The following is a 57,671-nucleotide window of genomic DNA, read 5'->3' as shown; positions in this document are numbered from 1 at the left end:
GCGGATTACCAAAACGTTCTAGATACATCATGCCAAATAGTGTTGAAGCATAATCTGTAATATGCCCTACATCACGATAAACTGGCACACCTTCTATATCGGTTAGACAGACATTTTTATCGCACTGCACATCTTTGGGATCGATGATAATTAAGGCTGGATAGTCTTTTTTTAATTTAACAAATAACTGATCCATCCATGTATTTCCCTCGCCTTTATAGTTTTTAGGGTTACAGTTATTATCTGCAAAGTCTTTCCTTAATTTTGCATTTTCATAAAAACAGGTCATAAAACCACTTGGCATAGAATTGACTGTTTTAATAAAAACAGGTTTAGCACCTGTGGTAATAATAATATCAAGTGCTTCACGCATCGCTTTCTCAACGCGTTTGCGAGACTCTTCAACTGTTCTTACATCACCTATCTTATTAATGACATGATTTGACGCGTAATTATTCCAAACCTGCCCAAATATTACATAATCAAAGTGGTTATTCTTTATAAGTTGATAATATTTCGCCGTCTGATCGTAACAACGTTGATAAACTGTATTTTTATGATTAGACCAGTCATAAAGATAAATATTAGGAAGTGTAATACACGATGAAGTTGCTTGTGCATATACGTCTATCTTGGCATCTTTACCTAATATATCCATAAAGCCCCAGTAGTGATTTGCATGAGAATCACCCAATAAAAAGGCTTTTTTCTGACTCCCTATATCACCAATATGGCACATTTTATCGGGATCTGAGGCTTCAAAATTCATACATTTAGCCCGATTTTGATAATCAAACTGATTGAGTTTTGCCTCTAAATTAACGTAATTTTGCCCAAGTCTAACACCAAAGCCTTGATATTTTTCATTCAACGCATTTAATCCTAACGCCAATAAAATAGGTACAATCAGTAAAAACGCGAAAGAATATTTAAACTCAAGACGCTTTCTTCTAAACGGTTTTTCAATAAGAAGATAAGAAAAAATAGAGAGTAATAATGTTAAAGCTAAAAGTAACCCTTTTTGTATCTCGGTATTAAATACGCCAATATAACGCGCAATAGCGAACAAAGGCCAATGCCATAAATACAATGAGTAAGATAATAATCCAACGATCACGATCGGCTTTAATGAAAGTATTTTTTTAATAATATTTCCATGCTGTCCGGTATAAATTATTAATGCAGCACCAAGACAAACATATAATGTATTAAAATTAGGATAGCCCGCAATTACCCCTTTTTGAAATGCGATCCAAAAGATCACGCCTAAAGCAATAAGACTAATAGCATCACTGACGCTTTGATGAAGCTTCACTTTTGTCGGTAAATAAGCGACACAAACACCCAACATAAACTCAAAAATACGTGTACTAAAAAAGTAATAATTTTTAGGCTGATCTTTTTGATAAAAAAACACTAAAGAAAAAGAAATTATTGTAATAAATACAACAGGATAAAAGTTATTTATTTTTTCTTTATGATTGATTTTATGCAGAAAATAAAGTGCAAAAGGCAAAAACAGATACCATTGCCACTCTATCGCTAAAGACCATGTATGCAATAACGGCAAAAATAACGCATCTTGCGCCGCATAACTGGTTGTTGCTCTTGCAAAATATTTATTAGAAACCAACGCAGAGGCATATTTTTCACTATTCGTGATATCGAGATAATCACTAGGAAGATAGAAAAAACCTGAAATAACTAAAACTGCAATTAATACAAAAAGATAGAGAGGTTGTAATCGCCATAATCGGCGAATATAAAAATCACGGAATGAAAAATTGCCTTGTGATAATGCATTTTTAATAATTGATGAAATCAAAAAACCAGAGATCACAAAAAAGATATCGACACCAATAAATCCTGATGGTATTAAGCGATTATCAAAATGAAAAAAGATAACCAGAATAACGGCTACGGCTCTTAAACCATCAATGTCAGCTCGATATTTTACATTCATAATTCAAACACATAATCCAAATAAAAAGAATCGCTGGATTATATACTAATTCGCCATATCACTTTAGTCACAAAAAGATGAATGACTCTTTAATATTAATAACAGCGAAATGGCCATAATTGATTAAACTCCATCGTTAAACCCATCTGTACTTCAGTTGAAAGTGAGCCTTTACTCACCACAAATTTGGGATGTCGAATCATAATAGGGGTATTAATCGCATAATGTATTAATGATGATCGGTTTTGCTCTAACTCATCATAAAGCTTCTTCATTTCTGCTGATGATGTATTCTTATTTAACCTCCCAAGAGTAATATGAATAATATCTTTATAAAGTTCACTCTCAATGGGGATCTGCTGATAAACCTGCTGCCTAAAGCGTGTTAATTCTTCGGAGATACCCGTTAATATCAAGCTGCCATTGGATGTTAGGGTAACGTTATTAAATATAATTTTGAGACTTTTTATTTGATTAAAGATTTTTGTGACCTCATGACACCACGATAATAATACGGGTCGTTGCAGTTTAAACTGCTCATTTTGTTGATTAAAAATCGTCAATAATGTGGAATGAAATTCTTGTGGCTGAGCAAATTCAATAAATGGAAATTTAAGTGCAAACGGTTCGCAATAAGCTGTTAGTTGCTGGCTAAAAGGAATAAAACTCTCTTCAATTTCTGGCTTATCAATCAATAACTGCCCTGCATTTAAACTAATATCAATGACACTCTCATCATTACGTTGCTTTAGCCACTCTTCGCCCGTTGCGAGTTTTTCAAGGGTTGATTGTGTCAGAAATGCGTAAGCCATAAAGTACCTTTTATATTCCAGTAAAATCGTTATGTTACGCGCTGAATATAAAGCTTACTACCCAATTGAATCACTAAAAGTCGATTCAGTATTTCAAGTGAGATTAATAATTTAAAAATAAAGTAAAAGAATAGAAAATATTTTATTTAGAGAGTAAAGCCATAGATTGAAATAGCAGATTAACCAATATTATTAGCGTCATGTTTTTTATCAAAAACACCACTCAGATAAATTATATATAAAAAGAACAAAGATTATAAATTCTCGATAATGTCATCTTAATTTGTTATTTTTTATACGATTATTTATCCATATTGTTACTATGGATTTATTTTTTTTACTCGTTATAATTTCCTTCGTCATTTTAAGTAGTAGTTCATCACATTGAGTTCACAAACGATACTCAGGTCTGTCTTGAATGATTGAAAAATGAAATCTTATCTTTATTGGACGTTTTTTAAACGCCCGATAGGGATGTTATTTATCAATTTACAAGGAGACACTGATGCAAATCAGTCGGAGATCGTTTTTTAAGATCTGTGCTGGCGGTATGGCAGGCACATCTGCAGCATTACTAGGCTTAGCACCTGAAGTATCTATTGCGAACGCTCGCCAATATAAATTATTACGTTCAGTTGAAACTCGTAATAACTGCACTTATTGCTCGGTGGGTTGCGGTATTTTGATGTATAGCCTTGGGGATGGCGCAAAAAATGTTGATAAAAGTATTTATCACATTGAAGGCGACCCTGATCATCCTGTTAGCCGTGGCTCTCTATGCCCGAAAGGCGCTGGGCTTGTTGATTATATCCACAGTGAAAATCGCCTGAAATATCCTGAATATCGTAGACCCGGCTCTGATAAATGGGAGCGTATTTCATGGAATGAAGCGATTGATAAAATCGCCCGTTTAATGAAAAAAGATCGTGATGAAAACTTTGTTATCCATAATGAAAAGGGGCAAGAAGTTAATCGTTGGCTTACAACCGGTATGCTCTGCTCTTCTGCGGCAAGTAATGAAACAGGGATTTTAGATAATAAATTTTCTCGTTCATTAGGCATGATTGCTATCGATTGTCAGGCAAGACTTTGTCATGCGCCAACCGTTGCAGCATTAGCACCAACTTTTGGTCGTGGTGCAATGACCAATAACTGGGTTGATATTAAAAACGCTAACGTTGTGCTGATCATGGGGGGTAACCCTGCTGAAGCGCACCCTGTCGGTTTTAAATGGGTTATCGAAGCTAAAATTAAAAATAATGCGAAAGTTATCGTTGTCGACCCCCGTTTTAACCGTAGTGCTGCTGTCGCTGATCTCTACTCTCCTATTCGTGCTGGCTCTGATACCGCCTTTTTATTAGGTGTCATTAATTACCTAATCGAACACGATAAAATTCAGCATGAATATGTGAAAGCCTATACTAATGCGCCTTTAATTGTGCGAGAAGATTACAGCTTTGATGAAGGTCTTTTCAGTGGCTTTGATAAAGAAAATCAAAGCTATGATAAAACCTCATGGCACTATGAACTTGATGAGAATGGCTTAGCATTAAAAGATAATTCACTGCAACATCCTCGTTGTGTGTGGAATCTTTTAAAACAGCACGTTTCACGTTATACCCCTGACATTGTCACCACACTTTGTGGTACACCTTTAGACGATTTCACCTATATCTGTGAAGCCCTTGCCTCTACTAGTGTAAAAGACCGAACCTCAACTATTTTGTATGCCCTAGGTTGGACACATCATACCGGTGGCGCTCAAACTATCCGTGCAGCAGGTATGATCCAGTTATTATTAGGCAACGTGGGTATGCCGGGTGGCGGTGTAAATGCGTTACGTGGGCACTCTAATATTCAAGGTTATAGCGATCTGGGTTTATTATCATTAAACCTACCGGGTTATATGCCTCTGCCGAATGAAAAACAGACCTCATTAGAGACTTACTTATCCCAAGTGACACCAAAAACTGTGGTTGCAGACCAAGTTAACTACTGGAAAAGAACCCCTGATTTCTTTATTAGTTTGCTAAAAAGCTTCTGGGGTGAACACGCAACAGCAGAAAATGAGTGGGGATATCATTGGTTACCCAAATGGGATAAAAGCTACGACATCATGGCGCAAACCCAATTGATGATCGATGGGAAAATGAATGGCTATATCGTTCAAGGTTTTAACCCATTAGCTGCCTTTGCAGATAAAAATAAATGTAGCGCCGCATTAGCCAAATTGAAATATATGGTCGTTATCGATCCGTTAGTAACAGAATCTTCTAACTTCTGGCAAAACCACGGAGAAATGAACGATGTTACCCCAACGGATATTCAAACAGAGATATTTCGTCTACCGTCATCTTGCTTTGCTGAAGAAAACGGCTCAATTGCTAACTCAGGTCGCTGGCTACAATGGCACTGGGCGGGCGCTAAACCACCAGCGCAAGCATGGCATGATGGTAAAATTCTAGGTCATTTATTAATGCGTCTGCGGGAGCTTTATCGTGAAGAAGGCGGTGTTTGCCCAGAACCTGTAATGAATCTCTCTTGGAACTACGTTGACCCTTACGATCCTCAGCCTGAAGAAGTGGCGAAAGAAGCTAATGGTCAAGCGATGCAAGATATCTACGACGATACAGGCAAATTGTTGTTTAAAAAAGGACAACAACTTGACGGTTTCCACCAGCTAAAATCAGACGGTTCAACCGCCAGTTTCTGTTGGGTCTATTCCGGTTGCTGGACTGAAAAAGGTAACCAAATGGCGAACCGCGATAACGCCGATCCTTCAGGATTAGGCTGTACACCAGGTTGGGCATTTGCATGGCCTCAAAACCGCCGTGTGTTATATAACCGCGCATCCGTTGATCCACAAGGTCAACCGTGGGATGAAAAACGCCAATTAATCAAATGGAATGGCAATCAATGGGTTGGTCCTGATGTACCAGACTATAGCAACGCAGCACCTAATAGCGGTGTAGGTCCTTTTATTATGCAACCCGAAGGTATGGGACGCTTATTTGCGGTTGATAAAATGGCTGATGGTCCATTCCCTGAATTCTACGAGCCGTTTGAATCACCAACAGAAGAGAATATTCTGCACCCAAACGTCTCTCGTAACCCGGTTGCGCGTTTATACAGCTACGATGCCGAACATTTAGGTAAAGCCGATGAATTCCCTTATGTCGCCACAACCTATTCAATTACTGAATTATTCCGACACTGGACTAAACACTCAGTAATTAATGCCATTGCACAACCGGATCAATTTATTGAAATTGGAGAGCAACTTGCGTCACGTAAAGGCATTGTTCAAGGTGATGAAGTTAAAGTCAGCGCTAAACGTGGCTATATCAAAGCCAAAGCTGTGGTGACTAAGCGAATTAGACCTCTAACGATAAATGGTAAGGTTGTCGATACCATCGGTATTCCTTGTCACTGGGGCTTTGAGGGTGCGACTCGCAAAGGTTTCCTTGCCAATACATTAACGCCATCAGTGGGTGATGCAAATTCATTCACACCTGAATATAAAGCGTTTTTAGTCAATATCGAAAAGGCATAAGGGGAAACTGATGTCATTGCAATCTCAAGATATTATTCGTCGTTCTGCCACCAATTCCCTCACACCTGCACCACAGGTGCGCAATTTTAAAGAAGAAGTGGCAAAACTTATCGACGTTACTACCTGTATTGGCTGTAAAGCCTGTCAGGTGGCTTGTTCTGAATGGAACGATATTCGCGATAAAATTGGCACTAACGTTGGTGTTTACGATAACCCAACTGACTTAACGGCAAAATCATGGACAGTAATGCGATTTTCTGAAGTTGAAGAAAACGGCAAGTTAGAGTGGCTAATTCGTAAAGATGGCTGTATGCACTGCGCTGATCCGGGCTGTTTAAAAGCTTGTCCAGCAGTAGGTGCCATCATTCAATATGCAAATGGTATTGTCGATTTCCAATCAGAACACTGTATTGGTTGTGGTTACTGTATTGCTGGTTGTCCTTTTGATGTCCCTCGTATTAATGAAGAAGATAACCGCGCTTATAAATGTACACTGTGTGTTGATCGCGTTGAAGTCGGTCAAGAGCCCGCTTGCGTAAAAACTTGCCCGACAGGTGCCATTCACTTTGGCTCTAAAGAGGCAATGACGTATCTTGCCAACGAACGAGTCGCCGAACTAAATACCCGAGGCTACGACAAAGCTGGTTTATACGATCCCCAAGGCGTGGGTGGTACACACGTAATGTATGTACTCCATCATGCTGATAAACCTAATTTGTATCATGGTTTACCTGAAAACCCAGAAATTAGCTCAACGGTAAAATTCTGGAAAGGCATTTGGAAACCATTAGCGGCAGTTGGTTTTGCGGCAACATTTGCGGGTGCCATGTTCCATTATTTAGGTATTGGTCCTAATCACACCACCAAAGAAGATGAAGAAGAGGCACAAAAAGAGATGGAAGCATCACAGCATTCAGTGAATAAAGAGGAGCAGAAATAATGAAGAAGAAAAGCGATAAAATCCTTCGTCATACTGCCTCAGAGCGAATCAATCACTGGGTTGTGGCGATTTTCTTTGTCTTTACTACCTTTAGTGGACTAGGTTTTTTCTTCCCATCTCTAAACTGGTTTATGAATATTTTGGGCACACCGCAGCTTTCGCGTTTACTGCATCCATTTACGGGTGCTGCGATGGTATTTTTCTTTATCTTTATGTTTTTTAGATACTTCAAGTATAACTCTGTAGATAAAGATGATTTAGTGTGGGCAAAAAATATCCATAAAGTGCTACAAAATGAAGAAGCCGGCGATATTGGGCATTACAACTTAGGTCAAAAAGGAATTTATTGGACATTAAGTCTCAGCCTTATTGTTCTGACCATTAGTGGAATAATTATTTGGCGACCTTATTTTGCTGATTATTTCTCTATTCCTGTTATTCGCATTGCTTTACTGGCTCACTCACTGTCCGCCATCGTACTGATCATTACTGTGATTGTTCATGCTTATGCCGCGTTTTGGGTAAAAGGTTCAATTCGTAGCATGATTGAAGGCTGGGTAACGCGAGGTTGGGCGAAAAAACATCACCCGCGTTGGTATCGTGAGATTTTAGAAGAAGAAAAAAAAGAAGCAGAAAGTAAATTAAACCAAAAATAATAAACTGCTTTTATTTCTATAAAATAGATGTGAGAAAAAATGGAGGCTTAATTGCCTCCATTTCTATTTTTAATATACGCTCAATTTAATGTGTCGCTGTTTTTGCTTGCTCCACTAAATTAATTAAGCGACTTCTCATTGTATGATAATGTTGAGAAACTTGGCTTTCTGCCCATTTTTGATCGGCAATTTTAATCACTTTAGCCGCACAATATTTTGTTTCAGGTGTTTTTGAAACAGGATCAAGATTATCCTGAGTCAGCTCATTACATGCCCCAATCCACCATTGATAGGTCATATAAATAGCCTGTTTATTAATGGTTTCATTTATATTACAGCGAGACATCACTTTACCGCGGCGAGATTCAACCCAGACAATTTCTTGGTCACAAATACCCGCCTCTTTCGCCACATCAGGATGAACTTGAACATAACCAGGTTCATCTGCAAGTGATGCCAATGCTTTACAGTTACCTGTCATCGAACGGCAAGAATAATGCCCAACTTCACGCACAGTAGACAAAATCATTGGATAATCACTATCGGGTAATTCCGCAGGTGCTCGCCAAGGTGTCGCAAATAACAAACCTTTACCTGAAGGTGTATTAAAGTGGTTATCTGAATATAAATAAGGCGTACCCATATCTTCAATATCAGTACAAGGCCATTGAATATGGGCTAAACCTGCTAATTTTTCGTAGGTTGCTCCAAAGAAGAGTGGGCAAAGCTCCCTAACCTCATTCCAGATCTCTTCATTATTTTCATAAGCCATCGGATAGCCCATTTCAGTGGCGAGTAAACTAATAATTTCCCAGTCACGCTTCACATTACCGCGCGCTTCAACTGCCTTTTCAAAGCGCTGAAAGCCTCTATCAGCACAGGTAAAGATACCGGCATGTTCCCCCCAACTAGTTGATGGTAAAATCACATCAGCTTGCTCTGCGGTTTTAGTCATAAATATATCTTGAACTACGACAAAATCGAGAGCTTCAAACCCTTTTCTAACTAAGCCTAAATCAGCTTCGGTTTGAAGTGGATCTTCACCCATGATGTAGTAAGCTTTCACTTTACCTTCAATGGCTAAGTGTGGCACTTCGGTAATGCGATATCCCACTTCAGGATCAAGTTGCTCAACAGGGATATTCCAGGCTTGTGCAAATTTCTGACGTATTTCTTCGTCAGTCACATTTTGATATCCCGGAAACATATTTGGTAAAACACCCATATCACAGGCACCCTGAACATTATTTTGTCCACGAACCGGCGCAACACCAACATGTGGTTTACCTAAATTCCCCGTTAATAGTGCAAGACCAGATAAGCCTTTTACCACATCAACCGCTTGACCAAATTGTGTTACACCCATACCCCACATAATGGTTGCTGTTTTAGCATTTGCATAAGTGCGCATTGCTTTACGTATTTCTACTGCTGGAATTCCGACAATATCTTGCACAGCTTCAGGGCTATAGTCTGCGAGTTGTTTTTTATATTCTTCAAAGCCTTCTGTGTATTGGCTCACATAGTCTTTATCATAGAGATCTTCATCAATTAGCGTGTATGCGAAGGCATTGACTAACGCCATATTAGTACCATTTTTTAATGGTAAATATTGGTTAGCAATTTTAGCGGTTTCGATTTTACGAGGATCACAAACAATAATTTTGGCACCCTTTTGTTTCGCTTTAACCACACGACGCGCCACAATAGGATGAGAATCTGCACAGTTATAGCCAAACACTAATAAGCAATCTGAATCTTCAATATCAGCAATAGAGTTGCTCATAGCTCCATTGCCTAATGTTTCTTGTAAACCAGCAACAGAAGGCCCATGACAAACACGGGCACAACAATCGACATTATTATTACCTAATACTGCACGCACAAATTTTTGCATCACAAAGTTGGTTTCATTCCCTGTACCACGAGAAGAACCCGTACACATAATGGATTTCGCACCGTATTTTTCTTTTATTTCCAGTAACTTTTTTGCCGTAAATTGAATCGCTTCATTCCAACTCACAATTTCAAAACCAGCCCCTTTTTGTCGGCGGATCATCGGCTCATGAATTCTGGCTGTCAGCAATTTGTTGTCATTAAGGAAATCCCAACCATATAGCCCTTTTAAGCAAAGTTCGCCTTGATTGGTGACACCATTGGCACCTTCGGCTTTGATTATGCGACCATTTTCGACACAGAGATTGATTTTGCAGCCAGCGCCACAATAAGGACAGACGGAGTTGATTTTGTTCATTTGATATCCTTTCCCCTAACTAGGGAGTAAAAGAGTCATAAAGAACTTTGAATTAAGCAGGAATTGTGCCAATTAATTTTTAAAAGATAATCAATAAGATATGAAAATAAAATAATATTTAATAACCATTTCGACATTTTTGCCGATGCTCGCCTTATACAAACAAGGCTAATTCCATAACTTTCTTACAACCTCCAATCATTGGCATCAGGAAAACATTTAGAAATAAAAATTAACACTGAATTCTAATAAAATTTATTTCTTTAGTTTGAATTTATGATATAAATAATAAACGCGCATTTTGAAAAACAACATTTCATATTGCATTGCAATAATATCCATTTCAATAAAGAGCAAAAAAATGAATATGAACACCAATAACCGACTCTTAGGCCTAAACCTACTACTCCTTCTTTAGGTGGCCGAGCACGTTCATTTTTTTGCAAAAGCCACCAGTCAGGTGGCTTTTTTGTTGTGCCCCTTACTGGTGAAATTATTTTTAGGGGAGTTTCTATGATGTTGAGTTTTACCATAAGGATGATGAGTCACAACGTCTTCTCAATAAGTAATTGTATGGTTATATCCTCCATAACTAATCAAATAAATCAGGGGGCAAAATGAGCCAACAATGGACATCACGAGTCGGCCATATCTTAGCAGCCGCAGGCTCTGCAATCGGTATTGGCGCAATCTGGAAGTTTTCTTATGTTGCCGCCAATAATGGAGGAGGCGCATTCTTAATCGTCTTCTTATTATTCAGTTTTATTATCGGGCTTGCGGTATTACTGGCTGAGAATATCTTAGGTAGTAGCACACATGCTGAAGCGGTCAATGCCTTTAAGAAAATGATGGGGCGTAATTGGGTTATCATTGGCGTTATTGGTGTATTCAGTTCATGGTGTATTTACAGCTTCTATAGTGTTGTTGGTGGTTGGACAATTGGCTATACCGTTATGGCGGCAACAGGTCAGTTGAATATTACAGATAGCGCCGAATTAACGGGTATTTTTACCCGCTTTATTAGTGATCCTTTATGGCCTATTTTGGCTCACCTTACCTTTGCGGGATTAACCTGTTTTGTAGTTTTAGCCGGTGTACAACGCGGATTAGAAAAAGCCGTTAAAATCATGATGCCAATGTTATTTATCATTATGATTTTATTGATAGTCGTTGGTATCAGCTTACCCGGTTCATCTGAAGGCTTAAAATTATTTTTATACCCTGATTTTAGTAAATTAACCCCTCAAGGCGTATTGGATGCGTTAGGATTAGCCTTCTTCTCACTGTCTATCGGTTTAGGTATTCACATCACTTACAGTGCTTATTTAGCGGATAACAAAGGTATCGCTAACTCCAGCATGTGGGTGGTTATTCTGTCTTGTATGGTGTGTGTACTTGCCGGATTAATGATTTTCCCTGCATTATCTGCCGCAGGCTTAGAGCCTAATGCAGGCCCTGGCTTAACCTTTATGACCATGCCAGTTTATTTTGCTCACTTACCCGGTGGCAACATTTTAGCCGTGACGTTCTTTGTCCTGTTATTAATGGCGGCGTTAACCTCTGCAATTTCATTACTTGAGCATATCGTCGCTTATGTGCAGATGCGTTTTCAGTGGACTCGTCGTCGTGCCGGATTAGTAGTTACAGCCTCAATTATGTTGATGGGTATTCCTGTTTCATTATCTTTTGGGCCAATGAGTGATGTAACATTCGCAGGTAAAACGGTCTTTGATTTGTTGGATTATCTGACTTCTAATATTTTGATGCCACTGTTTGGTATTGCAATGTGTTTAATCTTTGGTTGGTCACGTAGAGCGAATGCTTTTATTCCTGAAAATATCACTGGATTAAAACGTCAATGCTTATTGTTAGTATGGCGTTATATTGGTCCAATCTGTATCGGTATTATTTTAGTCCATGGATTGATTGGCTAGTCATCAGCAAAAAGAGCCACTCAAAATGAGTGGCTCTCGACTTAACTGATAATAATTTATTTATGGATACTTGATGGTTTTTACTACTTATTTATAACTTTGTTTAATTTCTTGAGAAATCGCTAATCCACGTTTTGCTTCTTTTTCAGCAAGTTCAACGGATAAACCGATATAAGAACGAGGATCGAGCATGGCCTTGATTTCATCTGCATTGAAAGCTGCAGTAATAGTTTCGTTCTTCATCAAGTTAGTATAAAAATCTTCACCATCTGCTGCCGTTTTAATCGCTTCTTCATATAACAGTGAATGCGCTTTATCTTTACCTAATTTTTCTGCCATTTTCATCATAACGTATTCTGTATTATCTAACCCTTTATTTCTCATCACGTTATGTAGCATTCTCTCTTCATGAGGAACGATGGTTCTTGAAAGCTCTTCCGTTCTTAATAGAATTTCTGTTGTTAATTCTAACGCTTCTTCAATTAAGCCATCAAATAACATATAAGAGCTACTGTCACCTTCATAAGGTCTTACCGCAGAGTACATTCCCACATTCGGTAATGAGTACAGTTTCTGTGAGTTAGCGATAATTCCTTTGGCCAATTTGGGATTAATTTTATGAGGCATTGTACTACTACCGACAGTACCTTTTGTGAATCCTTCAGAAACCTCAGCAATTTCTTCTAACGTGGTGCTATACACTTCTTCACCAATTTTATGGCAGATGTTAGCCATCAGTGCCAAGTTCATCATATATTCTAATTTATGCGTACTTAGATTACGTGATGGGACTTCCATTGCTTGCATACCCACTAATTCAGCAACGCGTTTTTGTACTTTCATCCCCACTTCAGGCATTGAGTTAAAAGCACCTACTGCACCGCCCATCATAATAGTGAATACGCGCTTTTCACTCTCTTTCATTCGTTGGTAGCAATCAATAAAATCACTGATCCAAACCGACACTTTATAGCCGTAAGTAATAGGAATAGCATGACGACCGTGTGTTCTACCTGCCATCACCATATGTTTTGTTCTTTCAGCGAGATTTGATAAGTTTTCGATGATCTCGCTTAACAACAACATAAATTTGTTGTGTACGGTTTTCATCATATACAGCTGTGAACTTTGCTGTATATTTTGTGTGGTAATGCCATAGTGCACATATTTACCACTCTCTTCAGAGCATGCATTCACCAGTACTTTTAAAAAAGGCACAAAGCCATGACCGATTTTTTGATAAATACGGTTCATCTCTTCAAAATCGATATTCTCAATAATCGCCTTTTCTTTAATTTCATCTGCGGCAGACTGTGGAATAAAACCGTATTCAGCTTGTGCTTGCGCTAACATGGCTTCAAACATCAACCAAGTTGAATATTTAGCTTCATTGGACAGCAGATTTTTTATACCGCGATCGTCGATTGTTTTACTTTTAGAATCGTATAACGCTCTCATCATGTATCCTTTTTATTTCTTCATTGCGTCATCAACAGCATTGCGAACAAATTCGACTTTAGGGCCATAAACGACATGGACATGGTTTGCTGCCGGAAAGAAGAATGCTGTACAGCCAGACTCCAACATTAATTCTTTGTCTATTTGATTTACTTCATTAATATCAATACGTAATCGTGTAATACAGTTATCAACATTACGGATGTTTTGTTTGCCACCTAACGCTTGAATTAAGATTTCTGCAATTTCGCCATAACGTTTTTCTTTGATTAGTGTGTTTTTCATATTGCTTGATTCTTCTCTACCTGGGGTTTTGATATCAAATTTGACGATAGCCCAGTAGAAAATAAAGTAGGTCACAACAGCCAGTGTGCTACCAATCAGCACTAAAAAGATCCAATTAGTATGTTCGTAGAGTAAACCAAAGATAGTGAAGTCAAAGACTGTGCCTCGGATATAACCAATTGCAACACCAGCAAAAGAGAGTAGAACTGCGCCAATACCCACAATAATCGCGTAAATTAAATAAAGTAACGGTGCGATAAAGACGAAGGTAAATTCAAGAGGTTCGGTTACGTTACCTAACATTGCAGTTAAAACCATCGTCACTAGCATCGATTTAACTTCAGCACGGTTCTCTTTTTTCGAGGTTTTATAAATTGCTAATGCAATCGCAGGGAATAAGAACAATGTAACCAACATTTGTTGCTGAGCCATAAAACGCGTCAGGCTTGGCATCATTGCCCAATATTCACTACTTGGGCCTTGGTTAAATAATACTTCTGTCATTGCTGGAACAACACCTACATAGGTTTGCCCATCAATCACATAAGAACCACCAGCCTCGGTAAATCTAAACAGAACATTCCAGACGTGGTGTAAACCAAATGGGATAAATAGACGCTCACCACCCGCAGTAAAGAAAGGCCCAACAGGACTTAAGAAGACAGCCGAGAGCTTAGTTAAGCCCATGACTAATACTTCCCAAATAAATGGCAACAATGCACCCACACCAATCATTAATCCGACCATAATAATGGCGACAGATTTTTTCCCTGAGAAGAAGGCAAATGCTGTTGGCAATTCAAGGTTATAAAACTTATCGGTAGCCCATGCAGCGATTAATCCTGTGATAATCCCTCCGGCGGCACTAATATTCATGGTTTGTATACCCAGAACCTTAATTTGCCCAACCTGCGTCATAATGGCAGGATCAGCCAGCTTTCCAGTCAATACCAACCAGATATTGATTGTACTTATCAAGGTTAAATAGCCCACCACAGAGGCAAAGACCGCAATTCCCTTATCTTTATGACTCATTCCATACGCCACCCCCATTGCAAATAGAAGTGGAATATTGTCAAACACCACACCTGCAATAGAACGGATACTGACTAATAAAGCATTGACTGTTTCATTTCCTAAGAAAGGAAAGCGTGCAATCATATAAGACTGAACTAAAGCACCACTGATCCCCAAGATCATACCGATAGGCGCTAATACACCGATTGGTAGAAGTAGGGTTCTACCAAAGCGCTGAATAGACTCGCTGAACTTTTTCCTGGCCATATTTTTTTCCTTATGACTTCTCGAATATAAAAGAATTACCGAGGTACTCTAACTTAGGGATTATAGGAAATGAATGACGTAGCGGTTTTAAATATTATCTCATGTCATTTTTTATGACTTAGGTCTTTTTAATAAACGATTTAATTAATAATAATAAACAATTTTTTATTTCAGCAATAAAGATTGATCCTAGATATTAATATCTATATTGAAAAAGAAGGTTATTTTAAAATAACTTATGAGTATTTTAATTAGATAGATTAATGCTTTTTACACATTAAGAATAAAAAGAATATTTAACTAATAGAATGATCAGTTTATTAGAACTTAAAGTAGTGTTTCTAGCTCATTTATCAGTAAATCCACCAGCATAAAAAAGCCAATACGTGATTTAGTATCATCTTTTTTTGTATCGTGATTATCAGCAAAACAAAACAGAGCATGGCTTGCGTAACTGGTTAATTCATTGGTATTAAATGCTGTCATACTAATAATATTAGCATCTTTTAACTGTACGATTTTTGCTGTTTCTATAATTTTTTTTGTGCCACCAGAAAGGGAAATAAAGATAACAGTGTCATCTTCATTAACAAGGCGAGTAAACGAGTCAGATAAGTTGTAATCATTAATAAAAAAGCAATGTAGTCCCAAAGCAAACAGAAGGTGTTCAAGGTAATAACCGACTGCTTTACTCGTTCCCCTTGCAACAATAAAAATATTCCTAGAGTGACGTAAGGTTTTCGCACATTCCCGAATTTGCTCTTCATTAATTAAGGTAAATGTTTTATTAATATTCTTTTCTAATTGCTTTTTATAAGAGGCGGTGCTCGTTTTCTCAACTTTATTTTGAGCCAAGATATAATTATTAATTTGGAATTTAAGCTCTTTAAATCCACTAAATCCTAACTTTTGCGATAAATTAATAATCACCGTTTTTGATACAAAAGTTTTTGCAACTAAATCATTAATATTTAAATAGGGTATATCCGCAATATTATCGGTGAGATATTTTAATACTTTTTTTTCGCTGATCGTTAAATTGTCATAATTTTTTAAGAAATCCAACATATCTCACCCAACCAATTGAATATAAAACACTCTATAAAGGAGCGAACATCCCAAAAATATGCCAGCTCTTTTCGTGCGCTTATGTGCAATAAAATAGATAACGAGTATACGTTAAATCATACAGTTATGTAGGAACAGAGTTATTTTTTGTGAATTGAGAGATTATTGAGCCCACGATCAATGAGCCCAATACGTGCTATTCATTACCCCAGCGATTAAGAAACATCGCAATATCGTCAATGCGTTTTTTATTAATACCCGCTTCTTTTGCCATCTCTTGTTGTGCCGATTCACTAATTTCTTCGTTGTTCATTAATCGAGTGAGTAATAATTGAAAATAGAGAGCAAGCCCATCTTCTTCTGCCTCAGCAACAGGATCGGTTGATTCCAGTGAATACTCTTCTACCATGTCATAATATTTAAAATGGATTTCATTGTTCATAAATTCTCCCCAAGGATTAACGTTAATACTCGTCATATTCAATTACTATCAAATTACTAAGAGTATATCTCTACATTCGCCTGTTAACCTAAAATTCGCTATCATCCACTTTCTTCTTTTTCTGCGGATAGGCTGATGTCTACGATTATCGATACTTTTATTGCCCCACCTTGCCATGATGAAATCGAGATCCTTTATCAAGACGAGTACTTAGTCCTTATCAATAAACCGACAGGACTATTGAGTTTATCAGGAAAAAACCCACAAAATATCGACTCGGTACATTATCGATTAGTGAAGCTATTTCCGGGATGTACGCTTGTTCATCGACTTGATTTTGGTACATCGGGATTGATGGTTGTGGCACTCAATAAAGCAATCAATGCGCTTTTGTGTCAGCAATTCAGCCAACGCAGTGTAACCAAGGTATACAACGCACTACTGTGTGGTCATTTGAAAGAAAATGAAGGAGTGATTAATGCTCCAATTGCAAAAGATCCAGCTCTGTTCCCACGCATGGCGATTTGCCCTATTAATGGAAAGCCAGCTTGCTCTGGTTATCACGTTATTGAGCGTTTTTATCATATGTTAGAAGATAGGACGTTATTGCCTCTAACGCGGGTACGATTTACCCCTGAAACGGGAAGAACTCATCAACTTCGTATCCACAGCCAGTTTATAGGCCATCCTATTTTAGGGTGTGATTTATATGGTGGGAGCGACTATTGCTTGAATAAAAAAATAAAAGAAACTAAAAGAACTGAACGGACTCCGCGACTTATGCTTCATGCGAGTGAGCTTCATTTTGTTCACCCTATTAGCCAAGCACCAATAAAAGCGCGTTGCGAGAGCCCGTTTTAAATATCGATATTTACAGTTTAAGTGCTTTTACTGTTTCATCGATATCAAGTTCATCTTCAGTAAAAACTATCTCTGTTCCGTGCATTGTCATGATCGCCAGCTTTCTCAACGTGCGCATATTAGTCGCACCATCCGCTGACTTTGGTCTGATGCTATTCATTAAAGTACCAACAGAAAGTACGGTATTTTCTTTATTGATATGTGTATCTGCAGGCACATCTTCGCTATAAATTCGAAATGATTTAATTGATGTCAGTTTAACGCGCTCACCTGCAATATAAACATATTTGCTGTCTGGGATCACTTTAACCGCATAAGCAGACAGACCTTTGGTATTGGTGGTCGGCTCAAACGTGACATTTGCATCTGTTTTTATCAAAGCAGGGTTGGCAACTTTAATCACATGAAAATAACGGTTATCCCCGTTTTCATCTTTAATAAATCCAAAACCTTTATCTTCAAACCACTTTGTGATTATTCCGTTCATTGCCATTATCGCCTACTTAATCGTTTATCTACAAAAATTTCCAGATGCAGTATAAAGCACAATGCTTATACAGACTATGCCTTTGAGTTAATAAGCTACGTTACTTACTACCACATTAAATCATCTGGGATTTTAAAATCAGCATAAGGATCGTCTTCATCTTGTTCTGTCTCGCTCAGTGCGTTATTTAACAAGATACAGTCCACGTCTCTTTGTGTAATTTTATCTGCAACACTGGCTGGAATAATCGCGTACTCCGTTTTATTTGCATTATCCAGACGAGCAATAGCAAGACGTCCACTAATTAATTGAGATTGCGTCAGTTTATCCACCGCAATTTTTTTAATTACATTATTGTCAGTGAAATTAAAGTCAATATCGCCTTTTGTTGGCGTAATTCTATTCATCTCAATAAGTTGCTTAACTTGCGCTTTATATTCTTTAGATAAAGTCGCTTGTTTTTGTTGCTCACTAAGCAGTTTATCGCGCTCAAGTTGAGCCTTTTTATTTTCTTCTACGGCTTCTCTTGCTTCTCGCGCTTGAACACGTGATTTTTTTGCCGTTCTTTGGACTTTTGCCATTTTTTTACTAGTCACAAGCCCTGCTTTTAACATTTGCTCTTGTAAGGTAAGTTTTGCCATTTTTATGCCTAAATTTGCTCAAGAATTTATGAAATTATACCTGTAATTTCTAAGAGTGCATCAGGTTGTAAGAAATGAAGATAGCAACATTTGAACCTATCATGGCATTCAGAGTATATTGGAAACACTATCGTAAAACGCTTTCTATTACAGGTAATACTAACAATGGCTCTGATCCCAAAAAACTATGCACGGTTAGAAAGTGGCTACCGTGAAAAAGCACTGAAAATCTACCCGTGGGTATGTGGACGTTGTGCTCGTGAGTTTGTTTACTCAAACCTGCGTGAACTAACCGTTCATCATATTGATCACGACCATACCAATAACCCAGAAGACGGCAGTAACTGGGAATTATTATGTCTGTTTTGCCATGATCACGAACACTCTAAATATACAGAAGCAGACCAATACGGCACAACTGTTGTCGCTGGTGAAGATGCACAAGATGATGTAGGTGCAGCAACCTATAATCCTTTTGCTGATTTAAAGTCGATGCTTAATAAGAAAAAATAGTGATGCAATGTCTGCTTTGATGCAAAGCAGACTATCTATCCCCTTTCTCACGCCCCTATATAGAATGGTGTATACTTACCAACAAGAAACTTGTTCATGGTTAATTAATAATGAAAGAAATCGAAAAAGCAAAAATCAAACTCCTTAGCGACCGTTTAGATCTTATTCGTCATAAAATGGCAAATATCTCGTTGCCAGATGAAGCGGAAAAAGCGGAAAAATACGCAGAGTTTGAAAAAGAAAAAGTAGAACTGGAAACTGAAATCGCTCGTCTGAAAGCAGTACGTAACAACAAACTCAGTAAAGAAGCACAAAAATTAGAAGATATGCCATTCAAACGCCTCATTACTAAGAAAGAACAAGCGGATATTGGCAAGCTAAAGAAAACTGTACGGGGCCTGATAATTGTCCATCCAATGACCGCATTAGGGCGCGAAATGGAGCTAGATGGTATGACCGGTTTTTCTAAGACTGATTTCTAGCTAGAAAATCAATTCAACTAAAACCTGTAAAAATCAGCTAATACTAACTGGTTCTTAATATATATCCGTTATTATGAGCCGTTAGTTATCCGGAGAGAAGATTAGGAAGCAAAGCATCACGCAAACTAGAAAGCTACTTCTTCTGCTTACCTCTTTTCAGCAAATCTTTCAGTACTGCAATATTCGCCCTGTGGTGCTTTAGAAAGATTTTCGCTCATCGAATTGCCTCCACTCTCTATACGTTATGCAAGACTATGAAAAACAATATGATAAAGAAAGAATTAGATGCTTTATTAGAAAGAAGTGATGAAATAAGAAGTGGCGGAAGATCACAGGAGTCGAACCTGCCAAGGACCGCTGGCGGCCCCATCTGGATTTGAAGTCCAGCCGCCCCACCGGGGACGATGATCTTCCATTTTTGAATGGGTCAAAAGGAAATAACGGGATGATTATACGCTGAATTATTTTTAATCCCAAGTGCATCAAATCAATAAAACCCCTTTCAAATAAAATAATCCCGTTTTTGAGTAAAACTTCGGATAATTACCGCGATACTATTGAACTTATACAGTTTCATCCTCATCTTACTATCTATAACGAATAAACTCAGTGGTGTTTTTTACGTCACTGCAAACCAAAATACAGGATGTTTTTTATGTCAAATCCATTACTTAGCACAACGGGATTACCTGCATTTTCCCAGATCAAACCAGAACATGTTGTTCCTGCATTAAAAGAAGTGTTAACAACTTACCGTGAAACAGTTGAAAAATTACTGGCTGAAAATACTCAATTTAACTGGGATAACCTTTGCCAACCATTAGCAGAAGCGGGCGATAAACTTTCTCGAGTTTGGTCTCCAGTCAGCCATTTAAACTCTGTCAAAAATAGTACTGAACTACGTGAAGCCTATGAGCAAAGTTTACCATTGCTGTCTGAATTCAGTACATGGATGGGACAACATGAAGGTTTATATCAAGCTTATAAATCAATTAAAGAAAGTGCTAATTTTAATGCATTAACTCAACCTCAAAAAAAAGCGATTGAAAACGCATTACGTGACTTTGAATTATCAGGTATCGGCTTACCCAAAGAGAAACAACAGCGTTTTGGTGAAATCAGCGCGCGTATGTCTGAGTTAGGCGCTAAATATGGAAATAACGTATTAGATGCAACGATGGGTTGGTCTAAACTAATCACTGATGTAGAAGATTTATCCGGTATGCCTCAAAGTGCTATTGATGCTGCAAAAGCTATCGCACAAGCTAAAGAGCAAGAAGGCTACCTATTAACGCTTGATATGCCAAGCTATCTGCCTGTCATGACATATGCTGATAATCGTGAACTAAGAAAAGAGATGAGTATCGCTTATAGTACGCGAGCCTCTGATCAAGGCCCAAATGCAGGTCAGTGGGATAACAGCGAAATTATCGCTGAGATCCTTGCATTACGCCACGAACTCGCTCAACTCCTTGGTTTCAAAAATTACGCTGAAAAGTCACTCGCCACTAAAATGGCAGAGTCTCCAGAACAAGTCCTTAGTTTTTTAACTGACTTAGCACAACGCGCTCACCCACAAGGTAAAGAAGAGTTAGCTGAACTCACCCAATTTGCAAAAGAGCACTATGGTGTTGATAAATTAGAATCATGGGATTTGGCTTATTACAGCGAAAAACAGAAACAACACCTGTTCTCAATCGATGATGAGCAACTGCGTCCTTACTTCCCTGAACAACGTGCTTTAAGTGGCTTATTTGAAGTTGTTCATCGTATCTATGGTTTAACAGCTAAAGAGCGTAACGACATCGACACTTGGCATGATGATGTTCGTTTCTTTGAGCTTTTCGATGAAAGTAACACCTTGCGCGGTAGCTTCTATCTTGATTTGTATGCACGTGAACACAAACGTGGTGGTGCTTGGATGGATGACTGCATGGGAAGAATGCGTCATGCCGATGGCAAGCTACAAAACCCTGTTGCTTATCTCACCTGTAACTTCAATAAACCTGTAGGTGGTAAACCTGCACTGTTTACTCATAACGAAGTCACCACACTGTTCCATGAGTTTGGTCATGGCTTACATCATATGTTAACGCAAATTGATACTGCTGATGTTGCTGGCATTAACGGTGTGCCATGGGATGCGGTTGAATTACCAAGCCAGTTTATGGAAAACTGGTGCTGGGAGCCAGAAGCATTAGCCTTTATTTCGGGTCATTATGAAACTGGTGAGCCATTACCACAGGCAATGCTTGATAATATGCTTAAAGCAAAAAATTATCAGTCTGCAATGTTTGTGTTACGTCAACTAGAATTTGGTCTATTTGATTTCCGTTTACATGCAGAATATGACCCAGCAAAAGGGGCGCGTGTAATGGAAACCTTAACCAGTGTGAAAGATCAAGTATCTGTTGTTCCGTCAACACCTTGGGCTCGTTTCCCTCATGCCTTTAGCCATATATTTGCAGGTGGTTATGCCGCAGGTTATTACAGCTATTTATGGGCTGATGTGCTTGCAGCGGATGCCTTCTCTCGTTTCTCCGAAGAAGGGATTTTTAACCGCGAAACAGGCCAATCATTCCTAGATAATATTTTAACTCGTGGCGGTTCTGAAGAGCCAATGGAACTGTTCAAACGCTTCCGTGGTCGTGAGCCAAAACTTGATGCTATGCTTAAAGGCTACGGCATTAAAGGATGATATGTGAATATCTGTTTACTTTGTGAAGAAGGCGCTGATAACAGCGCCTTATCTGATTTAGCGCAACGTTGGGGATTAGTTCACGACGAAACGCAAACAATGGCTTTAGTGTTAACACCAACTCACCTTGAATTACGCAAACAAGATGAACCTAAACTAGGTGGCATCTATGTTGATTTCGTAGAGGGTACCATGGCGCATCGTCGTAAATTTGGCGGTGGTCGAGGTGAAGCGGTGGCAAAAGCAGTTGGGATCAAAAAAGACTATCTGCCTGATGTAATTGATGCAACCGCAGGACTTGGTCGTGATGCGTTTGTCTTAGCGTCTATTGGTTGCAAAGTCAGAATGGTAGAGCGTCACCCCGTGGTTGCTGCATTACTTGAGGATGGCTTAAAACGTGCTTATCTCGATGCTAACATTGGTGAATGGATGCAAGAGAGAATGACGTTAATTCATGCTTCTTCTGCCCAAGCACTCACTGAGATCACACCTCCTCCTGATGTTGTCTATCTTGATCCGATGTACCCACATAAAGCAAAAAGCGCATTAGTAAAAAAAGAGATGCGAGTGTTCCAATCTTTAGTCGGTGCTGATGAAGATGCAGATGCCCTGCTAGAACCCGCAATGACTTTGGCAAAAAAACGTGTTGTCGTAAAACGTCCTGATTATGCTGAGCCATTAAATAATCAGCCTGCACATGCCAATATAACAACAAAAAATCACCGTTTTGATATTTACCCTTGTGTGTAAACACTGACATACAAGGATAAAGAAATTAGTTTGAGATCTGACGGGTGTTAAACACCCGTTCAGAATCAATGAGATTTACAGCACACCTTGAGCCAGCATTGCATCCGCAACTTTAACAAAGCCTGCAATATTCGCACCTTGAATATAATTAGTCTGCTTACCTTCACCACCGTAATTCACACAAGCATGGTGAATATCTAACATAATGTGATGTAAGCGAGCATCCACTTTTTCGGCTTTCCAGCTTAAACGTGCCGCATTCTGCGCCATCTCTAAACCAGAGGTTGCAACCCCTCCCGCATTGGCAGCTTTTCCTGGTGCAAAAAGGACACCTGCTTCGATAAAGGCATCTGTTGCTGCAATCGTTGTTGGCATATTCGCACCTTCAGCAACGGCTTTAACGCCATTTTTTATCAAGACTTTTGCCGCCTCTATATCTAATTCATTTTGTGTTGCACAAGGTAGAGCAATATCAACAGGAACAGCCCAAGGTTGTTGCCCTTCAAGATAGGTTAAACCAAATTCTTTCGCATACTCTTCAACACGACCATAATTATTTTTAATTTCAGTTAAACGTGCGAGTTTTTCAGTAGTAAATCCGGCTTCATCAACAACCGTACCACCTGAATCGGATGCTGTGATAACCTTAGCGCCTAGCTCTAAGCATTTTTCAATAGTAAATTGCGCTACATTACCTGCACCAGAAACTGCCACACGCATCCCCTCAAGAGACATACCATGACGTTTAAGCATCGCATTAGTAAAGTAAACTAAACCATATCCAGTGGCTTCTGGGCGGATTAAACTGCCTCCGAATGAAAGGCCTTTGCCTGTAAATACACATTCATTACTATTAGACAGTTTTTTCATCATGCCTGCCATAAAGCCAACTTCACGCGCGCCCACACCAATATCTCCTGCTGGAACATCTGTGTTAGCCCCTAAATGACGATAAAGTTCAGTCATTAAAGCCTGACAAAAACGCATGACTTCCCCATGGCTTTTGCCTTTAGGATTAAAGTCAGAGCCACCTTTCGCGCCACCCATTGGTAATGTCGTTAAGGCATTTTTAAATGTTTGCTCAAACCCTAAGAATTTTAGGATAGAGAGATTCACAGAAGGATGAAAACGCATACCACCTTTGTAAGGCCCGATAGCTGAGTTAAATTGGATACGCCATGCACGGTTAACTTGCACTTGCCCTTTATCATCTAACCAACAAACGCGAAACTGAATAATACGTTCAGGCTCAACTAAGCGCTCAAGTAATGATTGTTCACGATATTGTGGATTTTTTTCTAAAAAAGGCCACAAAGTGGTAAAAACTTCACGAACAGCCTGATGATACTCAGGTTGATGAGCGTTATATTTTTCTACCCCTTCTAAAAACGAAGACAATGAGCCAGATATATTCATTCCGCTATTCCTTTTTTGTGTAATGTGATGTTGGCATAACCTCATTTATTCGGAATATTTTTGGGTTTTGTGAGGTTGATGTTGTTTTGCTTCTTGAATATATCATTAAAATACATTCACACTTCAAGACATTTTTTTCATAATTAGACAAAAAAAAAAGGTTGACTCCACTTAACAGCAGGAAAAATAGGAATTTTAGACAAAAAAATACCTGCATAAGCAGGCATTTTTTTTGCTTAAACAAGCAAGCGATTATTCTTCATCATCTTTCAGAGGAACAATTAACATATCAACATGCACAGTATTAATTAATTGACGTGCTGATGACATCAATTTGCTCCAGAAGTCTTGGTGATGACCGCAAACAACTAAATCCATATCGTATTTTTTAATCGCATCAACCAGAACTTGGCCTAAATCACCGCTACCACTCAAGGTTTCCTGAATTTCATAACCTGATTTATCTGAGAGGTCTTTTAACGCGTTACGGGTTTCATCAGTAATACGTTGTTGCATATCACCGAGGTTGACATCAATTAGACCGGTATAAAGATCAGAATAGTTAACATCAACGTGAATTAAGGAAACTTTGGCATTATAGGGTTTTGCCATAGATACAGCTTTCTGTACTAAGACGTTACTCTCAGGGGATAAATCAACTGCCACTAGAATATGCTTATAAGCCATCGTGAACTCCTTCCATAAGCTGATTAATCGGTTGGAAAGGCGGTTAAGCCTAAATCCTATGTATTAAATATAACGTTTTAAGATGAAAGTTAGATGTCGTCTTGATCACAACTTATGTCAAATTCATCAAGAAAGCATCTATCGATAAATAACAATATACACCATTTTAGATTATCACGATGTCATTCACCGACAATATCATCATAATAATGAGAATTGAGTATAAAAAACAACAAAAACACCCTTTTAGAGTTATTTTTTATCCATTTTTTTGAAAAAGGAAACAACTTGAACACGTCACTTTTGTTTATTGCTTAATTTCACCTAAACTTAAATAAGAGAAAAAATAACCTCTATGGGTAAAGGTTTTCTCATCTCTGAATCTATTATTCTAGGGAGGGGATTATGTTTAATGTCATTGTTATCTTTTGGGCGCTCTGTATTCTTTGCCTGATTAATATGATGCGTTATTTTTCATCTATTCGGGTGTTACTCACAATACTGCGCCAATCTGATCCGTTACTCTATCAATCAGTAGATGGTAATGGGTTTTTTACTATGCATGGGCAATTTTCAAAACAATTGCGACTTATCCGCTACATCAACCAACGCCAATATACCAACCATCATAATCCTGAAGTGATTATGCGTTGCGAGCGAATTTATCGGCAATTTTATCTTGTTAGCCGTTTTTGTATTTTGGCTGTAGCAAGTTTAATTGCGATGCTTATTTGGTAGGTGACAAAAATAAAAAAACGGTGACTAAAAGTCACCGTTTATAAACAAACTTGGGTAGTTTATTGTTTATCAGCTATTCACAATGAATGTCAGTGATATCCAATAAAGTAAACCTGATAAACCAATGCTAACTGGTAATGTTAAGATCCAAGCAAGTCCGATATTTTTTATCGTCTTCGATTGAACTCCACCACCATCTACAATCATTGTACCTGCAACGGCAGATGACAAAACTTGTGTTGTTGATACAGGCATACCCGTATAACTTGCGACACCAATGGACACTGCTGCTGTTACTTGGGCAGAAACCCCTTGAGCATAAGTCATACCTTTTTTACCAATTTTTTCACCAATCGTTACTGCAACACGTTTCCAACCTACCATTGTCCCAATAGAGAGCGCTAATGCCACTGCAACAATGATCCAAATCGGTGCATATTCCACAGTGTTTAGCAGGTCACGACTCAATGTTTTTAAGAACCGTGCATCTTGGGCGCTAGTTTCAGGTAATTTAGCCACTTCTGTTGCGGTATCAGCGATACACATTAGTAATCGACGCATTTGAGCACGCTGGTCTGCTGTTAGTTCATCATAAGAACTAATATTTGCCAGCATTTGTTCTGTTTGATTCAGAACAATTGGCGTTCTCGCGCTGTTACAATGGAAATCGGTATCACTAGGATCAGTTTGTGCTGACACTCCTGGTGTATTTTCGATAGCATGCTGTAATGCTGGCTGATGCTTCTCATAATACTGCTGTAAGTGCACAACGGCATCATGTGTTTTGGTGATATCGTACCCGCTAGCACTCATATTGACGACAAAGCCCGCAGGCGCCACGCCAATTAATACCAACATGATAAGACCGATACCTTTCTGCCCATCATTTGCACCATGAGAAAAACTGACCCCAACCGCAGATAAAATCAGTGCAGTACGAGTCCAAAATGGTGGCTTACGCTTACCATCTTGTTTTTCACGTTCAGCTGGTGTCAGGTGAATACGACGACGTTTTTTCGTACCACTCCAGTAACGGCGCAGTAAGAAAATCATCGCGCCCGCAATAACCAAGCCGATAATTGGAGAAAGAATGAGAGATAGGAAGATACTGATCATTTTTGGAATGTTTAACGCATCAACGATAGACGAATCTGTCACGATAGCATTTGTTAAACCAATACCAATGATAGCACCTATCAGCGTATGTGAACTTGATGCTGGAATACCGAAATACCATGTACCTAAGTTCCAGATAATGGCAGCTAACAGCAACGAGAAGACCATAGCAAGACCATGACCTGAGCTCACATTCAGCAGAAGATCTGTCGGTAACAAGTGAACGATAGCATAAGCTACGCTCAAACCACCGAGCAAAACTCCAAGGAAGTTAAATACACCCGCCATCACGACCGCAAATTGCGCACGCATAGCACGAGTATAGATAACAGTTGCTACCGCATTTGCGGTATCATGGAAGCCGTTAATAGCTTCATAAAATAGCACAAAAAGCAGTGCTAAAACCAACATTAAACCTGTATGAAATTCTAGGTCAGTAAACAAATGTAGCATAGACGTTAAGCCAGTTAGTTGGACATGAACGCGGCGCATTATCAGCGACAAATGCGAACGGTGGAAGCGAAATTTAACCTTTTTTTGATTTGATAACCAAGAAAATCAGAGCCTTTTTAAGATAATTCCTTATATATCATTTAATTAATAAAAATAAAAAAAAAGTAAATTTCTGACAATTTTTTTCCTTGCTAATACGAATTTAGGTGAAAAATGCAGATTTCTCCATATAATTTTACAAAAATACTCTGATCTTATGCGAAAATCATTGATTAAGTAGTCAGAGAAAACCAAGAACGAGACATCATTGTGGGATCATACGATACAGTAATTATAGGTGCAGGTGCCGCGGGGCTTTTTTGTGCGTCTTTAGCAGGACAAGCAGGATTATCTGTTTTAGTGCTAGATAACGGTAAAAAAGTAGGTCGAAAAATTCTTATGTCAGGAGGCGGTCGTTGCAATTTTACCAATATGTATATTGAGCCTTCAGCCTATTTATCAGAGAATCCTCATTTTTGTAAGTCAGCACTTGCTCGCTATACGCAATGGGATTTTATTGAGTTAGTGCAAAAACATAACATTGCCTATCATGAGAAAACCTTAGGCCAACTCTTTTGTGATGATTCAGCACAGCAAATTGTGGATTTATTACTTGCTGAGTGTCAAAAAGGGAAAGTGAGTGTTCGCTTACGTAGCGAGGTAACGTTAATCGAGAAAAAAAATGAAAGCTTCACTGTTTTTGTTGATGGAAAAGCAATTGTGACCTCTTCTGTTGTCATTGCCAGTGGTGGGCTTTCTATGCCCGGTTTAGGCGCTACTCCTTTTGGCTATAAAGTCGCAGAACAATTTGGTCTTCCTGTTTTACCCACTCGTGCAGGCTTAGTGCCTTTTACACTGCATAAACCTCAGCTTGAGCAATTTAGCCAACTATCAGGCGTTGCTGTACCCGCTATTGTGACAGCAAAAAGTGGAACGAGTTTTAAAGAAAACATTCTTTTTACTCACAGAGGCCTTTCAGGGCCAGCTATTTTGCAAATCTCTAGTTATTGGCAACCTGGAGAGTATGTAAGTATTAACTTACTTCCGAATATTGATCTTGAAAACCTTCTACAAGAAAAACGCCAAGAGCACCCAAATCAATCATTAAAAAATACATTATCTCGCTTATTACCAAAGCGTTTTATAGAAATAATGATAGAAAATAAACAGTTACCTGATGTTCCCCTCACTCAACTTAGCAATGAACGTATTACTCAAATTGCAGTGTTGCTACAAGAATGGCAAGTTCAGCCTAATGGCACTGAAGGATATCGCACTGCGGAAGTCACTCTAGGTGGCGTAGATACTCGAGCCCTCTCCTCTAAAACAATGGAAGCCACTAAAGTAAAAGGACTCTATTTCATTGGTGAAGTAGTGGATGTAACAGGTTGGTTAGGTGGATATAACTTCCAATGGGCATGGAGTTCGGCGTATGCCTGTGCTCAGAGCCTTATTTCAACACCAAAATCAACGTTTTCTGAGTAATATGTACCAATATTAAAATTATAAATATTGGTTTTATAATTCTATAAACTTATAAGTTATACATAACAAAACCCAGTTATCATCAATCAGTGATAGCTGGATTTTGTTTTATCCCTTAATAGCGGCTCAAAATGGCTCATATCCCTTCTTTTATTCTGGTTTTATAGCGCAATTATTGTCCTTCCCCCTATGAATAACCTTATAAAAAATATTGTTAACTATTTGGTTATATTACTATTTTAAAAAATTATCAAAATAAAACGACTCGTTAATCAGTAAGTTAAAAGCTTTTCATTGCTTTTTTCTATATTGCTTAAAAAAAAGGCTTTACAAATGATACTGAGAACCATTATCATCAATAACACTTTCAGACGCACCACCTTCAGGGTGATATGAAAGAACGACATTGCTCACATTGCTTCCAGTGTTTTATTTAGCCAGCCGGGTGCTGGCTTTTTTCTTTTCTAAAACTTATTCGATGTTCTTGTTTCTCTTTATTCAAATTATTTGGATCTTCAGGTTAAATTCCTCCGCTTTTCTACTTTGTGCTATTGCGTAAACTGTGTTCAACAACTGATGAGAAGGAAACACATAATGATTTATCTACGCAAAGCAAATGAAAGAGGACACGCTAATCATGGTTGGCTAGATAGCTGGCATACCTTCTCTTTCGCAAACTATTACGATCGTGATTTTATGGGATTTTCTGCATTACGCGTGATTAATGAAGATCGCGTAATACCAGGTGAAGGCTTTGGTACTCACCCTCATAAAGACATGGAAATATTAACCTATGTGCTTGAAGGTAATATCGAGCACAAAGACAGTATGGGTAATAAAGAAAATGTTCCTGCTGGTGAGTTTCAGATAATGAGTGCAGGTACAGGGATCACCCATTCAGAATATAATCCGAATAGTGATCAAGGGCTACATTTCTACCAAATTTGGATTATGCCAAATACTGTCGGTATCACACCACGCTACGATCAACGTCGTTTTGATACAACAGTAAGTAAACAGCTTATTTTGTCGCCAGATGCCCGTGATGGCTCTTTAAAAGTATTCCAAGATATGACCTTATGGCGTTGGAACCTGAAAAAAGGTGAAGAAGCACAATATCAAGTAGAAGCGGGACGCAATATTTGGCTACAAGTTGTAAAAGGAAAAATAGCCATAAATGACATAATTGCGACCACCAGTGATGGTGTAGCTATTGCTGATGAAGATATGATCCGTTTTGTTGGTGATGAAGACAGTGAAGTTTTATTGTTTGATTTACCTCCAGTAACAGCATAGTTGGGTTACCACCCTCTAAAGTCACTTTTTCTCTAATAATCTATTTCACTTTGTTTTCTTTTTTTATCCCCTGAGATGTTCTCGCATTTCAGGGTTTTTTTTATTTAAAATAAAAAAACACCAAAATCACACTTTATGATATTTGGTGTTTTTTATTAATACAAATAACAATTAACGCTTAGGTCCAACTTTTGTCAGTGCTTGGCCAGCTGGGGTATCTGTATATTTATCGAAGTTTTTCACAAAACGATCAGCAAGATCGTCTGCTTTCACATCCCATTGTGCTTTATCAGCATAAGTATCACGAGGATCTAAAATTTCACTATTAACACCGGGTAATGCTGTTGGGATTTCTAAATCAAACACGGGTAATGTTGTCATTGGTGCTTTATCAATATCACCATTTAAGATGGCATCAATAATAGCGCGAGTATCTTTAATTGAGATACGCTTACCTGTGCCGTTCCAACCGGTGTTAACCAAATACGCTTTTGCGCCAGATGCTTGCATACGTTTTACTAATACTTCAGCGTATTGTGTTGGATGTAGAGATAAGAATGCCGCACCAAAACAAGCTGAGAATGTAGGTGTTGGCTCTGTTACACCACGTTCTGTTCCCGCAAGCTTAGCGGTAAAACCCGATAAAAAGTGATATTGCGTTTGTTCTGGCGTTAAACGTGAAACAGGAGGTAACACACCAAAAGCATCTGCAGTTAAGAAAATCACTTTCTTAGCATGACCCGCTTTAGAAACTGGTTTAACGATATTATCGATATGATAAATCGGGTAAGAAACACGAGTATTTTCTGTTTTTGAGCCATCGTCGAAATCAACAGAACCATCCGACAACACAACCACGTTTTCTAATAGTGCATCACGTTTAATTGCACCATAGATATCAGGTTCAGCTTCTTTTGATAAGTGGATCGTTTTCGCATAACAACCCCCTTCAAAGTTAAACACACCGTCATCGTCCCAACCATGCTCATCATCACCAATTAGCTTACGCTTAGGATCCGTTGAAAGGGTTGTTTTACCTGTACCGGATAAACCAAAGAAAATAGCCACATCACCACTTTCGCCAACGTTTGCGGAGCAGTGCATAGAAGCCATACCTTTAAGAGGAAGGAAGTAGTTCATCATAGAGAACATACCTTTCTTCATCTCGCCACCGTACCAAGTACCGCCGATTAACTGAATGCGTTCAGTTAAATTGAACGCAACGAAGTTCTCAGAATTAAGTCCTTGTTCCTTCCAATTTGGATTTGTACATTTTGCTCCGTTCATCACAATGAAGTCTGGTGTAAAATTTTCCAGCTCTTCTTGTTCAGGGCGAATAAACATATTTTTAACAAAATGAGCTTGCCAAGCAACTTCCGTGATAAAACGTACTTTTAAACGTGTATCCGCATTCGCACCACAAAATGCATCAACAACAAACAAACGTTTGCCTGATAGCTGATTGGTTACCAATGATTTTAAGTCAGACCACACTTCTTGTGAGAGTGGCTTATTATCATTTTTACCTTTTCCCTGATCAGCCCACCACACTGTGTCACGAGTAACATCATCACGAACAATGTATTTATCTTTCGGAGAACGTCCAGTAAATATACCTGTATCAACGGCAATAGCGCCTAACGAGGTTAATGTGCCTCGTTCATAACCTGTTAATCCAGGCTGGGTTTCTTCATTAAATAACAGCTCATAGCTTGGGTTATAAATGATTTCACTTGTGTCCTTAATACCGTACTGCTGGAGATCCTTAGGGGTAAGACCTTTAACGCTCATAGTTTCGCTCCTGATAAATAGACCTTTCTACGAGCAATATTAGGGTGTTACGAGTAATTAACAGCGATTGTTATCAATATTTTGAAAATTTATAATTTTTTTATGTTAAGAACGAGAGCTAATGCACAAAACTACAGAAAAATTGTTGAATAAAAAAGGACGCAAAATAGCGTCCTTTTGATAAAATCACCTTGCTAAATCGAATCAGTGCAATTCAGAGCCATTTAACTTATTGATATTATTAATATCACTCTCTGTGAAGATGTAATGGGTTCCACAATATTCGCATTCCATATCGATATTACCCTGTTCTTGCAACAGGTGGTTCACATCTTCTTTAGATAATGTTACTAATGTATTTTCACAGCGCTCACGCGAACAAGTACAATGAAATTCAACTGCTTGAGGCTCATAAAGAGTGACATCTTCTTCGTGATATAAACGATGTAAGATCTCTTTAGTATCCAGCGTAAATAACTCCTCAGCCTTAATAGTGTGAGTTAATTGTGTAAGTAATTCAAAATGTTCCGCCGTATGTTCCGCAGTGAACTCTTCTGATGCTGGTAATACTTGTAATAACATTCCCGCAGCCGCAGGCTTACCTGCTTGCATACCACTACGAATAAATACGCGAGTTGGTAACTGTTCTGATTGTTTAAAATAGTTATCAATACAAGCTTCAATAGTTTCACCATCAAGAGCAACAATACCTTGATAACGTTCACCTTTCTCTGGTGTTACTGTGATGACCATAAAACCATTCCCGATCATCTCTTTTAATGTACTTCCAGCCTTTACATCATCGCCCACACGCGCCACACCGCGCATTTGTTGATTGTTATTACCATTGATAACAGCCAATCGTACTGGACCATCGCCTTGTATTTGAACAGTAATATCTCCTTCAAATTTAAGCGTTGCTGTTAACAAACTGGTTGCCACCAGCAAATCACCCAGAAGACATTGAACTGGCTCAGGATAATGGTGATTTTCAAGCATTGATTGATAGGTTTCAGTCACATTGACCAATTCACCACGTACCGCGTTTTTTTCAAATAAAAAACGTGATAAAGAGTCTTTTTTAGACATAACGTTCTCTCATTTCAGGGAATCGGTTAATCCGATTCTTGTAAATTTGTCTGTTTGAAGCGAAGTAAGGTGCGTCTTTCCTTTTTATCAGGGCGACGTTCAGGATGAGGCATTGTTAACGCATTCATTTTTCTCGCTAGAGCAATTTTTTCTCTTTTCGCAATACTCTCTGGTGTTTCACAATAGAGTGCTTGCGCTTGTGTAGCACCTTGTCGCTGTGAACTCACCATTAGAATGGTTACTGTCCGTTCATCATTACCTTGTCGTAGACGTATTTCTGCGCCTTCTTCAACGATTTTACTTGGCTTGCCTCTCACACCATTGTAATGGACTTTGCCACCTTCAATCATCGTGCGAGCAATGGCGCGCGTTTTATAAAAACGAGCAGCCCAAAGCCATTTATCTAAACGGACACCACTGTCTTGTGATGGTTGACTCATCCCTTTCTCCTTAACTTCAACTTCTTTTATGAAGGCGATAGTGAAAACACATAGCCTTCCACAACAAGGGACTTACTGAGGAGGGCGATAAAAACAGTGCTCATAATAGAGACTGATTTTATTCATGCGTTGGTTGTTTTGTCGCCGACGCCGGATGATAAGAAATAGGTTCAATACTAAAAACCCGATAGCGAGAAACAATAATAACGTATTACCGATGTAATATAACATTGTCATTGAATCAGGTAGGCTATGTAAAAATATCTGTAACGTACCATTAGCATCAACAACCATGCCTGTTATTACTCCACCCGTATCAAAAGGTGTATGTAATAAAATATCGGATAAACGCTGTAACTCTCGCCACTGTTCTAACGGCGTGGGTTCAAACACTGAGTTTGAATTTGACGCGTAATCAACAAGCTGTTTTCTTTCATCACTGATTAATAGCACACCACCTGGTGGCGGACTATTTAACAGAATTGCGGCTTTATCTATTTCTCGGTAGATAAAAGAAGATGTGGTGGTGTCGATAAGCTTTTCCAAGGCCTCAGCACTTACTGCACGTAATAAAACATTGGTACCCGTTAGTTTACCACTCTCCGCGCGTTGAACTAATGCAGCCCAGTCATTGACGTTACTCAAGTTAACTAACGCCATTTTCAAGCGGATGCATTCGTTCTCTCTCGGGCATAAATCCTGTGTTTTCAACACAATACCATCGAAATTATCTAAAAGATTCATCCCTGATTTAGTAATTGCTTGACCTAAACTTGGGTTAACTCGGTTATTAGAAACGGGATGAAGTTGCTCTTCAACCATATGTAATAAAGCAGCTGCTTTTTCGATTGTGCTCGATTCAGGCATCGGCATTGGATTGCTGTTATTCCAGTAAATACCCGAACAATCAAAAGGTGCAAAAATAGTTTTATTATTCTTACTTGATAGATTAGGTGGCATATAACACATACCCACCCCTTTCGCCTGAATAATATCCCCAACATGCAAATCGGTTGTTTCTAATTCGGTAAAATTGGTTACTAAATGAGGTTCTGTATCTTTAAGCCATGAAAAACTGAGTTTCATTGAAAGAGAAAGTGGCTGATAAAGATACAACATGCCAATAATAAATAAGCTCCAAAAAACGAAAATAATATTTTTAATATACCGTTTATAAGGATAATTTTTTTCTTCATCATGTAATGAAAGATAACTTCCTTGCTTTATAACATGATGACTAGGGTACATTTCTAAATAGGTTACTTTATCAATATAACCTTGGATATAAGGCTCCCAATGAGGTGGATAAATAAGATCAATTCCCCCTAAAGAAACATTTTTCACCTGCCCATGATCAAAATTACCGAAAAGCCCCCAGCGTTTTAAACGTCCTTTAAAACAATGGACCTCTTGCTTACGAGGTTTAATCAAAGGATTGTGAATAAGGAAAATACCAATGGCAAGAAATGAGCTTCCTATCGCTAAGATCCAAGGAAGGAAAACCTGAGGCATCATTAGGGCCGTTAGCCATAATGTAAGCCCTATACAAACAAAAGAACCATCCCAAAAGCCAGATGAGTTATGTAATCGGTATTCTTCGTTAGTTTCTTCTCTAATTTGCAGTAGATGGGCAGCATCACCTTCATTCTTTTGGATCGTGGATGAACCATTTGCCAAGATAGGTTCAGAAAGTTGCTTTAAACTCAGCGCAGAAAAATGAATTTTTTCATCTTTCAAAAAGTGCCCATTAACACCAATTACGATGGGGATAGATGGCGTACACACAACATCGAGGACATTTTCTTGTTGAAGATAAGGAACAAGCAGTGGGGGAATGTGAATTTCTACAGCATCAATATAGTAACGCCAATGATTTAATCCTTCTGATGAGCCCGCAAAACGGTTAACGATATTTCTTAATGTTGTAACGACTTCGCCTTTAATTGGCATTTCGGGGAAGTTTTGTAATGAGTATCCAGAAGAAAAATCCGACGTACCAAAATAAGATAAATAATCACTAATAAGCCCATAGTCATCTGAAGTGAGCTTGCGATAAGTTGGTTTGGCAAGAGATGGAAGATGATGTGAGTCATCAAGCCGCCTTCTTTTAAAGAATAGAAAGGCGGCCATTATAAATAGGCTTATCATTAAGATAGCCAATATAATGACTGATAATCTCATTTTTTCCCCATGCTTATACTGATGCTGCGTAGTAACAATAACAAATTTAAAACCCTGCCTAACATAAGGCAATTCCTATTCTTTTGTTCTATTTTTTATTTAAATACAATAGATTATATTTTTATTGGCGCGTTATAATTTATTTGTCTTATCAACTTTATATCCACTAACAACGCTATCTTCAGGTAAAATAGCGGATCAATAAATAATAATATTCTCAAAAAATCAATAAATAACTAGGTTTAGTAGCGGAGTGTACTCAATTTTCACTTAAAAGCTAAATCTAATTGTTAGATTTATTTTGTCATTAATGTGTTAAATTCAGGTTAATCTCTATTCTGCCAGGGGCTGTTATGAAAGAACTTAAAAAACCCAATATATTAAACATTGATAACATCGCCCGTTCTCGATTATTTCAGATCCAATCCGTTAATCTGGAGTTCAGTAACGGGGAAAAACGTATTTATGAACGCATGAAACCAGCGAACCGCGAAGCCGTTATGATTGTTCCGATCATTGATGACAACCTTATACTTATTCGTGAATACGCTGTTGGTATCGAAAATTATGACTTCGGTTTTCCTAAAGGTGCCATTGATCCTGGCGAAAATGCGCTACAAGCTGCAAACCGCGAACTCAAAGAAGAAATTGGTTATGGTGCCCACTCTTTAACAGAAATAGCAAAGCTTTCTATGGCACCTTCTTATTTTTCCAGCAAAATGAATATCGTCATTGCTCATGATCTTTACCCTGAGCAACTGGAAGGCGATGAACCTGAACCGCTAATTCAAGTACGTTGGCCTATCGCCAAAATGATGGACTTACTGGATCATCCCGATTTTACTGAAGCACGTAGTGTCAGTGCCCTCTTTCTCGCACAGCGCTATTTACAAAATAAATAGATAAAAAAACCCCAGTAATTGGTTGCCCAACTATTGGGGGTTACTTCATTTTTATATCCGATTTTTTCGATTAATTAGAATAATTCGTTAGATTCACCATTATCCTCAAAAATCTGTGTTCCCACTTCGCTTTTTGCTCTTTCTGTGGGTTGTGTGCCCTCAATGAAATACTCTTTCATCGATGGGCCATCACCTGCAAGTTTACCCGTTCTTCTATCTATTTGAACAGCAACAACACCTTTTGGTGCTGGCATCATATTCACAGGTACACCATCAAGTGCGACTTTCATAAAGTCATTCCAAATAGGTTGCGCTGTTTTAGCACCAGCTTCACCACCACTAGCCGCAGTACGTCCTAAGTTACGGCTGCTGTCATCAAAGCCAATCCAAGCAGTGGCAACAATATTTGCACCATAACCCGAGAACCATGCGTCTTTAGAACTGTTGGTTGTTCCTGTTTTACCACCAATATCTTGGCGTTTTAGATCACGAACAGCCCGCCAACCTGTACCAGACCATCCCGGTTCACCCACAAGGTTTGTTCTTAATGCATCATGCATTAAGTAAGCCAGTGGTGTGCTGATAACGTGTGGTGCGTATGGGCTTTCTTTAACAGTCTCAGCTAACGGAGCTTGTTCTAATTCAATTTCAGGCGCTGCATCCGCAGGCTGTGATTTATTAGATTGAGCAACGTTTTCCATATAGTCATCAGATAGAGCGATAGAACGCATGGTATCGCCGTAAATAACTGGTATATCTGTACAGTCTGGGCAGGCTACTTTTGGCTCTGCAGTAAACAACACTTCACCTTCTGCATTTTCAATACGTTGGATATAGTAAGGCTCAATTAAATATCCGCCATTCGCCATCACAGCAAAACCGCGTACCATTTGCATTGGTGTAAATGATGGTGATCCTAATGCTAAAGATTCTGTTCTATCAATATTTTGATTAGGGAAACCAAAACGTAAGAGATAATCAGCGGCATAATCCACACCCATTGCGCGCATTGCACGTACCATCACCACGTTTTTAGATTGACCTAATCCCTGACGTAAACGAATAGGGCCCGCATAAGTTGGTGGTGAATTTTTAGGTCGCCAATCTGTACCTGCACCTGCATCCCAACGACTAATAGGTAAATCATTAAGGAGTGTTGATAAAGTAAGTCCTTTATCTAACGCAGCTGCATACAAGAAAGGTTTAATATTCGACCCCACTTGGCGCAATGATTGAGAAACGCGATTAAACTTACTGATTTCAAAATCAAAACCACCTACAAGCGCAATAATACCGCCATTGAGTGGATTTAATGCAACAAATGCCGCATTAACACCTGGAAGCTGCGCTAATACCCAATTGTTATCATTATTTTGACGAACCCAAATTTGCTCACCAACATTAACTACTGCATCAACTTTTGTTGGTGTCGCGCCTTGAGCGGTATCTGAAATAAACTTACGAGCCCAACGAACTGCTTTTAAATCTAAGGTAATGTTATCGCCATTCTTTAAAACTACTTTCGCTTCTTTAGCGTCTGCAGATAACACAACTGCTGGGATCAATGGCCCATAAGTTTGAATTTCTTTTAATTTTTTACTGATCGCATCATTATCCCAAGGCGTTTGCCCTTCACGCCAAAGGACTTCTTGAGCACCGCGATAGCCATGGCGCATATCATAATCAATCACATTGTCACGTAAGGCTTTTTCTGCTGCTAATTGATCTTTACGAATAACAGTGGTGTAAATTTTATAGCCATCAGTATAAGCATTTTCACCATAACGCTCATACATCTCCATTCTCACCATTTCAGTGAGATATGGGGCTGAAAAATCAATTTGAGGTGCATGGTATTTAGCCACAATAGGCTCTGCTCTTGCACTTTCATATTGTGCTCGAGTGATGTAATTCTCTTCATACATACGCAATAAAACAACATTACGGCGTTTTAAGGCACGATCGTAAGAATAGAGTGGATTTAGTGTAGAAGGTGCTTTAGGCAAACCAGCAATGACTGCCATTTCATTAAGGCTAAGATCATGCACACTTTTACCAAAGTAAACATACGCCGCAGCACCTACACCGTAAGCACGGTTACCCAGATAAATTTTATTTAGATACAGCGCTAAAATTTCATCTTTGGTTAACTCTTTTTCAATGCGAATAGCCAAAAAGGCTTCTTTAATTTTTCGCATTAATTTCTTCTCAGGCGTTAAAAAGAAATTTCGAGCTAACTGTTGCGTAATGGTACTTGCACCTTGAGAAGCTTGTCCTGATGTTAATGCAACAACTACCGCACGCGAGATCCCAATGGGATCGATACCGTGATGCTCACGAAAACGGGTATCTTCGGTCGCGATAAAAGCATTAATTAATTGAGGAGGCATTTCCTCTAGCGTTAGCGGTAAACGGCGTTTTTCGCCATATTGCGCAATTAATTCTCCGTCTGCACTCAAAACCTGCATAGGGGTTTGTAAACGAACATCTTTTAATGTCGCAACATCGGGTAACTGAGGCTCAACATACTTATACATACCGTATATCGAGGCTGCTCCCAAAATTATGCAAGCCAAAACGAAGATGAAAAAATATTTTAAGAACTTCACCTTAAATTTCCCATGTAGTGTGAATTGGGCGGTTTATAAACAAACAGTGCGTAGTATAAAGGTAACGCCTCTTTGAAAATAGGCAATTACTCATCAATAGATATGGATATCATTTATGGAAACACACAATTACCAGATTGGTATTGAAATTAACACTCATCATATCAATGCTGTTTTGGTATTTCAGCAGAATAAACAATGGAAGATCAGCGCATTTTGGCAATTCCCTTTACCTCTCAATGATGATTCAGATGATACAAAATTAAGAAATATCTTAATAAACTGGCGCAAAGATCTCCCTTTTATTAACAATATTACTCTCTCATTACCTGATATTTATGAAAGTTATCAGACAATCCCACTGCCACCGCTTATTTCCCTTACATCGGCGGCATGTTATCGGTTAGCACAGTTACGAGCCACATCTTACACACAAAATACAAAAAACCCTGTTAATTTTGACTATCGGCAAAATAACGGCAAACTCGCTATCCATTTGTGTCATAAGATCGCATTAGATAAGTATATAGCCTTGTTTTCTGAAATAAACTTAGCGCTCTCTGCAATTGATTTACCCGCGTGTGCGCTACGCTATTTAGCCACTTACCTTAATATCTCACCTAAAAACAAGCTTATTTACTGTAAAAATAACACACTATTTTGGGTTTCATCTGATGATGAAATGCCCCATTACGGCACTCTTCCTTATCAAGATCAGCAAGAACAACAAACCGCTATTTATCAGCTAATAGAGAAATATCATTGGTCTAAAGAACAGTGCTATTTTGCTGGCGATAATGCGACAGCATTTAGCCATTCAATGCCTCTTTGGCCTGATTTTTCCCATTATTTATTTCAACCAACCACAAAAGAAAACACACTTTCCCTTATCGCTCTTGGTTTAGCATTACGTCCTTAGGAGAAATCATGTATCAAGTAAATTACCTACCTTGGCGCCACAATTTATTTAGAAAAAGGATCGTAATATGGACTTATCAAACATTAATTTTTATCACTATCACACTAATAATTTGCGGTTATTACACCTATCATTTAGCCCAAAAGCGAAATACAGTCTCAGCATTACACACTCAAACACAGCAACAAGAAAAAAGTTTGTTCGAACAACTCAATATTTATCAACAACAGAAAGAACAAACCGACTTATGCTCTCAGCGCTATTCGCTTTATTATAAAAATTGGTTACGTTATTTACATTACATACGCTTTTTTCAGGCTATTGAAGCTTATCTCCCTGCTGCTGTATGGGTAAGTCATTATTCTGATACGGATAATAGCCACTCTTTAGATCTTATTTTACCCAAAACACAATCTCTCTCTTTTATAACCCATTTTAAACAACACCCCATTCTTGCCACTCTATCGTTGGATTATTTACAACAAAGCAAAATATCCCCGTCCTATACCGAAGTTCATTTAACGGGAAAATGGGAAATCGACGAACCGTGGAATAAAAAAGATGTCGAGGAAGTACCATGAAGATAAATGTGCAATGGTTACAATTTGTGATTTCTCTCGCCATGTGGCAAATAACATTACTGAGCTTAACAATACCCTTTACTATTTTTCTACTTTATTACTTCTTTATTTATAGCGGTTACCAGCAAGAAATAACTCAACAGCAAATGGAAACAACCCAAAGGCTCTCTCGTATTCATCATTATCAAAAGACGTTAGAGACAGCACCATCACTTGAATCACTTATTGCACAACAAGCTGATTATCATATTTCATTAAATAATCCATCAACTCATGAGCAACTACAACACCTACTTATTACCTATCATTTCATCCCTGAAATTTGGGAAAACTCACCTAATTCGTTATATAAGCTCACTTTTACTTTGCCTTATACTCGCTTGATAACTTTACTCGAACACCTTAATCAAACCGGATTATTGCTTATCTCGCTCGATATTACTCCAACAAAAACAGAGTTACTTTCTATTCAAATCACACTAATGGCACTAAAAGAACTCTCATTAGAACAAGGTGGCATATCATGAAAACATTGGTTTTCTTTATAATGTTATGTATGACAACTTGTGTTTTGGCTCACCTGAGAGATCCGTTCTTCCCTGACGTTTCTGATGCTATTAATCATGAAAATATACCTTCAATATCCGCTGAAGAACCATGGGAAGACACACAGCAAACTGAACCATTACACCATCGACTTTATCCGTTAAATTATGCTGATGCAGAAACATTAGCGAAGCAACTTAGCACTTATGCGATCCCACTATTAAGTAAACAAGGCCGGATCATTGCTGATAGTGACTCGAATAGCCTTTCAATTGTCGATAATGACAAAGCACTTTCTGAAATCGCAGATTGGCTAAAATTAAAAGATACGCCACAACAACAAGTTCATATCACTGCGCATATCGTCAGTAGCAGTCAAGATGCGTTAAATGAATTAGGTACCCAATGGGGCTTACAAGCATTAAAAACTACAAATACTGAAGCAGTATCGACAATACCTAGTACTACACCAATAAATCCTAACTCTGCTTTATCAATACCTTCGCTGTCTGCATTATCGCTTCATCAAAATACCAAAAATCCACTTCACTATATTGCCTTTAATATTGCCAGAATTAATGGTCGCCTATTAGAACTTGAGTTAAGTGCATTAGAACAAGAAAAGCAGCTATCAATTATTGCGAGTCCAAGACTAACAGCAGCTCATGAGAAAACGGCCTCAATAAAACAAGGAACGGAAATTCCCTATGTCAGCAGAGATAATGAAGCCACTCGAGTTCAATTTAAGGAGGCTGTATTAGGAATGGAAGTCACCCCGATTATTCAGAGAAATAAAAAAATAAGGTTAATACTTAAAATCAGTCAAAACACACCTGGTATCGCCCTTGTTCAAGGTGGTAGTGAACACCTTTCTATCGACAAGCAAGAGATCAGTACAGAAGTCACTATTAATGATGGAGAAACCATTATGTTAGGAGGAATATTTCAACAAAAGCAGCAAGAGCATACAGCAAAAATCCCTTTATTATCATCTATCCCATTATTAGGGATACTTTTTAGCCATAAAAGAGATCAGCATAGTCGCCATGAATTGGTTATTTTTATTACACCCAAATTAATCTAACTTTTTATATGATAAAAATTTTTACCATAAAATACAAAAAGTTACCTATTTATCACTAGGGTTAAACTGAGAGTTATTCATTGTTTTTTCTTATAATCAGTATTTATAGATTTGACGATGAGGACGATTTAGCTTACAAGGGTTAGCTAATTTGAGTGGACCTGAAACATCACAATGATAATACGGATACATTTTATGCACTTCCTCTATTCTTGGAGGTAGGGCTTTTTATATGTAATATTGATCGCTTGATGACGAAAAAGACAATATTATCAGATGCAGTTTTCCGACTAAATTGTGTTAGAATCTTCGCGTTGCCAACAAAGATGATTACTTTTTTTAGTAGTTTTTGTTATGTACTGTAGGCAAAGGGATTTTTATCCTATGTTGTTGTTTGCAACAGCATGTGGTTATTTTATAGCGATCTACTGAAAGAACTCAGTCTTATTATGAGAGTAGATAACAAATGTTATCAGGTGTGAATTAGATAAACACTCATAAATTTCAGTTTAGGTCCCGTCGCTGAATGAATTTGGCGGGGCGGGTTATCATTAACGAATATCTTAGTAATACCAAAAACATGGCAGAGAAACGTAATATCTTTCTGGTTGGGCCTATGGGTGCCGGCAAAAGCACTATTGGTCGTCAGTTAGCTCAACAACTTAGTATGGAGTTTTATGATTCCGATCAGGAAATTGAGCGGCGTACAGGTGCGGATGTAGGTTGGGTATTTGATGTAGAAGGCGAAGAAGGCTTCCGTCAACGAGAAGAGAAAATAATCAACGAACTCACTGAAAAGCAAGGCATTGTACTTGCTACAGGTGGTGGTTCGGTGAAATCGCGAGAAACCCGTAACAGACTATCTGCTCGTGGTGTGGTTGTTTATTTAGAAACAAACATTGAAAAACAACTCGCTCGTACCCAACGTGATAAAAAACGTCCTTTATTGCAAGGTGTTGAACCTGTGCGTGATGTCTTAGAGACATTAGCTGAAGAACGTAATCCTCTTTATGAAGAGATTGCTGACATCACAATTCATACTGATGATCAGAGTGCAAAAATTGTAGCCAATCAAATAATTGAATTATTAGAACAAAACTAATAAATTCAGCTATTTATAAGGTTAAGTAAAGACAATAAGAAGAAGGCCACTGTTATGGAAAAAATCACTGTCACATTAGGTGAAAGAAGCTATCCCATTACCATTGCTTCTGGCCTTTTTCATCAACCTGATACTTTTTTACCATTAAAATCAGGGCAGCAAGTGATGATAGTTACGAATGTAACGCTTGCTCCTCTCTATTTAGAAAAGGTAACAAACACCTTGAAAAAACAAGGTGTTTTGGTTGATAGCGTGATTTTACCTGATGGCGAACAATATAAATCGCTTGAAATCATGAACAATGTCTTTACTGCATTATTAGAAAAAAATCACAATCGAGACACGACACTTATCGCATTAGGCGGCGGTGTTATTGGTGATCTAACCGGTTTTGCGGCAGCAAGTTACCAACGAGGTGTTCGCTTTATTCAAGTTCCTACCACGTTGTTATCACAAGTTGACTCATCCGTTGGCGGAAAAACAGCAGTTAATCACCCTCTTGGTAAGAATATGATTGGTGCATTTTACCAACCAGCTTCTGTCATTATTGATCTCGATTGCCTTGCCACATTACCACCTCGTGAGCTTTCATCTGGTTTAGCTGAAGTTATTAAATATGGCATCATTTTAGATAAAGACTTCTTTATCTGGCTTGAAAATAATATTGATAAACTTTTGGCGCTTGACCCTAAAGCTATGGCTTTTTGTATCCGTCGTTGTTGTGAGCTAAAAGCTGAAGTTGTCGCCGCAGATGAAAAAGAAACCAGTGGCTTACGTGCATTACTCAATCTAGGCCATACTTATGGGCATGCTATTGAAGCTCATATGGGATATGGTGTTTGGTTGCATGGTGAAGCGGTTGCAGCAGGTATGGTAATGGCGGCAAGAACCTCTCAAGTACTCGGTCAATTTACTGAAGAAGAAACACAACGTGTTATTCAATTACTTAAGAAAGCAAATCTCCCCGTCAATGGCCCTGTAGAAATGACACCTGATGACTATTTACCTCATATGATGAGAGATAAAAAGGTCTCTGGTGGCAAATTACACCTCGTTTTACCAAAAGGCATCGGTCAATCTGAATTACGTGCGGATATTTCTCGCGAACAAGTCCACAAAGCGATAACATCTTGCATTAATGCAAATTAAGCTCCCCATTACCTGACTAGAAGCAAACCAGAATGCCTACTTAAGGATAATTCTGGTTAATATTGTCAAATGCAACGTTTCAGAAAAAGCGTTTCATCCTTATACTATGAGGTAATGGCTAAGGCTGAATAGAATATTTTTCGCTTTTTGACGCTCTGACGGAGGGCATAATGGACGAGTTCAAACCTGATAATGAAACTAAGAGTGATAATTCACTCAAACCTGATACATCGGATAGACCTGAACGTCGAACCAACCGATCTCGTAACAACCCATTAAAAAATGCACGCTTCTCTGTATCCCGTCAACAGATGATGATTGGTGTGGGTGTCCTAGTACTTATTCTGTTAATTATTGCAATCAGTTCTGCATTAAAATCACCAGAAACAACTGAACCTACGTCACCAACTGGAACAGAAAGAAATATCGATCTGTCTCAACAACCGTCATCCGTTACACCTACAGAAAATGGGCAGCCATCAACACCTCAAGCTATTTCTGGGCAAGAAATTCAATCGGTGACACCCCCTTCACAAAATTTACCACCGATGATTGATTCACAAGGTCAACGTGTTGAGATCCCTGGTGATATTGTTGATTCTTTAAATCAACAACAAGCGGGTATAAACCAAGCAACAGGCCAACAGCAACAATTAAATTCACAACCAACAAAACCCGTACAGCCTGCTACACAACCACCAGCAACCAAGCCAGTGCAACCTGTACAAAAACCTGCTGAAGTAAAAACACCGCCAACAAAGCCGGTAACACCACCAGCAACAACACAATCTAAACCAGCCGCTAAACCGGTTGTTTCAGGCTCATTATCTGCTGGCAATTTAAGTTCTATTCCAGCTTCAAATTATACATTGCAATTAAGTGGCGCAAGTCGCCAAGATACCTTAGAAGCTTTCGCTAAAAAGAACCTCAATGGAAACTACGCTATCTATAAAACTCAGCGTAATGGTAACCCTTGGTATGTACTCATCTATGGTAACTATCGTAATATAAGCGAAGCTAAACAGGCTGTTTCTTCATTACCTGCACCGGTACAAGCGAAACAACCTTGGGTTAGACCGATGAAACATGTTCATCAGGATCTAAAAAAATAATTAAGACGAGGTTCACCGCTGATATGCTGTCTGAAACAGAGTACAATCGGCGACTCTGAAACGATTGAGAAATTTGGACGGCATGAAAAAAAAGCGCGCATTCCTAAAATGGGCTGGTGGTAAGTATCCTTTGGTAGATGATATTAAACGTCATCTACCTGAGGGTAACTGTTTAATTGAACCTTTTATGGGTGCTGGTTCTGTTTTTTTAAATACAGAATACGATTCATATATTCTTGCCGACATAAATAGTGATCTAATTCATCTCTATAATACGGTAAAGCAACATCCTGAAAAATTTATGAAGGATGCTCGCTTATTATTTACCCCTCAAATGAATATCGCAGAGGAATTTTATCAACTACGACAAGAGTTTAATCGCTCAACTGACCCTTATCAACGTAGTGTCTTATTTCTCTATCTTAACCGTCATTGCTACAATGGGTTATGTCGTTATAATTCCAAAGGTGAATATAACGTCCCTTTTGGCCGTTACAAAAAACCTTATTTCCCTGAAACAGAGTTAATTTGGTTTTCTGAAAAAGCGCAAAAAGCTGAATTTGTTTGCCAAAGCTATTCATCAACTATGACAAATGCAGAAAAAGGTGCCGTCATTTATTGTGATCCTCCTTATGCGCCATTATCACCCACTGCAAATTTCACGTCATACCATACAAATAGCTTTAGTTTTCAAGAGCAGGAACATCTGGCTCAACTTGCCTCGATGCTGGCTTACGAGAGACAGATACCCGTGTTAATATCAAATCATGAAACTGCGTTAACAAAAGAGTGGTATATAGACGCAAAAGAGCTACACAGTGTGAAAGTCAGAAGAACAATCAGTAGCAACACACTCGGTCGTAGCAAAGTGAACGAATTACTTGCCTTATATAAATAATCGTTAACACCTCCCGACAATGGGAGTGTTGTCAGGAGAATGCGATGAAAGATTTTCTGATTGCCCCTTCTATTTTATCTGCTGATTTTGCACGCCTTGGTGAAGATACTGAAAAAGTACTTGCTGCGGGTGCTGACGTTGTCCACTTTGATGTCATGGATAACCATTATGTTCCAAATCTAACGTTTGGTGCACCGATATGTAAAGCCTTACGTAACTATGGAATTACTGCACCTATTGATGTTCACTTAATGGTAAAGCCAGTTGATCGCATCATCCCTGATTTTGCACAAGCAGGCGCAACCTATATTTCATTTCATGCAGAAGCCAGTGACCACGTTGATCGTACCATTCAATTAATCAAAGACTGTGGGTGTAAAGCAGGCTTAGTGCTTAATCCAGCAACCCCATTAAACTATCTCGACTATGTTATGGATAAATTAGATCTTATCCTGCTGATGTCTGTTAACCCAGGTTTTGGTGGCCAATCATTTATTCCTAACACTCTCGATAAATTACGCCAAGTTCGTAAGATGATTGATGATGGTGGTTATGACATTCGTTTAGAAATTGATGGCGGTGTTAAAGTCGATAATATTGCTGAAATTGCCCAAGCGGGTGCAGATATGTTTGTTGCTGGCTCGGCTATTTTCAATCAGCCTGACTATAAACATGTTATCGACAATATGCGCCGTGAATTAAAAAAGGTATCGTAATGATAGATAAAAAACTCAAAGGTATCCGTGCTATCGCCTTTGATCTTGATGGCACACTCACTGACAGCGCAGTAGGGCTTACAGAAGCAACAGATTACGCATTAAAAGCAAAAGGCTTTCCTCCTGCTGGAAAACATAATGTCACTATTTGGGTGGGTAATGGCGTTGATATGTTGCTTACGCGTGCTTTACATAATGCTGGCGTTGAGGATGTCACAGAAACCTTATTAAAAGAAATGCGTGATCTTTTTGATGAACATTATGCAACTTCTGTCAAAACAGGTAGTGATTTATTCCCACACGTTAAAGAAACGCTTGAAGTATTAGCTTCACATAATATTCCATTAGGTATCGTCACCAATAAACCATCACCATTTATAGCTCCACTATTGCAGCAACTGAAAATTGATAAGTATTTTTCCTTGGTGCTAGGAGGAGACGATGTTAAAGAAAAAAAACCGCATCCAGCACCATTATATTTAACAATGGGTACATTTGGTGTTAAAAAGGAAGAACTCCTTTTTGTTGGGGATTCTCGCAACGATATTATTGCAGCACAAGAGGCACAATGCCCTTGCGTAGGTTTGACCTATGGCTATAACTACGGCGTATCTATCGCAGATAGCAAACCTGATTATACACTTGATAATTTTGCTGATTTGCTCTCAATCCTCGACATCACGCCAATGACAACTGTGGAATAGAACTAACATGACGACTTCAGTAGAAAAAACGGCAAAAAAACCAATTGTATTCAGTGGTGCACAGCCTTCTGGTGAGTTAACTATCGGAAACTATATGGGTGCATTACGTCAATGGGTACAAATGCAAGATGATTATGACTGCATTTACTGTATCGTTGACCAACACGCCATTACAGTTCGTCAAGATCCAAAAGAATTAAGAAAACGAACGCTAGATACGCTGGCGCTCTATCTTGCTTGTGGTATTGATCCAGAAAAAAGCACCATTTTTGTTCAGTCACATGTTCCACAACATGCTCAATTAAGCTGGGCACTCAATTGTTACACCTATTTTGGTGAATTGAGCCGTATGACTCAATTTAAAGATAAATCAGCACGTCATGCTGAAAATATTAACGCTGGATTATTTGATTATCCTGTATTAATGGCAGCAGATATTCTTATTTATCAAACAAATCAAGTTCCTGTTGGTATTGACCAAAAACAACATCTTGAATTAAGCCGTGATATTGCTCAGCGTTTTAACGCTATTTATGGCGATATCTTCACTGTACCAGATCCTTTTATTCCAAAAGGTGGTGCGCGTGTTATGGCATTACAAGATCCAACTAAAAAAATGTCTAAATCTGATGATAACCGTAATAACGTTATCGCATTGCTTGAAGATCCAAAAGCGGCAGCTAAAAAAATCAAACGGGCAATGACTGACTCAGAAGAGCCACCTCGTGTTATTTACGACCTTGAAAACAAAGCGGGTGTATCTAACTTACTAGATATTTTAGCAGGTGTAACAGGTAAAACGATTCCTGAATTAGAAGCTGAATTTGAAGGCCAAATGTACGGTCATCTAAAAGGTGCTGTCGCAGATGCTGTCTCTGAAATGCTAGCCAACATTCAAGAACGATTTAACACATTCCGTAATGATGATGCTCTACTTAATAAAATCATGAAAGAAGGTGCAGACAAAGCTAAAGCTCGCGCTCAAGCAACCTTAGACAAGGTTTATGACGCAATCGGGTTTATTGCTCATCCGTAATTTTCTGTTAATACATAAAAAACACCTCGCCTATTTTTAGAGAGGTGTTTTTTTTAGTAAAGAGAAAATTAACTATTTATTCTTTAAACAAGCGCCGATTAAAACTCTCAATAGTTTGATTTTGCAGTCTTAACTGCATAGTTTTGCTCCAACTCGCAGATAATCCTGCTGCACCTAATAGACGACGATAAAGTTCTTCATCAAAAGGCATATGAAAAGCAATTGAAATCGCTTCTTTAACAGAGATATCACTGTTTCTTGAAACCAAGACTAGAGGATGATGGCTACCTGTTTCTCCTGTACTCACAACACGATATAACCAACCACAATAACCACTATCTTGCATAATTTGCGAAAAGTTACTGACTTCTGTCACTGTATTAAGTTTGTAGCAAGGAGAGCGAGGTTGTGTAACTTGGATAAAAGCATTTCCCCATTGGTAAATATCACCAATAAAAACATTTTCTTCAGTCATACCTGTTGTTGAGATATTTTCACCAAATGCAGGAGCATGAAGAAAATCCATCAATTGTGGGAATTGCTCAGCCCAATAAAGATAGTGTTCTTTAGGATAGTGACAAAGTGCGCGATCAGGGCCACCGTGAAAGCTCTTTTCTGCTTGCTCATCTCCTTCTAATCCCAGAGAAGTGAGTTTGATATGACCATCCACCAGCCTTTTGGTGATCGCACTGGTAAATCCATTAGACGTTGTTGTGATGTTGCCGATAAAAACACTAGGAAAATAACGCATGGCTCACTACCTAAACAGAAAACAATGACCCATAGTAAAGAGAGTGTTCAAAATAAACAATGCCGACAATTGTCGGCATTGAAAATAGAAAAGAAATTATCAATTCAATTATGCTTTGCTCTGAAAACGTTTTTGCGCTTCATCCCAGTTCACAACTGACCAGAACGCTTTGATATAATCAGGGCGTCGGTTTTGATATTTCAAGTAATAAGCATGTTCCCACACATCTAACCCAACAATTGGATAGCCAGATGCACCCGCTAACTCTTCACCCATTAATGGGCTATCTTGGTTGGCTGTAGAAACAACGGCTAACTTACCGTCGTCTTTTAATACCAGCCATGCCCAGCCAGAGCCAAAACGACTAGCCGCTGCTTTTTCAAATAACTCTTTAAAAGCATCAACACTACCAAAATCGCGTTCAATCGCCTCTTTTAGTGAGCCTTGTAATTGGGTTCCTAATTTTAAACCTTTCCAAAATAAAGAGTGATTTGAGTGGCCACCTGCATTATTACGTAAGAATGTACGTTGATCAGCGGGTACTTTATGAAGATTTTTAACTAGTTCATCAATATCTAAACCAGCAAGTTCAGGTAATTTTTCTAATGCAGTATTGGTATTATTCACATAAGTTTGATGATGCTTTGTATGGTGAATTTCCATTGTGCGCTCATCAAAATGAGGTTCTAATGCATCGTAAGCATAAGGCAGTGCAGGTAATGTATAGCTCATATTAATCTCCAGTGCTGTTTTATCTTGGATCACATCATGTGATTTATCTTTTCATTTCATTATAGTGAAAAAAACGTTAATGAAAATCATTATCATATCCATATTATTTTTGTGGTTTTTTTATTCAGCACTCGTTAATTAATTTTCACAGTATATTATTTTAATTTAAAAGCCTTTTATTAAATAATAATTCTATTAAACAAGATAAATAAAGCTAAATAATGCACACCTTGCTTTAGCACTAATTGAACATTCCATGAAAAGCATTTCCATTAATTCGTGATCTTCTGCGCAAAAAAGAAACAATTTTTATTCCCCCTCTTTTGTTAACGACTTTTTGACATAGTATTAACAATAGTGAGGAGAACTATTATGACAAAAATAAACCAACATCATATTCCTGCAACCGTTGCAGAACACGCCCTGATTAATAAAGAGCAATACCAAAAAGACTATGAATTATCTATCAAAAATCCTGAGGCCTTTTGGGCAGATAAAGGGAAAATTGTTGACTGGATAAAACCATATACTGTGGTAAAAAACACTTCATTTGATCCAGGCCATGTACGCATTCGCTGGTTTGAAGATGGACAGCTAAACATCAGCCAAAATTGCCTTGACCGCCACCTTAAAACACGGGGTGATCAAACTGCAATTATTTGGGAAGGTGACTCACCTAATGAGTCGAAAAAAATCACTTACCGACAACTCCACCAAGATGTTTGCCAATTCGCTAATGTATTAAAAAATCTAGGAATTAAAAAAGGCGATGTTGTGGCGATTTATATGCCGATGGTACCTGAAGCAGCAGTTGCTATGCTCGCTTGTACTCGTATTGGAGCAATCCACTCTGTTATTTTTGGTGGTTTCTCACCAGAAGCCGTTGCTGGTCGTATTATTGATTCAAAAGCCAAATTAGTTATCACTGCTGATGAAGGCTTGCGCGCAGGTCGTGCTATTCCTCTAAAGAAAAATGTCGATGATGCATTAAATCATGCCGATATTCCGCCGATTAATCATGTTGTTGTACTTCGCCGAACAGGAAATACCGAACAATGGATTGAAGGTCGTGATATTTGGTGGGATGAGATTATTCAAGGTGTAAGTACTGAGTGTGATATCGAAGCTATAGATGCAGAAGATCCACTCTTTATTCTGTATACATCGGGTTCAACAGGTAAACCTAAAGGTGTGTTACATACTACCGGAGGCTATCTTGTTTATGCTTCAATGACGTTTAAATACACCTTTGATTATCATGAAGGTGATATTTATTGGTGTACTGCTGACGTGGGTTGGGTAACAGGCCATAGCTACTTACTGTACGGCCCGCTTTCAAATGGCGCAACAACAGTCATGTTCGAAGGTGTACCTAATTACCCAGCAGTTAACCGTATGGCTCAAATCGTTGATAAGCACCAAATCAATATTCTTTACACAGCTCCTACCGCAATTCGTGCATTAATGGCTGAAGGCGATAAAGCGATTGAAGGAACTCAACGCACTTCTCTACGCATTCTTGGCTCTGTAGGTGAACCTATTAACCCAGAAGCTTGGGAATGGTTCTATCAGAAAATGGGCCAAAGCCAATGCCCGATTGTTGATACATGGTGGCAAACAGAAACTGGTGGTTTCATGATAACCCCATTACCTGGTGCCATGGACTTAAAACCAGGTTCTGCAACACGACCTTTCTTTGGTGTTCAGCCCGCCATTGTCGATAATATGGGAGAAATACAACAAGGTGCTTGTGAAGGTAACTTGGTGATTGTTGATTCTTGGCCTGGTCAAGCAAGAACGCTTTTTGGTGATCATGATCGCTTTGAGCAGACGTATTTTTCAACCTTTAAAGGAATGTATTTTTCTGGTGATGGTGCTCGCCGTGATGAAGATGGTGACTATTGGATAACAGGACGTGTTGATGATGTCCTGAATATTTCAGGCCACCGATTAGGAACAGCAGAAATAGAATCTGCCCTTGTTGCTCACCCTAAGATTGCTGAAGCAGCAGTAGTGGGTATTCCTCATAATATTAAAGGGCAAGCTATTTATGCTTATGTCACGTTAAATCATGGTGAAGAGCCAACACCTGAGCTTTATACAGAAGTCCGTAACTGGGTACGTAAAGAAATAGGGCCAATAGCAACACCTGATATTCTTCACTGGACAGATTCTTTACCCAAAACGCGCTCGGGGAAAATTATGCGACGTATCTTGCGTAAAATTGCCTCTGGTGACACAACTAACCTCGGAGATATCTCAACACTCGCCGATCCAGGTGTTGTAGAGAAACTGTTAGAAGAAAAACAGTCTCTATCACTTACCGCTTAACATACAACAATATAACTGTCATTTAAAAACGTGATACGACACTGCAAAGGCATGAAAATGCCTTTGCTAGGCTCTCTTACCTGAAAATCATGGAATGCGGGGGATTTAAGCCTCTAAATAAAGTGATCAACCAAACAATTATATAGAGGAGAACTCTGATGAATGCCAATATTTATCAAGAGATAGAAAATAACCCTCGCTTTAAAGAACTGGTTAAAAAACGTAGTCGTTTTTCATGGACACTTTCAATTATTACACTCGTTATGTATGTTTCATTTATCTTACTTATTGCCTTCTATCCACAATGGCTCGGCACTCCCTTGTATGAGGGAAGCTACATTACACGAGGTATTCCTATTGGTATTGGATTAATTATTACTTCATTTTTATTAACTGGTATTTACGTTGTAAAAGCCAATACAGAGTATGACAAACTAACAAGCGAGATTATTGAAGAGGTAGAAAAATGAGCAAATTATTCTACACAATAAGCCTATTTCTCCTCTCTTCAACCGTTGTTTATGCGGCTGCAATAACGGAAGGTGGTGAGAAACAACCGATGAATATTCAGGCTATTATTATGTTTCTGATATTTGTCGGTTTAACGCTTTATATCACTTATTGGGCCTCTAAACGTACTCGTTCACGTTCAGACTATTATACGGCTGGAGGAAAAATAACAGGATTTCAAAATGGGATGGCTATTGCAGGCGATTTTATGTCAGCAGCATCCTTTTTAGGGATTTCCGCACTCGTTTATACCTCTGGTTACGATGGTCTGATTTATTCAATAGGATTCCTCATCGGCTGGCCGATTATTCTTTTTATTATTGCTGAACGTTTACGTAATTTAGGACGTTATACCTTTGCTGATGTCGTCTCTTATCGATTAAGCCCTAAGCCTATTAGAACACTCTCTGCTATAGGCTCTTTAGTTGTGGTGGCTCTTTATCTGATCGCACAAATGGTCGGGGCTGGAAAACTAATCGAGCTACTTTTCGGCTTAAACTATCATATTGCTGTGGTGCTCGTCGGTATTCTCATGGTGCTGTATGTGTTATTTGGCGGCATGTTAGCAACGACATGGGTACAAATCATCAAAGCTATTTTATTACTCGCTGGTGCAAGTTTTATGGCTGTTATGGTCATGAAAGCGGTAGATTTTAATTTCAATACCTTATTTAAAGAAGCTGTAAATGTGCATTCAAAAGGAGCCTCAATTATGAGCCCAGGAGGCTTAGTTTCTGATCCTATTTCTGCACTTTCTTTAGGTCTTGCATTAATGTTTGGTACAGCAGGACTTCCTCATATCATCATGCGCTTCTTTACGGTTAGTGATGCCAAAGAAGCCCGTAAGAGTGTCTTCTATGCGACAGGTTTTATCGGCTATTTCTATATTCTTACTTTTATCATTGGTTTCGGCGCTATCCTACTCGTTAGCCCTAATCCTGTGTTCAAGGATGCCACTGGCGCTTTAATTGGTGGCACAAACATGGCGGCAGTTCATCTTGCTGATGCTGTTGGGGGTAATTTCTTCCTAGGTTTTATCTCTGCGGTTGCTTTTGCCACTATATTAGCTGTTGTTGCAGGGTTAACTTTAGCCGGTGCATCAGCTGTTTCTCATGACCTTTATGCTAACGTCATTAAAAATGGCCATGCTGATGAACGTAAAGAACTTAATGTATCTAAAGTAACTGTTGTGATATTGGGGATAGTCGCTATTGGTTTAGGTATTCTATTTGAGAAGCAAAACATTGCCTTTATGGTAGGACTCGCTTTCTCAATAGCCGCAAGCTGTAACTTCCCAATCATTTTGCTATCAATGTATTGGAAAGGGCTAACAACACGTGGCGCTGTAGCTGGGGGATGGTCTGGTTTATTAATAGCCGTAACATTAATGATCTTAGGGCCAACAATTTGGGTCAGTATTTTAGGTCACGAAAAACCTATCTATCCTTATGAGTATCCAGCATTATTTTCAATGATAATAGCATTTGTTGTTTCATGGATTTTTTCAATTACAGATAAATCATCTTTAGGTGAGCAAGAAAAAGCGAAGTTTCAAGCACAATTTATTCGCTCTCAAATTGGCTTAGGAATTGAACAAGGTAAAGATCACTAAAAGTCATAAAAACCACTAACAATTTACGACAAAAGTGCTCATTCTTTTATAAAAAAGAAGGGCACTTTTATTTTATTGATATACATTCCGATCATATTTATCCCCCTTTACTTATTTAGAATAAATCTAATTTTTAAATACATATCTATACGTTTATTTTAATAGCTTGCTGTTTATTAACTCTTTTTCACAAATGGAAATAAAAAACAAAATAAAATCAATACATTACAAAGAAAATTTATTATTATTTATTCACTGTATAACTTTATTAATAATACAAAAAAGTTAGAAAAGTCGTAATAATACTAAATTCAGACACATTTCAGTCAAACAAGCCTTGTATTGTCAAAAGGTAAATGGTTAACTTTTTGTTCTACATAAGAAGAGGTGACAGTTTTAAATAGATTATGTCTCGACTAACTTATTACATACTTTTATTTCTTTTATCTATAACACCAGCAATACTTGGTGGCTCAACGTTGTACATAGAACAAAAGCTTTATATTGTTCTCATCGGTTGGCTACTTATGCTGATGTGTAGTGGAATTTATCGTTCAATTCTAGGAAAAATAGTAACATTTATAATTAGTGCACTATGGTCTTTAAATCTGTCTATTTCTCTATTTTTCTATCGTGAACACGATATTGCATTTTCCTCGTCTATCGCAGAAACGTTTATAAATACTAACGGCAGTGAGACTGTTGGTATGCTTTCTTATAATAAATATTACGTATTATTTTATATCTGTAGCTTCTCTATTTATTATTTTCTTATCCATAAAAGCGCTCGATTTTCTCATTTAAAAACTACGATAAATAGTGTTATTGCGATTATTATATTAATAGCGATTATTCCTATATATAAAAACTTAGCATTAAGAAATGATAACAAGACTAAATTAGTCTCTGAATATACTCTTTTAAATACACCTTTTTATAATGCAGCAGCACTGGTTAGAACGTTTCATGAAAATCGTCAAATAAAAAGAATTGCTTCTCAAAAAGTTAATTATCAATATAGTAAAAAGGATGATAATACAGAGATTTATATTCTTATTATTGGAGAATCTGTTCGACGTGACCATTTAGGTATTTATGGTTATCCTCATGATACAACTCCAAATTTAATGAAAGAAAAAAATAATCTAATTCTTTTTGAGAATGTTTACTCTCCTGCCCCTGTAACCATTCTTTCTGTACCAATTTCTCTATCAAATATAGGATTAGAGCAATTACAGGATAAAAATCATTACGCTGATAATATTGTTTCCCTCGCTAATCATGCTGGATTTAAAACTTATTGGTTAAGTAATCAAGGGAAAGGGAATCAAAAGACAAGTGTAATCTCGGTCATTGCTAATATGGCACAGAATAAAAAGTGGAATGATTTTATTGGCTATGATGAAGAGCTACTTCCTTATTTAGATAAAGCACTTAATGAACCATCTACACAGAAAAAATTTATTATTTTGCATACTTATGGTAGCCATGAACCTGCTTGTAACCGATTTCCAAATCAAGATTTAAAAAAATTCACACAACAAGATGATGATAATTGTTATGACAGCTCTATCGCTTATACAGATAAGTTAATTAATAACATTATTGAAAAAGTAAAAGATAAACCCTCATCTATTCTATACTTTGCAGATCATGCTTTACAGCGCATCGATAAGAATAGAGAGGTTCGTTATCATCATGGTGTAAATACACCACGAAAAGAAGCTTACGATATTCCTTTGTTCATTTGGTATAGCCCCTCTACAATAAAACCAATAATGAGTAATGAGGTTTTGAGCAAGCCTTATTCAACCGCAAATAATTATTGGTTATTAAGTAGTTGGCTTGGCATAGAACATACTTCTCCCAATAAATGCTACTCGCCATTAAATGATTGCTATCAATCCATATCACCAATAATGGTCATTGATGGTAATAAAAATCTCTTGAATTACGATTTATTGAGTTCTGAAGAACAAGAACCTCAATAACATATTCATTAAAAAATATCTAAACCTAAATAAAGAATGCACTCAATATAAAGAGTGTGTTTTTTATATCTTCATTATTTACTTCTAATAACATCCGTCTGAGATAACGATAAATAAAAAAACAGAATACTAGGCATCAAATTAAGTGATATTGATGCTTATAAAAGATAATTTACTAATGAAGTGCCATAAATAAATTTAACAACATGAAGAGTAGCTATTTTACTGCGGATAATATAACAACAGTAAGTAATGAATTATCGCTGGATCTCTCTCGATTCTCTTTATCAAGATATTGAAGAGAACGCACAAAATTACAGTGTTTGGTTTCGTTATATATTAAACCGGATGGGTATTGAGCAATTTTCTCGTTGGGGACAAGGTATTATTTAGCAATTATCTTATTAATACTCTAAATAAAATATGCGACTCATACCTTTAGTCTTTTTTCTATATAGTCACGATTAAATTCAATTAATTAGCGATTAATGTATGAGTTAAAAAACCCCAAACGCAAAAAAGCCAACCCATTGGGTTGGCTTTCTCGTCTTATTTAATGCCTGGCAGTTCCCTA

General features: G+C 38.1%; 48 protein-coding genes and 1 tRNA gene (1 of these 49 running past the window's edge). 29 read left to right on the top strand and 20 right to left on the bottom strand.

Going from position 1 to position 57,671, the window contains the following annotated elements; translation table 11 throughout:
• Positions 1 to 1,963, bottom strand: partial view of an acyltransferase family protein gene (locus ABN217_RS09005; RefSeq protein ID WP_349459330.1) — the 5' portion only. Its footprint begins 8 nt before the window's first position; the window shows 1,963 of its 1,971 coding nt (coding positions 1-1,963); the start codon lies at positions 1,961 to 1,963; its stop codon lies beyond the left edge, outside the window.
• A gap of 95 nt (positions 1,964 to 2,058) precedes the next feature.
• The gene (locus ABN217_RS09000; protein ID WP_349459329.1) at positions 2,059 to 2,775 is read right to left on the bottom strand and encodes a hypothetical protein; all 717 of its coding nucleotides are present in this window, start codon (positions 2,773 to 2,775) and stop codon (positions 2,059 to 2,061) included.
• A gap of 505 nt (positions 2,776 to 3,280) precedes the next feature.
• Between ABN217_RS09000 and fdnG the strand changes: the two genes are divergently transcribed.
• The 3 genes from fdnG to fdoI are packed head-to-tail and all read left to right on the top strand — an operon-like array spanning position 3,281 to position 7,924.
• The gene (fdnG, locus tag ABN217_RS08995; protein WP_340894345.1) at positions 3,281 to 6,328 is read left to right on the top strand and encodes a formate dehydrogenase-N subunit alpha; all 3,048 of its coding nucleotides are present in this window, start codon (positions 3,281 to 3,283) and stop codon (positions 6,326 to 6,328) included.
• Between the two features lie 10 nt (positions 6,329 to 6,338).
• Positions 6,339 to 7,268 (top strand): formate dehydrogenase subunit beta, encoded by a 930-nt coding sequence (gene fdxH / locus ABN217_RS08990; RefSeq protein WP_197269745.1) that lies wholly within the window; start codon positions 6,339 to 6,341, stop codon positions 7,266 to 7,268.
• Positions 7,265 to 7,924 (top strand): formate dehydrogenase cytochrome b556 subunit, encoded by a 660-nt coding sequence (fdoI, locus tag ABN217_RS08985; protein ID WP_196554476.1) that lies wholly within the window; start codon positions 7,265 to 7,267, stop codon positions 7,922 to 7,924. Before fdxH ends, fdoI begins: the two co-directional genes overlap by 4 nt.
• 85 nt (positions 7,925 to 8,009) lie before the next feature.
• Here the strand turns inward: fdoI and fdhF are convergent, their stop codons facing one another.
• Complete coding sequence (gene fdhF, locus ABN217_RS08980; protein ID WP_349459327.1) at positions 8,010 to 10,178, bottom strand: formate dehydrogenase subunit alpha; 2,169 nt, start codon at positions 10,176 to 10,178, stop codon at positions 8,010 to 8,012.
• A gap of 617 nt (positions 10,179 to 10,795) precedes the next feature.
• Here fdhF and ABN217_RS08975 point away from each other — a divergent pair.
• Positions 10,796 to 12,112: a sodium-dependent transporter gene (locus tag ABN217_RS08975; RefSeq protein WP_196554446.1), complete on the top strand. Its 1,317-nt coding sequence runs from the start codon at positions 10,796 to 10,798 to the stop codon at positions 12,110 to 12,112.
• An 87-nt stretch (positions 12,113 to 12,199) separates the two neighbouring features.
• On the opposite strand, the gene ABN217_RS08970 is transcribed toward ABN217_RS08975, so the two are convergent.
• The 4 genes from ABN217_RS08970 to ABN217_RS08955 form a co-directional block, all read right to left on the bottom strand.
• On the bottom strand, positions 12,200 to 13,570 hold the full coding sequence (locus ABN217_RS08970) for a class-II fumarase/aspartase family protein (RefSeq protein ID WP_196554447.1): 1,371 nt from the start codon (positions 13,568 to 13,570) through the stop codon (positions 12,200 to 12,202).
• 12 nt (positions 13,571 to 13,582) lie between these two features.
• Positions 13,583 to 15,139 (bottom strand): PTS transporter subunit EIIC, encoded by a 1,557-nt coding sequence (locus ABN217_RS08965; RefSeq protein WP_196554448.1) that lies wholly within the window; start codon positions 15,137 to 15,139, stop codon positions 13,583 to 13,585.
• A 327-nt stretch (positions 15,140 to 15,466) separates the two neighbouring features.
• A complete protein-coding gene (locus ABN217_RS08960) occupies positions 15,467 to 16,207 on the bottom strand; it encodes a MurR/RpiR family transcriptional regulator (RefSeq protein WP_072068932.1) in 741 nt (246 codons plus the stop codon).
• Positions 16,208 to 16,403: 196 nt separating this feature from the next.
• Positions 16,404 to 16,649 (bottom strand): DUF2543 family protein, encoded by a 246-nt coding sequence (locus tag ABN217_RS08955; protein WP_072068933.1) that lies wholly within the window; start codon positions 16,647 to 16,649, stop codon positions 16,404 to 16,406.
• Positions 16,650 to 16,784: 135 nt separating this feature from the next.
• Between ABN217_RS08955 and ABN217_RS08950 the strand changes: the two genes are divergently transcribed.
• The gene (locus ABN217_RS08950; protein WP_349459326.1) at positions 16,785 to 17,510 is read left to right on the top strand and encodes an RluA family pseudouridine synthase; all 726 of its coding nucleotides are present in this window, start codon (positions 16,785 to 16,787) and stop codon (positions 17,508 to 17,510) included.
• Between the two features lie 10 nt (positions 17,511 to 17,520).
• Here the strand turns inward: ABN217_RS08950 and ABN217_RS08945 are convergent, their stop codons facing one another.
• Both ABN217_RS08945 and ABN217_RS08940 read right to left on the bottom strand, forming a co-directional pair.
• Entirely contained in the window at positions 17,521 to 17,997 is a 477-nt protein-coding gene (locus ABN217_RS08945; RefSeq protein WP_196554450.1) for a cold shock domain-containing protein, read from the bottom strand.
• Between the two features lie 107 nt (positions 17,998 to 18,104).
• Positions 18,105 to 18,638, bottom strand: coding sequence for a DUF2058 domain-containing protein (locus ABN217_RS08940; protein WP_196554451.1), 534 nt, complete (start codon positions 18,636 to 18,638; stop codon positions 18,105 to 18,107).
• Positions 18,639 to 18,803: 165 nt separating this feature from the next.
• Between ABN217_RS08940 and yajD the strand changes: the two genes are divergently transcribed.
• Both yajD and ABN217_RS08930 read left to right on the top strand, forming a co-directional pair.
• Positions 18,804 to 19,151: an HNH nuclease YajD gene (gene yajD / locus ABN217_RS08935; protein WP_006534437.1), complete on the top strand. Its 348-nt coding sequence runs from the start codon at positions 18,804 to 18,806 to the stop codon at positions 19,149 to 19,151.
• Between the two features lie 110 nt (positions 19,152 to 19,261).
• Positions 19,262 to 19,633, top strand: coding sequence for a YibL family ribosome-associated protein (locus ABN217_RS08930; RefSeq protein WP_340894357.1), 372 nt, complete (start codon positions 19,262 to 19,264; stop codon positions 19,631 to 19,633).
• A gap of 319 nt (positions 19,634 to 19,952) precedes the next feature.
• Here ABN217_RS08930 and ABN217_RS08925 read toward each other — a convergent pair.
• Positions 19,953 to 20,047 (bottom strand) — tRNA-Sec (locus ABN217_RS08925).
• A gap of 241 nt (positions 20,048 to 20,288) precedes the next feature.
• Here ABN217_RS08925 and prlC point away from each other — a divergent pair.
• Positions 20,289 to 22,331, top strand: coding sequence for an oligopeptidase A (gene prlC / locus ABN217_RS08920; RefSeq protein WP_349459325.1), 2,043 nt, complete (start codon positions 20,289 to 20,291; stop codon positions 22,329 to 22,331).
• Between the two features lie 3 nt (positions 22,332 to 22,334).
• A complete protein-coding gene (gene rsmJ, locus ABN217_RS08915; protein ID WP_196554454.1) occupies positions 22,335 to 23,081 on the top strand; it encodes a 16S rRNA (guanine(1516)-N(2))-methyltransferase RsmJ in 747 nt (248 codons plus the stop codon).
• A gap of 75 nt (positions 23,082 to 23,156) precedes the next feature.
• Here rsmJ and gdhA read toward each other — a convergent pair whose 3' ends face one another.
• Together gdhA and uspA are read right to left on the bottom strand one after the other, a co-directional pair.
• A complete protein-coding gene (gdhA, locus tag ABN217_RS08910; RefSeq protein WP_072068944.1) occupies positions 23,157 to 24,497 on the bottom strand; it encodes an NADP-specific glutamate dehydrogenase in 1,341 nt (446 codons plus the stop codon).
• Between the two features lie 252 nt (positions 24,498 to 24,749).
• On the bottom strand, positions 24,750 to 25,184 hold the full coding sequence (gene uspA / locus ABN217_RS08905) for a universal stress protein UspA (protein WP_072068945.1): 435 nt from the start codon (positions 25,182 to 25,184) through the stop codon (positions 24,750 to 24,752).
• 405 nt (positions 25,185 to 25,589) lie between these two features.
• On the opposite strand from uspA, the gene uspB reads away from it, so the two are divergent.
• Positions 25,590 to 25,922, top strand: a complete 333-nt coding sequence (gene uspB / locus ABN217_RS08900) for a universal stress protein UspB (protein WP_072068946.1) — start codon at positions 25,590 to 25,592, stop codon at positions 25,920 to 25,922.
• Between the two features lie 69 nt (positions 25,923 to 25,991).
• On the opposite strand, the gene pitA is transcribed toward uspB, so the two are convergent.
• Positions 25,992 to 27,491, bottom strand: coding sequence for an inorganic phosphate transporter PitA (pitA, locus tag ABN217_RS08895; protein ID WP_196554477.1), 1,500 nt, complete (start codon positions 27,489 to 27,491; stop codon positions 25,992 to 25,994).
• Between the two features lie 309 nt (positions 27,492 to 27,800).
• Between pitA and ABN217_RS08890 the strand changes: the two genes are divergently transcribed.
• Positions 27,801 to 29,015, top strand: coding sequence for a BaiN/RdsA family NAD(P)/FAD-dependent oxidoreductase (locus tag ABN217_RS08890; RefSeq protein WP_196554455.1), 1,215 nt, complete (start codon positions 27,801 to 27,803; stop codon positions 29,013 to 29,015).
• Between the two features lie 594 nt (positions 29,016 to 29,609).
• Positions 29,610 to 30,311: a pirin family protein gene (locus ABN217_RS08885; RefSeq protein WP_196554456.1), complete on the top strand. Its 702-nt coding sequence runs from the start codon at positions 29,610 to 29,612 to the stop codon at positions 30,309 to 30,311.
• Positions 30,312 to 30,482: 171 nt separating this feature from the next.
• On the opposite strand, the gene pckA is transcribed toward ABN217_RS08885, so the two are convergent.
• The 4 genes from pckA to umoB all read right to left on the bottom strand — a co-directional run bounded on the left by pckA (position 30,483) and on the right by umoB (position 35,812).
• The gene (pckA, locus tag ABN217_RS08880; RefSeq protein WP_164526877.1) at positions 30,483 to 32,102 is read right to left on the bottom strand and encodes a phosphoenolpyruvate carboxykinase (ATP); all 1,620 of its coding nucleotides are present in this window, start codon (positions 32,100 to 32,102) and stop codon (positions 30,483 to 30,485) included.
• A 204-nt stretch (positions 32,103 to 32,306) separates the two neighbouring features.
• On the bottom strand, positions 32,307 to 33,191 hold the full coding sequence (hslO, locus tag ABN217_RS08875; RefSeq protein WP_197269739.1) for an Hsp33 family molecular chaperone HslO: 885 nt from the start codon (positions 33,189 to 33,191) through the stop codon (positions 32,307 to 32,309).
• Between the two features lie 26 nt (positions 33,192 to 33,217).
• Positions 33,218 to 33,631: a ribosome-associated heat shock protein Hsp15 gene (gene hslR / locus ABN217_RS08870; RefSeq protein WP_197269738.1), complete on the bottom strand. Its 414-nt coding sequence runs from the start codon at positions 33,629 to 33,631 to the stop codon at positions 33,218 to 33,220.
• Between the two features lie 72 nt (positions 33,632 to 33,703).
• The gene (gene umoB / locus ABN217_RS08865; RefSeq protein WP_072068951.1) at positions 33,704 to 35,812 is read right to left on the bottom strand and encodes a flagellar biogenesis regulator UmoB; all 2,109 of its coding nucleotides are present in this window, start codon (positions 35,810 to 35,812) and stop codon (positions 33,704 to 33,706) included.
• Positions 35,813 to 36,165: 353 nt separating this feature from the next.
• Between umoB and nudE the strand changes: the two genes are divergently transcribed.
• Positions 36,166 to 36,714 carry an ADP compounds hydrolase NudE gene (nudE, locus tag ABN217_RS08860; RefSeq protein WP_072068952.1) on the top strand — a complete coding sequence of 183 codons (549 nt, stop codon included), beginning with the start codon at positions 36,166 to 36,168 and terminating at the stop codon, positions 36,712 to 36,714.
• A 74-nt stretch (positions 36,715 to 36,788) separates the two neighbouring features.
• On the opposite strand, the gene mrcA is transcribed toward nudE, so the two are convergent.
• Positions 36,789 to 39,323 (bottom strand): peptidoglycan glycosyltransferase/peptidoglycan DD-transpeptidase MrcA, encoded by a 2,535-nt coding sequence (mrcA, locus tag ABN217_RS08855; RefSeq protein ID WP_196554458.1) that lies wholly within the window; start codon positions 39,321 to 39,323, stop codon positions 36,789 to 36,791.
• A gap of 115 nt (positions 39,324 to 39,438) precedes the next feature.
• On the opposite strand from mrcA, the gene ABN217_RS08850 reads away from it, so the two are divergent.
• The 11 genes from ABN217_RS08850 to trpS all read left to right on the top strand — a co-directional run bounded on the left by ABN217_RS08850 (position 39,439) and on the right by trpS (position 49,170).
• Positions 39,439 to 40,242, top strand: a complete 804-nt coding sequence (locus ABN217_RS08850) for a hypothetical protein (RefSeq protein WP_196554459.1) — start codon at positions 39,439 to 39,441, stop codon at positions 40,240 to 40,242.
• Between the two features lie 8 nt (positions 40,243 to 40,250).
• On the top strand, positions 40,251 to 40,823 hold the full coding sequence (locus tag ABN217_RS08845; protein ID WP_197269736.1) for a PilN family protein: 573 nt from the start codon (positions 40,251 to 40,253) through the stop codon (positions 40,821 to 40,823).
• Positions 40,820 to 41,350, top strand: a complete 531-nt coding sequence (locus tag ABN217_RS08840) for a hypothetical protein (protein WP_072068955.1) — start codon at positions 40,820 to 40,822, stop codon at positions 41,348 to 41,350. The genes ABN217_RS08845 and ABN217_RS08840 overlap by 4 nt, the downstream gene beginning before the upstream one ends.
• Positions 41,347 to 42,453, top strand: a complete 1,107-nt coding sequence (gene pilQ / locus ABN217_RS08835; RefSeq protein WP_196554461.1) for a type IV pilus secretin PilQ — start codon at positions 41,347 to 41,349, stop codon at positions 42,451 to 42,453. Before ABN217_RS08840 ends, pilQ begins: the two co-directional genes overlap by 4 nt.
• A gap of 580 nt (positions 42,454 to 43,033) precedes the next feature.
• Positions 43,034 to 43,555, top strand: coding sequence for a shikimate kinase AroK (gene aroK, locus ABN217_RS08830; protein ID WP_036914409.1), 522 nt, complete (start codon positions 43,034 to 43,036; stop codon positions 43,553 to 43,555).
• Between the two features lie 54 nt (positions 43,556 to 43,609).
• The gene (aroB, locus tag ABN217_RS08825) at positions 43,610 to 44,704 is read left to right on the top strand and encodes a 3-dehydroquinate synthase (protein WP_349459322.1); all 1,095 of its coding nucleotides are present in this window, start codon (positions 43,610 to 43,612) and stop codon (positions 44,702 to 44,704) included.
• 170 nt (positions 44,705 to 44,874) lie between these two features.
• Positions 44,875 to 45,816 carry an SPOR domain-containing protein gene (locus ABN217_RS08820; RefSeq protein ID WP_196554463.1) on the top strand — a complete coding sequence of 314 codons (942 nt, stop codon included), beginning with the start codon at positions 44,875 to 44,877 and terminating at the stop codon, positions 45,814 to 45,816.
• Between the two features lie 82 nt (positions 45,817 to 45,898).
• Positions 45,899 to 46,714, top strand: coding sequence for an adenine-specific DNA-methyltransferase (gene dam, locus ABN217_RS08815; RefSeq protein WP_196554464.1), 816 nt, complete (start codon positions 45,899 to 45,901; stop codon positions 46,712 to 46,714).
• A gap of 44 nt (positions 46,715 to 46,758) precedes the next feature.
• Positions 46,759 to 47,430, top strand: coding sequence for a ribulose-phosphate 3-epimerase (gene rpe, locus ABN217_RS08810; protein WP_072068960.1), 672 nt, complete (start codon positions 46,759 to 46,761; stop codon positions 47,428 to 47,430).
• A complete protein-coding gene (locus tag ABN217_RS08805) occupies positions 47,430 to 48,134 on the top strand; it encodes a phosphoglycolate phosphatase (RefSeq protein WP_196554465.1) in 705 nt (234 codons plus the stop codon). The genes rpe and ABN217_RS08805 overlap by 1 nt, the downstream gene beginning before the upstream one ends.
• 7 nt (positions 48,135 to 48,141) lie before the next feature.
• A complete protein-coding gene (gene trpS / locus ABN217_RS08800; protein ID WP_072068962.1) occupies positions 48,142 to 49,170 on the top strand; it encodes a tryptophan--tRNA ligase in 1,029 nt (342 codons plus the stop codon).
• Positions 49,171 to 49,246: 76 nt separating this feature from the next.
• Here trpS and yiiM read toward each other — a convergent pair whose 3' ends face one another.
• Both yiiM and sodA read right to left on the bottom strand, forming a co-directional pair.
• Entirely contained in the window at positions 49,247 to 49,921 is a 675-nt protein-coding gene (gene yiiM / locus ABN217_RS08795; protein ID WP_196554466.1) for a 6-hydroxyaminopurine reductase, read from the bottom strand.
• Between the two features lie 108 nt (positions 49,922 to 50,029).
• Positions 50,030 to 50,653 (bottom strand): superoxide dismutase [Mn], encoded by a 624-nt coding sequence (gene sodA, locus ABN217_RS08790; RefSeq protein WP_197269733.1) that lies wholly within the window; start codon positions 50,651 to 50,653, stop codon positions 50,030 to 50,032.
• A gap of 372 nt (positions 50,654 to 51,025) precedes the next feature.
• Here sodA and acs point away from each other — a divergent pair, with 372 nt between their 5' ends.
• The 5 genes from acs (at position 51,026) to ABN217_RS08765 (ending at position 57,490) form a co-directional block, all read left to right on the top strand.
• Complete coding sequence (gene acs, locus ABN217_RS08785) at positions 51,026 to 52,984, top strand: acetate--CoA ligase (protein ID WP_349459321.1); 1,959 nt, start codon at positions 51,026 to 51,028, stop codon at positions 52,982 to 52,984.
• A gap of 158 nt (positions 52,985 to 53,142) precedes the next feature.
• Positions 53,143 to 53,454 carry a DUF485 domain-containing protein gene (locus tag ABN217_RS08780; protein ID WP_072068966.1) on the top strand — a complete coding sequence of 104 codons (312 nt, stop codon included), beginning with the start codon at positions 53,143 to 53,145 and terminating at the stop codon, positions 53,452 to 53,454.
• Positions 53,451 to 55,106, top strand: coding sequence for a cation acetate symporter (locus ABN217_RS08775; protein WP_196554469.1), 1,656 nt, complete (start codon positions 53,451 to 53,453; stop codon positions 55,104 to 55,106). The genes ABN217_RS08780 and ABN217_RS08775 overlap by 4 nt, the downstream gene beginning before the upstream one ends.
• A 407-nt stretch (positions 55,107 to 55,513) precedes the next feature.
• Positions 55,514 to 57,097, top strand: coding sequence for a phosphoethanolamine transferase (locus tag ABN217_RS08770; protein ID WP_502935123.1), 1,584 nt, complete (start codon positions 55,514 to 55,516; stop codon positions 57,095 to 57,097).
• Between the two features lie 252 nt (positions 57,098 to 57,349).
• Positions 57,350 to 57,490, top strand: a complete 141-nt coding sequence (locus ABN217_RS08765) for a hypothetical protein (protein ID WP_196554471.1) — start codon at positions 57,350 to 57,352, stop codon at positions 57,488 to 57,490.
• Positions 57,491 to 57,671 lie beyond the last annotated feature (181 nt).

The organism is Proteus sp. fly-1067, assembly GCF_040139345.1.
Lineage (GTDB): Bacteria > Pseudomonadota > Gammaproteobacteria > Enterobacterales > Enterobacteriaceae > Proteus > Proteus vulgaris_B.
The sequence above is the reverse complement of the archived record's forward strand: the minus strand, read 5'-3'. Positions and strand labels throughout refer to the sequence as shown.

Excerpts from the sequence above, each read along its gene's own strand:
- ABN217_RS08775 (WP_196554469.1), top strand. The coding sequence starts at position 53,451 with ATGAGCAAATTATTCTACACAATAAGCCTATTTCTCCTCTCTTCAACC.
- dam (WP_196554464.1), top strand. The coding sequence starts at position 45,899 with ATGAAAAAAAAGCGCGCATTCCTAAAATGGGCTGGTGGTAAGTATCCT.
- aroB (WP_349459322.1), top strand. The coding sequence starts at position 43,610 with ATGGAAAAAATCACTGTCACATTAGGTGAAAGAAGCTATCCCATTACC.
- acs (WP_349459321.1), top strand. The coding sequence starts at position 51,026 with ATGACAAAAATAAACCAACATCATATTCCTGCAACCGTTGCAGAACAC.
- uspB (WP_072068946.1), top strand. The coding sequence starts at position 25,590 with ATGTTTAATGTCATTGTTATCTTTTGGGCGCTCTGTATTCTTTGCCTG.
- fdxH (WP_197269745.1), top strand. The coding sequence starts at position 6,339 with ATGTCATTGCAATCTCAAGATATTATTCGTCGTTCTGCCACCAATTCC.
- ABN217_RS09000 (WP_349459329.1), bottom strand. The coding sequence starts at position 2,775 with ATGGCTTACGCATTTCTGACACAATCAACCCTTGAAAAACTCGCAACG.
- ABN217_RS08840 (WP_072068955.1), top strand. The coding sequence starts at position 40,820 with ATGAAGATAAATGTGCAATGGTTACAATTTGTGATTTCTCTCGCCATG.
- ABN217_RS08965 (WP_196554448.1), bottom strand. The coding sequence starts at position 15,139 with ATGGCCAGGAAAAAGTTCAGCGAGTCTATTCAGCGCTTTGGTAGAACC.
- pckA (WP_164526877.1), bottom strand. The coding sequence starts at position 32,102 with ATGAGCGTTAAAGGTCTTACCCCTAAGGATCTCCAGCAGTACGGTATT.
- prlC (WP_349459325.1), top strand. The coding sequence starts at position 20,289 with ATGTCAAATCCATTACTTAGCACAACGGGATTACCTGCATTTTCCCAG.
- ABN217_RS08805 (WP_196554465.1), top strand. The coding sequence starts at position 47,430 with ATGATAGATAAAAAACTCAAAGGTATCCGTGCTATCGCCTTTGATCTT.
- fdhF (WP_349459327.1), bottom strand. The coding sequence starts at position 10,178 with ATGAACAAAATCAACTCCGTCTGTCCTTATTGTGGCGCTGGCTGCAAA.
- hslR (WP_197269738.1), bottom strand. The coding sequence starts at position 33,631 with ATGAGTCAACCATCACAAGACAGTGGTGTCCGTTTAGATAAATGGCTT.
- ABN217_RS08955 (WP_072068933.1), bottom strand. The coding sequence starts at position 16,649 with ATGAACAATGAAATCCATTTTAAATATTATGACATGGTAGAAGAGTAT.
- ABN217_RS08780 (WP_072068966.1), top strand. The coding sequence starts at position 53,143 with ATGAATGCCAATATTTATCAAGAGATAGAAAATAACCCTCGCTTTAAA.
- ABN217_RS08770 (WP_502935123.1), top strand. The coding sequence starts at position 55,514 with ATGTCTCGACTAACTTATTACATACTTTTATTTCTTTTATCTATAACA.
- nudE (WP_072068952.1), top strand. The coding sequence starts at position 36,166 with ATGAAAGAACTTAAAAAACCCAATATATTAAACATTGATAACATCGCC.
- umoB (WP_072068951.1), bottom strand. The coding sequence starts at position 35,812 with ATGAGATTATCAGTCATTATATTGGCTATCTTAATGATAAGCCTATTT.
- uspA (WP_072068945.1), bottom strand. The coding sequence starts at position 25,184 with ATGGCTTATAAGCATATTCTAGTGGCAGTTGATTTATCCCCTGAGAGT.
- yajD (WP_006534437.1), top strand. The coding sequence starts at position 18,804 with ATGGCTCTGATCCCAAAAAACTATGCACGGTTAGAAAGTGGCTACCGT.
- sodA (WP_197269733.1), bottom strand. The coding sequence starts at position 50,653 with ATGAGCTATACATTACCTGCACTGCCTTATGCTTACGATGCATTAGAA.
- fdnG (WP_340894345.1), top strand. The coding sequence starts at position 3,281 with ATGCAAATCAGTCGGAGATCGTTTTTTAAGATCTGTGCTGGCGGTATG.
- pitA (WP_196554477.1), bottom strand. The coding sequence starts at position 27,491 with ATGCTACATTTGTTTACTGACCTAGAATTTCATACAGGTTTAATGTTG.
- ABN217_RS08930 (WP_340894357.1), top strand. The coding sequence starts at position 19,262 with ATGAAAGAAATCGAAAAAGCAAAAATCAAACTCCTTAGCGACCGTTTA.
- ABN217_RS08765 (WP_196554471.1), top strand. The coding sequence starts at position 57,350 with ATGAATTATCGCTGGATCTCTCTCGATTCTCTTTATCAAGATATTGAA.
- ABN217_RS08950 (WP_349459326.1), top strand. The coding sequence starts at position 16,785 with ATGTCTACGATTATCGATACTTTTATTGCCCCACCTTGCCATGATGAA.
- ABN217_RS08975 (WP_196554446.1), top strand. The coding sequence starts at position 10,796 with ATGAGCCAACAATGGACATCACGAGTCGGCCATATCTTAGCAGCCGCA.
- hslO (WP_197269739.1), bottom strand. The coding sequence starts at position 33,191 with ATGTCTAAAAAAGACTCTTTATCACGTTTTTTATTTGAAAAAAACGCG.
- ABN217_RS08820 (WP_196554463.1), top strand. The coding sequence starts at position 44,875 with ATGGACGAGTTCAAACCTGATAATGAAACTAAGAGTGATAATTCACTC.
- gdhA (WP_072068944.1), bottom strand. The coding sequence starts at position 24,497 with ATGAATATATCTGGCTCATTGTCTTCGTTTTTAGAAGGGGTAGAAAAA.
- aroK (WP_036914409.1), top strand. The coding sequence starts at position 43,034 with ATGGCAGAGAAACGTAATATCTTTCTGGTTGGGCCTATGGGTGCCGGC.
- ABN217_RS08940 (WP_196554451.1), bottom strand. The coding sequence starts at position 18,638 with ATGGCAAAACTTACCTTACAAGAGCAAATGTTAAAAGCAGGGCTTGTG.
- trpS (WP_072068962.1), top strand. The coding sequence starts at position 48,142 with ATGACGACTTCAGTAGAAAAAACGGCAAAAAAACCAATTGTATTCAGT.
- ABN217_RS08970 (WP_196554447.1), bottom strand. The coding sequence starts at position 13,570 with ATGAGAGCGTTATACGATTCTAAAAGTAAAACAATCGACGATCGCGGT.
- ABN217_RS08945 (WP_196554450.1), bottom strand. The coding sequence starts at position 17,997 with ATGAACGGAATAATCACAAAGTGGTTTGAAGATAAAGGTTTTGGATTT.
- rpe (WP_072068960.1), top strand. The coding sequence starts at position 46,759 with ATGAAAGATTTTCTGATTGCCCCTTCTATTTTATCTGCTGATTTTGCA.
- ABN217_RS08845 (WP_197269736.1), top strand. The coding sequence starts at position 40,251 with ATGTATCAAGTAAATTACCTACCTTGGCGCCACAATTTATTTAGAAAA.
- ABN217_RS08850 (WP_196554459.1), top strand. The coding sequence starts at position 39,439 with ATGGAAACACACAATTACCAGATTGGTATTGAAATTAACACTCATCAT.
- yiiM (WP_196554466.1), bottom strand. The coding sequence starts at position 49,921 with ATGCGTTATTTTCCTAGTGTTTTTATCGGCAACATCACAACAACGTCT.
- ABN217_RS08885 (WP_196554456.1), top strand. The coding sequence starts at position 29,610 with ATGATTTATCTACGCAAAGCAAATGAAAGAGGACACGCTAATCATGGT.
- pilQ (WP_196554461.1), top strand. The coding sequence starts at position 41,347 with ATGAAAACATTGGTTTTCTTTATAATGTTATGTATGACAACTTGTGTT.
- ABN217_RS08960 (WP_072068932.1), bottom strand. The coding sequence starts at position 16,207 with ATGTTGGATTTCTTAAAAAATTATGACAATTTAACGATCAGCGAAAAA.